Source organism: Thalassospira sp. MIT1004 (assembly GCF_001858545.1).
Classification (GTDB): domain Bacteria; phylum Pseudomonadota; class Alphaproteobacteria; order Rhodospirillales; family Thalassospiraceae; genus Thalassospira; species Thalassospira xiamenensis.
In genome coordinates this window covers 1-57,671 of sequence record NZ_MCAO01000002.1, presented here as the reverse complement: position 1 = coordinate 57,671, position 57,671 = coordinate 1, and the positions used below count along the sequence as shown (strand labels likewise).

Here is a 57,671-nt window from a genome sequence, read left to right as displayed (position 1 = left end):
TGACCATCCGTTTGATGATCCGGTCATCAACCTGATCCCGCAGGACTGGCTTGCCGCCACCCCGGGGCAGCTTCTGGTCGGCTTGCACATCGCGATGGACCGCGATGAACGTTCGTCTGATGAAGTATCGCGCCTGTTTGATCATAACGGCCTGACCGGCAGCCGCGTTCTGGGTGGTACGGCAATGGTCTGGACCGATTTTCGCCTGCATGGCGATGGCTTTGGCCGCATCCTGATCCGTGATCAGGGCCTAGAGGTCCTGCAGGCCGGGCGTCTGATCCAGCGGCTCAAGGAAATCGAAGTCTATCGCATGATGGCCTTGCTGGCCTTTCCGCTGGCCCATTGCGCAACGCCCAAGGTATCGGAAATCGATACCCGCCTGTCATCGATCACCGCCGAAATGGCCAGCAAATCGCACACCGACGATGAAGGCACCCTGCAAAAACTGACCGACCTTGCCGCCCAGACCGAAGAAATGGCCGCATCGCTGAACTACCGGTTCAGCGCGGCGCGCGCCTATTACCGCATCCTGCAGGCCCGCCTTGTCGAACTGCGCGAGGAACGCGTCGAAGGCCTGCAAACCATGACCGAATTTATGGAACGCCGTCTGGCCCCGGCAATGCGCACCTGCCAGAATATCGGTGATCGCCTCGAAGTGCTGTCGAAACGTGTCGCGCGCGCCAACAACCTGCTGCGCACGCGGGTCGATATCCTGCTCGAAGCCCAAAACCGCGACCTGCTCGCCAGCATGGACCGACGCGTCAAACTGCAACTGCGCCTGCAACAAACCGTCGAAGGCCTGTCGGTGGCGGCGATCACCTATTACGCCGTCGGGCTTCTGGGATATCTGTTCAAGGCGCTAAAGGATGCCGGCCTTCCAATCAACGACCGCGTAGCCACCGGCCTCGCCGTGCCGGTCGTCCTTGCCGCCATCTGGATATCCATGCGCCGGATCAGGAAGGCGCTGCATCGCGACGAGGGGTGATAGTAATGATTTTCTGCTCTGACAGTTGGGGCATGAGCTTGTTACGCTGATACCGATCAAGAAATGCTATTGCCTTTTCAAGCGTCGGTTTTGGTGGCTCACGATCATTCCCATCACACCTGCTGAGCTGCCAAAGCTCCCGTTACTTGATCTGGATCCATCTGCATGCTCGTCTCCAGAACCATCGGAATTATTGCCAGGGCCATTTGAGCCACCTGTATGATAAACAATGCGATTGGAAATCAATTCAACAATGCTGTGTTTCATTGTTTACCTTCCAGATTAGTCAAACACGCGATCAGTCGGATGCGAGATATCGAAACAATTCAGCTATTATTCTGAGTCTCATGTGCACATTTTCTGCGCCACAACAGAGCCCCAGCGATAATACGGAGCACGAAAACAACACAAAATGCTATCAATGGTGAAAAATGAAAATCTAACCCAGCTTTTGAAATTATGTATATACAGACAAAACAAGAAATCAAAGTCGGCTTCCAATTGCAATAATAACCAAATACATTTCCACTTATAACTTCAAAAAATCTCTCACTGAATTTCATCATTAAGGAATACAAAATAATTGCAAAATAATCAAAAAATTCTATTTTGTATAAATCATTTAATGACAAAACAGATAATGAAACATAATAAACAACGCATAACAAAGTTGCGAAAATATACCTCTTATCAACAGTCATATTTCAAAATCTCCCCCCAAACTAATTAGCTGTCGACTCAAACCGAATGACACCTTACCTCTCCCTCAAACTCTCATCCCGATAGCGCAACATCGGCCCGAGTACATATTCCAGTAAACGACGCTCGCCGGTTTGGATATCGGCCCTGACCGTCATTCCGGGGTGCAGTGGCGCTTCTCGCTCGCTCACCGTCAGATATTACTGCGCCAGTTCGATCTTGGCCAAGTAAACCGGCCCCAGCTTTTCATCGACAACCGCATCAGGCGACATATCGATCACCGTTCCTTCAATCGCACCGAACTTGGTAAACTCGAATGTTTCAACCTTTATCCGGGTTTTCTGGCCGATATCGACAAAACCGGGATTGCGATTGGCCAATTTGACTTCTGCCACTAGCTTGCTGTCTTCCGGCACGATTTTCATCAATGTCTGAACATAAGGGGACAGATTTATTTTTAGCAGCGGCTTTTGATGTGCGCATGTTCTGCCATCAAACCTCGCCAGCACCAGATGCGTGGCAAAGCGTTGCTGCGGTGTCAGATTCCATTTTCCGGCCCGCTACCAGAATAGAAGCACCGCGATAAAGGTTAGTTTCGCCAGCCACCGGCATCGCCGTGCCCGTCGTCCTCGCCGCCATTGGATATCGATGCGCCGCATCAAAAAGGTGCTGCATCGCGAGGAGGGATGAGGGTGCCTGAAAATCCCTTTTTATGGCATTTGCGATTGAATTACGACGAATATGCTTGTTTTTTAGCATAATACGACATCTGCGAATGTTTTACGACAAAGCTTGATGGGAATGTTTTTCGACATTATCCTGTTAAATAGAAAGAAATACGACATGCGCGAAAGATTTACGGCATATGCACTTCGTTTCGGCGACGCCTCTCGCATTTCAGGATGAGCTTGTCCCTGAGGGAACAACGCTTATCGGCCTGTCTGCGCTTGTTTATGCACTTGATGTGCAGGCTCCCGTGCGCGTTGCGTGCTGTGTCTCGGAAAAACACATACGAGGTGGCTCCAGGGTCGAAGGAGGCTGGAAAGTCTTCGACAAACGGTTCTTGCTCGGCGAGACGTTCGGGGATCACCTCACCTTTGCGCTTAAACATGAAGCCATGGATTTACTGGTTCTCAAGCGGGTGTTTGATGCCATTGATCCGGGTGAGATGAAAGCCTTTGTGTTATCTGCGCCCACCGGTGCGCCGTCGCGGCGCGCATGGTTTCTGTATGAGACACTCACTGGCAATCAATTGGACGTGCCGGACGCGCCAAATGTGGCCTTTGTCGATCTTCTCGACCCCAAGGCATACTTTACAGCAGAGTCTCGTCCGTCCAAGCGTCATAAGGTGCGCGATAACCTGCTTGGAAATGCGCGGTTTTGCCCCGTCATTCGTCGTACGCCAGCGTTAGAAGATTTCTGCACATTGATGCTGGCCGATAAAGCACATGAGACCGTGGGGCGAATAGGCAAGCATATCATCGCGCGCGCGGCGAGCTTTATGCTTTTGGCCGACAGCCGTGCCAGCTTTGAGATTGAAGGGGAGCGTCCGCCCAGAAGTCGTCTTGAACGGTGGGGGAAGGCGGTTCAGCAAGCAGGCAAGAACCCACTTGATATGGCGGAGATCATTCGCCTTCACGGTGTTCTGATTGAGGATAATCGGTTCATTCAGGTCGGGCTCCGCCAGGATGGGGTTTTCTTGGGCGAGCGGGACCGATATGGGGAGCCACTACCCGAATTTATAGGAGCTTGCCCCGACGATCTCGAAAACTTGACGGCAGGCCTGATCGAGGCAAACACACGTATGCGTGAGGCTGGCCTTGACGCCGTTCTTCAAGCCGCGGCTACGGCCTTCGGGTTTGTGTATGTTCACCCCCATGAAGATGGTAACGGGCGTCTTCATCGCTGCTTGATCCAGCATGTGCTGGCAGAGCGCAAGTTCACACCTCCGGGTATGGTATTCCCCGTGTCGTCGGTCATGCTTGATCGGATTGATGCTTACAAGGCCACGCTTCAGGGACATTCAGGCCCCTTGATGCGCTACATTGAGTGGCAGCCGACACCAGAGCGTAATGTCGAGGTGTTAAACGATACCGCTGACTTATATCGCTATTATGATTGCACCGATGAGGCCGAGTTCCTTTATGCCTGTGTGCGTCACACGGTTGAGCACGACCTCCCGCGCGAAATTGATTACATCCGCCGACATGATGAAGCCATGAGGGCCATTATGGAGGCAATAGAAATGCCCGATAGACTCGCAGAAGACTTCATTATGTTTATGCGCCAGAATCAATGGGAACTCCCCAAACGCCGCCGAAACAAGGAATTTGAAGCTTTGACAGATACGGAAGTGTCTATGCTGGAGAATATCGTGCGGGATGCCTTTGGTGGATATGAAAAGGCATAAGCTTGGGGGCTGCAAAGAGTTATTCGAAACTGGTTCTTGGCTACCAAGCCATTGCGCCTAAGGCCGCTTACACCGTTGCCGATACCAAAACGAGGGCATGAACTTCTGCTCTGGCATTACGCTCAGGCCAGAGCATAATGTGATACCTTCATACCGTCGAGAGTTGGTTCGCCGGACGGTCACGTTGCAGACTACGTAACCGATGCAGCTCTATCCTGAGCTGAATAGTAGAACGCTAATTAATTAAATCTGTCTCCTTTTGCTCGCGCAACTTCTAAGGCTCATCAGAATGAGCTTTTCTTAACTTTGCTTACCGGAACTGTAGCATGCGTGACAGTCTTAATCTGACTGAGGGTGCGAGAGTAAGAGACTATATCGAATTCTTCGATGACTACTGTGCCGTAGTCTCGATTTACCAATTTATCAAGGTGCGCAGTAAACATCTTTGCGTCAGATAGCGGCTCAGAAAACATGACCATACTGGCGTGACAAGTGTTTCGCACATTCTCAATCGTAGGCTCAGGTCCCGGACGAACAAGGTTCCGCGCCCCAAGCTCGAGGAAGTATTTCTTCCTCAGTTCGATGAGGTCAAAATGAGGATACCCGCAAAGTAGCACACCGGTTCTTACGCCAATCATACCTTTGAATGTGACTTCAAACGGCTGGTGGCCCTCTATGACAGCTTTCATAGCATCAGCGTATCCGGCCACATCTGAATCGTTAGCGACGATGTTCGCCCGGAAACCTTCATTCGAACGGACAGTGACATGAACGCTGTTTGGGTCATACGCAGCGTGGACCTCACCCATGGTATTTCGCAGGTCCGCAATATCTCTCCAAAGTTCTGCGCTTAACTTCGGCCTGAACACAGTGCTTATTCCCCAGCGAAGTTCGCCTGGCTGGGGCAGGGGGTCGACAACGATATCATTCTCGATAATTGCTTGTCGGTTTCCCTCTCGGATTTTGGCATAGCGTGATTCAAGGTCATTGAAGCTTCCGCTATTAGAGCTCATGATAATCTCCTATGCCGAGTTTCAGCTGGCCAATGAACTCTTTGCAAAAATCATTGTTTGGGCCCATCAGTGGCTTCGCTAGTCTAGGGTAAAAAGGGGCCAGATTTACTTTCCTGTTACCGGATTATGGGTACACCGGTATTCTGCCATCAAACCCCTTCAAGCACCCCGATCTCCCGACAACCTGTAAACCGCATAGGTCGCAGCCCCCACAAGCACCACCGCCCCCGCCTGATGCGCCACACCCAGCGGCAGCCACACCACACTCAGCAACGTTGAAATCCCCAATGTCACCTGAAGGCAAACCGCCGCCAGCACCAGATGCGTGGCAAGGCGTTGCTGCGGTGTCAGGTTCCATTTCCCGGCCCGCCACCAGAACAGGATCACCATGACAAAGGTCAGTTTCGCGAGCCACCGGTGATCCCACTGCACCGTCATATGGTCCTCAAACGGGGCCAGCCATGCGGGGCTATAGACAAACAGCCCATCGGGGATCAGTTGCCCGTCCATCAGCGGGAAGGTGTTATAGGTATGTCCGGCATTGATCCCGGCAACAAAGCCACCCGAAAGGGCGGTAAACACGATCAGCGCCAGAAGCTGCCAGCCGCGTTTTGAGGCATGGGTTGAAATGCCGCGCGGGGCATACTGGTTAAGCCCGACCCACATCAACGCGATGAAAATCACCAGCGCCAGACCAAAATGCGCGGTCAGGCGGTACTGGCTGACATCGGGGCGGTCGACAAGGCCGCTCATGACCATGTACCAGCCCATTGCGCCTTGCAACCCGCCAAGGATGAACAGCCCCCAAAGCTTCCATTTGGTCGCGCCATCAATGGATTTTTTGGCAAGGAACCAGACGAAGGGCACAAAGAACACGACGCCAATCAACCGGCCCCAAAGCCGGTGAATGAATTCCAGCCAGAAGATCGATTTGAAATCCTCGACCGACATCCAGGCATTGATCTTCTGGAATTCCGGATACTGGCTGTATTGCTGATAAAGCGCCATCCAGTCCGCCTCGTTCATCGGCGGGATGATCCCGGTAAAGGGCCGCCATTCCACGATGGATAACCCGGACTCGGTCAACCGCGTCAGGCCGCCAATCACCACCATGATGAACACCATGGCCGCCACAAAAAACAGCCACATCGCAACATTCCTGTGCGGGGCGGGGGCTGTGGCGGCGGTATGGGGCAGGGCGGATGAAACGCTGCTGGTATGCTCAATCGGGGACATCGGCGGGATCTCTTTGTCATGCGAAGCGCTTAATTTCGCGCCCAATATAGGATGAAATTTCAAAAAGTGCAGGAAAAGCTTCACCGTAATGCTTTTACGGCCGTCACCGAGGCCGGATCACGAAACCTATTTGCGCAATAAATAGTGTTCTATAAATATAAAACACATAAAAAATGTATTGAATTGTCCGATATACACAATCATAGTTAGGGTCAGGACCCATTAATTTGATTGGAATGGCAGGCGTTATATTTGCGAAATCCAAGGAAAAGCCCGCCGTGCGGGTCGGTATCCCGGACAAGGGGTTTGACGCCGGAGTTCGCAAATATAACGCCTGTCCTTCGGATCAATCGGATTTGCACGGGCTACTTTGTCGCAAGACCTTGAAAGATATTTATCTTCCTGCGGTTTTGCTCCGCGTATCCGCACAAATCTGATTGACCATTTCAAACAAATTAATGGGTCCTGACCCTAATCAACCAACAGAAACTTTCTTTTGAGGATCGACGATGTTTCCCATCAATCTGGACCTTGCGCGGCTTTCGGTCGCGCTGGTGGGCAATGGTCAGGCAACCCTGAACCGTTTGCGCCAGCTTGACGGTGATGGGGCGAGATACGTCACCGTTTATGCCGAAGACCCGATTGCCGAACTGGTGGACCAGGCCGGCGACCGGTTGCACCGCTATCTCCCGAATTCGGCCGATGTCAACGCGGCCGCAATCCTGTTTATTGTCGATTTGCCGCACGAAAAGGCCGCCGAGCTGGCCGCCATCGCCAAGGCCGTCGGCACGATCGCCAATGTCGAGGACGTCAAGGAATACTGTGATTTTTTCTCGCCAGCGCGGGTCACGCGCGGTGATCTGATGATTACGGTTTCGACCAACGGGCACAGCCCGCGTCTGGCCGGGCGTATTCGCCGTGCGATTGAAAACTGGCTGGTGCCCAAATGGGATCAGCGCCTGCGCGAGCTTTCCGGTCAGCGTGAAAAATGGAAGGCCGAAGGGGCGGACATGAAACAGCTCCTGAAAATGACGGACGATTATATCGACCGTCGGGGATGGTTGTGATGACCGTCATGCGCGAAGAAGACATTGTCACCGGCGGCTCTATGTCGGTCGAGGAGGCCGAAGTCCGTGCGGCTGATCTGCTGTCGCGATACGGCCATTTGCAGGGCATTTCCCTGATCGAACCGATGGTGCACGAGGAATTCCACGGCAAAATCACCATGACCTCGTCGTTTGGGACAGAGGCCGCGGCACTGCTCGCCCTTGTCTCCGAAGTCGATCCCAACCTGCCGGTGATCTTCCTGGATACCCGCAAGCTGTTTGGCGAAACCCATCGTTATCGTGAACAGCTCGTTGATCAGCTTGGCCTGACCAATATCCAGATCATGCGCCCGGATGAAACGCTTCTGGCAGCCGATGATCCCAACGGCATGCTGTTTGCCACGGATACCGCCAAATGCTGCTATCTGCGGAAGGTCGAACCACTGCAACGTGCGCTCAAGGGCTATGACGCGTGGCTGACCGGGCGCAAACGCTTCCACGGTGGCGAACGCGGGCAATTGCCCGTGATCGAAACCGCCGGAACCCGGATCAAGATCAACCCGCTGGCGGGTTATAACCGGGCTGATATCGAAGATATCTTTGAAAACCGCGCCTTGCCACATCATCCGCTCGAAGCCGAAGGCTTCCTGTCGATTGGCTGCATGCCATGCACGGATCGGGTTGATCCCAATTCAACCGATGTCCGTGCCGGTCGCTGGGCCGGGCAGGACAAAACCGAATGCGGCATCCACTACATCATCTGAAAATCAAAGCCCGGTCCTTGTGCCGGGCTTTTCAGATTGCGGGCAAAGCCTTCCCGACCTGATCGTCATTTCGTTTCAATGGAGCATGGATTCCGGGTCTGCGCTGCGCCCGGAATGACGGTTTTGATCCATCGCCAAGCCAATCCAGCCAGCCAGCCAACCAACCCCGGACCGCTGACAAAGCCCTCCTAACCAGATCGTCATTCCCGCGACGGCGGGAATCCAGTCTCTTCCAATCGGGCATGGATTCCGGGTCTGCGCTCTGCTCCGCCCGGAATGACGGTTTTGATCAATCGCCAGGCCACTCCCGCCAGCCAAGCCCAGACCGCTGACAAAGCATTCTCAACCTGATCGTCATTCCCGCGACGGCGGGAATCCAGTCTCTTTCAATGGGTCATGGATTCCGGGGCTGCGCTCTGCTCCGCCCGGAATGACGGTTTTGATCCATCGCCAAACCAATCCAGCCAGCCAACCAACCCCGCTGCCCCCGGCATCGCCAAACGCCACCGAACGGACGGACCACGCCCCTGACCCTGCTGCTGCCCCGAGCAAACACCCGCCGCCCTCGGTTGACGCCGCAAACGCACATCACCCCAAGGGCAACAACGTTGCCGCATGGCAGGCACACAAATCCCGCCATCGATGACCGGCCCTTCGGCATCTCCGAACGCACCATAGGCCCGCTGGCAACCGATCCTGCCAGCCGCTCCCCACCAGCCACCCCGGCAACCCGACCAGACGATCCCGTGCCGATCCAATCCGGGCGCAATTCGGGCCCGCTGATTCTCGGCATTGTCACACTTCACCGACCGGACTGACCCCGGACTGAACCGGACCGGACCAACTTCGCTTCGCCCCGGCTATCCCTGCTCCGAACCAACACCCTTGCCCTAAAGGCACATTTCTCCCGTCATGATAAACACCCGTTTTTCGCAAATTTCCCGCGGCCTTACGGCCCAGACGCACCACCGCCGTAATGGCTTTTCCATGCGCCAGAGATGCTCCTTTGGCGATGCCACCCCCGCCATTGCAGCCTGTCAGATCGCTGCCCTGTCATCGTCTCATTCCTGTTTTTGCCGCCCGAAACGCAAAAACCCGCAAAAGCGAATCACGCTTTGCGGGTTTTGTCTCCGGACCCATTTGTCCTGTTGACTTTATCTTTATGCCACAATCAAAAGAACAAATCAAGAACTTTCTTCCGGAAAACCGGAAATAATTCCTCGTCAAAGCTCAGTTCGGCAAGAATGGTATATTTATCAATATCTTAGGCGGGCGAACCTGCCGGGCTTTCGCGTTAAATCGTAATGCCCTGAAGCTTGCGAAACAGCGTCACCGCATAGCGGTCCGTCATGCCGGAAATATAATCCATCACCCGCATGATCCGGGCATAAAGCCCGTCTGCTTCCGAAAGCTTGCCCGACAGAAGTTTGTCGATCCGGTCGGCCTGCGGCGGCAGGCGCTTGCCATGCGTTTTATGTTCTTCAATGTCGATTGCCGCCCGGACAAAGCTGTCAAGCAGGCCATTGATCACCTCGAACCCGGCCATTTCAATCGGCAGGACATGCGGCGCGTTATAAATCCGCTCGACCGCCAGCATCTTGCACTGTCTGGCATCCTTGCCAAGCGGCGTATTGGCCAGCAGATCACCTTCCAGTGTGCCCGAAAGCAACGCGTCCTCATGCGCGATAAAGGCATCAACCGCCGCCTTCACCAGATTGCCAATTGCCTTGCCACGCAAAAAACCTATCCGGTCGTCTTCCGATTTCTCGGCATACCAAGGCTCGGCCCGCAAATCGGCCCAGCGTTTTTCGGCATCACCCGGATATTTTTCCGGGTGGCGGGCAATCGGGGCAAGGGCACGTTCGACCTGCTCGAAACTCACACAATTAAGTTCCCAGCCATCTTCAAGATCGACCACCGAATAGCAGATGTCATCGGCCGCCTCGACCAGATAGACCAGCGGATGGCGTCGCCACGCCCCGTCAAACCCGTCAAGCGGCGATAACCCGCAAACATTGGCAATCGCATGGGCAATGTCGCGTTCCGCCTGATAATATCCGGGTTTCTTAAGCCCGGTATATTCCTTTCGGCGCGCATCGGGCACCGACGTGCTGCGCGGATATTTGATGAAGCTGCCAAGTGTGCCGTAAGTCAGGTTCAGCCCACCGTCAAACCGCTTCATTTCAAGCTGGCTGATGATGCGGAGCCCTTGCGCATTCCCTTCGAAATGCCGCAGATCTTCAAGCTCCGGTCCGGTCAGCCGTCCGGTCAGTTCTTCCTTGGCAAGGCGCGATGTGGTGAACCATTCATTGATCGCATCCTCGCCCGAATGGCCGAATGGCGGGTTGCCGATATCATGGGCAAGGCACGCGGCCTGCACCATGTAACCGATATCGGCGATGGTGATCGGGCTGTCTTTTGGCAGGTGTTTGACGATATGCGCACCGGCCATCAGGCCTAGCGACTGCCCGACCGATCCGACCTCGATCGTGTGGGTCAGGCGGGTATGCACATGGTCGTTTTCCGAAAGCGGATGAACCTGTGTCTTGTTCTGAAGGCGGCGGAACGAGGATGAAAAAATGATCCGGTCGACATCGATCTGGAACGGGCTTCTGCCATCCGGGCTTGGATGCGGATCGCCTTCGGGCAGGCGAATCTTGCCATCCCGAAAATCAAGCCGGTGTGGTGAAAGCAGATTTTCCCAGCGCATTTTGGCCGGTTGCATCGAACCCATGGCGATGCGACTCCCTGTCCGTGTCGTGTGTGCGTCCGCAAACCCGACTTTAACGGGGTGGGGAGTCGGGCGCAATCGGACAAAACCGATTGCGCCAAATCAGTGTGATCTTATCCGAAGAACCAGCTTTTCGGATTATCAATCGGGCTGCCGTTAAGCGCGCGCAAAACGCCAATCACGTTGCGCCCGATAAACCACGCGGTGGTATAAAGCGCCATCAGGCCGACAATCGCCCAGCCCAGAAGCGGCACCCAGCCGATCACCAGCGTGAAAAAGCCCAGAATGATCGCATAAAGGATGCTGATCCAGAATGTGCGGATGATGAATGTGTAATGGCTGTTGGTCCAGTGATCATCATCCTCGCGCGCGACATAGGCAACGATCAGCGCGATCAGACCGGTGGCAAAGGCGGTAAACAGGGTCGCGATCATCAGGCCGTAACAGACGACAGCCGTATTGCCGCCGCGCGTATCTGCATATTGCGGGGCATTGTCAAACGATGCGTCTTGACCTGTCATCCGGTCACTCATGGGCGTTGTTCCTGTGTTGTGGGGCCGTTCATCAAATCACCGGCTCTTTCCAGCATATAGCAAGAAAATTACCAAATGCTATCTTCGGCTGGTCAACCGGCATCACAGGGGCGGTTTTCAGCGCGATAACACGAAATTCATTGCAAAGGGGCGGCTTTTGCCTCGACTCTTGTGATTTCCGCCCTACATTTGGCCCCATATCACGCAATGATCACAATGATCGAGAAATAAGGATTTCCGCATGTCGGATTATGATTATGACCTGTTTGTCATCGGTGCCGGATCGGGCGGCGTGCGGGCCGCACGCGTTGCATCTGGCTATGGGGCAAAGGTCGCGATTGCCGAGGAAAGCCGCGTTGGCGGCACCTGTGTCATTCGTGGCTGTGTGCCCAAAAAGCTTCTGGTTTACGGCGCACATTTTGCCGAGGATTTCGAAGATGCGGCCGCCTATGGCTGGACCCTTCCGGGCGAACCCAGCTTTAGCTGGAAAAAGCTGATTGCCAACAAGGATGCGGAAATTGATCGCCTGAATGGCATCTATAAAAAGCTTTTGGCGGGATCGAACATCGAACTGTTCGAAAGCCGCGCGGTGCTTAAGGATGCACACACCATTGCCGTCGGCGATAAAACCGTAACGGCGGATCGTATCCTGATTGCGGTGGGCGGCACGCCATCACTGCCCGATATTCCCGGTGTCGAGCACGCGATTTCCTCCAACGAGGCCTTCCACCTTGACGATCTGCCCGAACGGATTGCAGTGGTTGGCGGCGGCTATATCGCGGTTGAATTTGCCGGGATTTTCGCAGGCCTTGGCGCGCAGGTGACGCAATTCTATCGCGGCGATCAGATTTTGCGCGGTTTTGATCATGATATTCGCGAACACCTGGCCCGGGAAATCGTCAAAAAAGGTATCGACCTTAAGCTGAACACCAATGTCACCGCGATCAGCAAAAATGACGACGGGACGCTTTCCCTGACTCTGACCGGCGGCGGACATCAGGTTGTCGATGCCATCATGTTTGCCACCGGCCGCAAACCGAAAACCCATGGCATGGGGCTTGAGGAGGTCGGGGTGGAGCTTAAGGATAATAGTGCCATCATCACCAATGCGGGTCTGCAAACCAGCGTGCCAAATATCTATGCGGTTGGCGATGTCCGCGATCATGTCCAACTGACCCCGGTCGCGATCAAGGAAGGCATGGCGTTCGCCGATACGGTATTTGGCGGCAAACCGTGGTCGATGTCCTATAACGCCATCCCGACCGCGGTGTTCAGCCAGCCACCGGTCGGCACGGTTGGCCTGAGCGAGGAAGAAGCCCGCGCGAAGGGGGGCGAAGTCGTCATTTACAAATCGACCTTCAAACCAATGCGCCATACTCTTTCGGGGCGCGATGAAAAAACGCTGATGAAACTCATCGTCGATAAAACCACCGACGTCGTTCTTGGTGCGCACATGGTCGGCCCGGACGCCGCCGAAATCATCCAGGGTATCGGCATTGCGGTCCGCATGGGCGCAACCAAGGCCCAGTTCGACCAGACCGTCGCGGTGCATCCGTCGGCGGCGGAAGAATTCGTGACCATGCGCTTCCCGGTTGGTGACTGAGTTTTCCCGTCTTCGGTAACAAACAGGCGGCCAATGTGGCCGCCTGTTTTCGTTTGCGGATGGTGAGTTCTGCGGGTTTTGGTGCGATTGGAGAAGTTGGGCTGTTTGAGCATCTTTAAGTGGAAATTGTCTGCTGATTAAGTGTATTTTAAATTGCTGATGTGGAAAGGTGCTAATCTACTTTCATTATATGTTGGGGTATTTTGATGGGTAAATCAAATTATAATAAAACTGTCGAAGTTGATTCTGCTGTGTCAATTGAGAAGGGGGTGGTATCTTCTGTGATAGGGCGGAATACAGAAAATCTTCTTGAGTTGTTAGATGGTAGAGTTAAAGTATCTTCTGAAGAATTTAAGTCTTTGATTGTTTCGGTTGACTCTCATAATATTGTAGCGAAGGTGTTTTTGTTGGAGGGAACGCCTTACGTTTTCTCAGAAAGCCCTATGAAATACGTGATATTTCGCGAGCAAGTTGCAGAACGTTTTTCTGTTGGCTCGCAAGACGTTTGTATCGTCGGAAGTGCGAAATTAGGATTTAGTACGTCTCCAAATAAGTTTGGTAGAGAGTTTAAAGAAGAATCCGACGTAGACGTTGTTGTGATATCGGAAAGCTTGTTCTACCAAGGATCATTTGAGCTTTTTAAGTATCTAAATTTTATCGGACCAAACTTAAATGATGTTAGGAATAAATCTGATAATAAAATAGGTGACTCTAAGGTGCAGGTTGACCAAATTGATTGGGTTAAAATAAAGGAAGGCCTTAGGAATTACACGTTCAACAATTTTAATCCTAGTCTTTTGCCTGGGGATAATGAAATTAGGAAGGACATTTTCGATAAAATAACCTCTACATCTGGCCTGTTTTTAGCCCTTCAGCCGCAAGTTTTTGTTTCTAAGATTCGCTGTAGGATATTCAAATCGTGGAAGGCAGCAGAGGATTATTATTCTAATAGTCTTAGGCAATTGAAATATAAAATAATTGGGGGGGGCGAGTATTTGGAAGATCCGTCGGCGGAATTGAAGCGCGATGATATTGAGGATGCTTAGTTTCTGAATGTTTGTAGTTTTCTATGTGTTTTGCAGTCTATTGAAGTGGGTTTGTGCATTTGCATGGTTTGAAAGGTTAGGTTGTGAATTTTCTTCAATTCGATTTGGGGAATATAGGTCGTGGGGAAGTAGTCGAGGTGACCTTAACCAGTGGTGCGAATATTCGCTTGATGACGAGTTCGGAATTCTCAAATTATAGAAATGGTCGGCGACATAGATATATAGGGGGGCTAGCACGAAGATCTCCTGTCCGGCTACAGACTGATCGCTCGGGTCACTGGTATGTTGTCGTTGATATGCAGGGATTGCGTGGAAGTACTAACGCGTCAGTTAGGGTGCTTCCTGGAGTCTTGCCGGATATTCAAGAGCGCCCACTGTCGGAAATTCCGAGTTTGGTTCACTACCATGACTCAGTTTCTTCAAGGGGGGATGGGGAAGTCTATGACGTATTCATCTCTCATGCATCGGAAGATAAGGAAGAGTTGGTTCGTCCATTGGCTAATGCATTATTCGCCAAAGGATTAAACGTCTGGTATGATGAAATGACATTAAGAATTGGGGACAGTCTTCGGCAGAAAATAGATAAAGGATTGGCTAATAGTAGAGTTGGTTTGGTGGTCCTATCACCATCTTTTATAAAAAAAGGATGGACCAACTATGAGCTAGACGGAATCGTTACGAGAGCTGTTGGTGGTGATCAGGTTCTTCTTCCAATTTGGCATCATATAACGAAGCAACAGGTCATAGATTTTAGTCCATCTTTGGCCGATAAAGTTGCGAGAAGTACCGCAACTCATACAGTTAATGAAATAGCTGAGGAAATACACGAATTGTTAACGTCAGCAGCGATTTCGTGACTTTATCTGCGTCCGGTGTTGCAGGGAGGCGACTGTCATGATCATGGTAAAAAGCTTTCTCGGGTACTAAGGTCAGGCGTATTTAAAACGCCAACGGCGCATTATCGACAACCTCTTTCATCACGAAAAACGTTCGCGTTTGCCGCACACCGGGAAGCGCAATCAGTTGATCGCCATGCAGGTGATTGAAATCGGCCATGTCGCGAGCCCGGATTTTCAGGAAGTAATAGAAATCTCCCGCCACCAGATGGCAATCAAGGATAAAGGGCAGTTTGCGGCACGCGGTTTTAAACGCGGCGAAGCTGTCAGGGGTTGATGGGTCCGCACCACGCCAACCATCACCAGTTCGACGAGACCGTCGCCGTGCACCCATCCGCGGCCGAGGAATTCGTGACCATGCGCTTCCCGGTTGGCGACTGACATCCGGTTTCCGGCCAGTCTTCTGAAAACAGGTGGTTTCCCGTAAACCACCTGTCTTTTGTGTGATGTTTATGCTGGACGACGGACCACAAAAAACCTTTATTGTGCAGAAGGATAAAATCAGAATTCTGCCAATAAAATAAAAATACAGAGGTTCGGATGCGTTGCGTGAAATGGCTGACAGGCCTTTTTTTCTTGATGGTTACCTTGCCGGCTTTACCGGCTCTTGCTCAGGAAAAGGGGCCGTCACAGACGCCCGTGATCTATGCCGCAAGTTTCCCGTGCGAACGCGCATCAACGCTTGTTGAACATGCGATCTGCCAGAACGAAGATCTGGCAAAACGTGACCTTGAAATGGCGCGACGTTACCAGTCGGTAATGTCCATGTCAGACCCGGATCAGCAAAACAGCATCGAAAGCGATCAGGTGGGCTGGCTTTGGGAACGCAACCGCGCCTGCAGTTTTGACGCATCGGAAACCGCAAAAATCCATGACTGCCTTGCGGGGCAATATGATGCCCGGATTGCGGTTCTTGCCGGAATGCTGCGCGGGGATATTGTTCTTCAGAATGTGTCGGTGGCATCGGACAAAGCGGTGAGCGAAACCTGCTTTGTGTTTGATCACGAATTGCGTGCCGATCAGGATCTTGAATTGCGTGCCTATATCGAATTGTCGCCAAAACGGGACTATTCGGCGCGCATTTCCAACGGCGCGCTGTGTCTGTTTGGCCTTCCGCATTCGCAAATCACCAATGTTACCCTGCGCAAGGGCCTCAGAGGCCCCCACGATTTTACCCTGGCAGAGGATCTCAGCCACGATGTGAAGGTCGGGACGCGCCGTGCCACGATTTCACTGGGTACAAACAGCTATATCCTGCCAAAAAGTGATACGCCGGTCTTGCCGGTTACAACGGTCAATCATGATCGTGTGGCGCTTAAATTCTATCGCGTTGTGGAACGAAACATCGTTACGACGCTGACCCGCAATCTTCTGGCGCGTGAACTTGATAATTGGGACATGCGCCAGATCGGCAATGATATCGGGGCGGAAATCTGGTCTGGAACGCTTGATATTCGCAATCGTCCGGATCAGGACGTCGTCACCCAGATTCCCCTGCGCGATATGGTTTCGGACTTCAAGCCGGGGCTCTATGTTCTGGTCGCAAGCGATCCGGATCAGGATGAAAGCTGGGCCAATCAGCCGACCCAATGGTTGGTGATCACCGATCTTGGTCTTTCGGCCTATAGCGGCGAAAATGGTCTGTCGCTTCAGGTCCGGTCGCTTAAAACGGCCGAACCGGTCGGGCGGGCGACGGTGCGGCTTGTCGCCCGCAATAATGAAATACTCGGTGAAGCCGTCACCAGGGCGGATGGCTGGGCGGACCTTTCGGGGGCATTGTTAAACGGCACCGGCGGCAAACAGGCGGTTTATCTGACCGCAGAAACCAGAGACGGTGATTTTTCGTTTATTTCGCTGACCCAGCCAGCACTGGAGTTGTCGGACCATGGTGTCGCGGGCAAGGCGCCGCCCAAACCGCTGCAAACCTATCTGTACTCGGAACGTGGTATCTATCGACCGGGCGAGACGGTGAAGCTTGGTTATTTGCTGCGTGACGACAAGGCCAATGCGCGCGCCCAAATCCCCCTGACCATTGTTTTGTATCAACCCGATGGCAAGGAAGTTTTCAAAACCGTTCAGTCCCCGGATGATTTGGGCGGCGGGCGTGTTGATATCCCCATTTCAGGCGCTGCCGCGACCGGGAAATGGCGGATTGCTGCCTATAGCGATCCAAAGGCCGATGCCATCGGCAATCTTGAAATTCAGGTCGAGGAATTCGTTCCCGAACGTCTTGAAGTCAGCGCGCATGTATCGGCCCCCTATATGGCCTTTGGTGCATCGATGCCGGTTGATGTTCAAACCGATTATCTGTTTGGGGCCCCGGGAAGCGGCCTTCGGGTCAGCGGGGATGCCTTGCTTCAGGTTGATCACAAACCGTTTGAGACCTATGGCGATTATTATTTTGGCTTGGCATCGGAAACGGCGCAAATCCGCAATGCTTTCGACCCTGTTAAAAGCGATGACAGCGGTTACGCCGAACTGAAGGTTCCAGCCTTTGACGAGGTTGATGTTTCCTCGCCGCTGCGCGTCCGGCTAAACATCGAGGTTGCCGATATCGATGGCCGTCCCAGCCGGGCGACCGTCAATCTGCCGCTGCGCAATAGCGACACCTTTGTTGGTGTAAGAGCCCGCTTTGATGGCGATACCCTGTCTTATGGGCAAGCCGCGACATTTGATGCAATCGCTCTGAATGCCACGGGTGATCCAATCGCCAATCATGAATTGCAGATCGAATGGGTCCGCGAGGAACGCGATTACAACTGGTTCTATCAGGATGGTCGCTGGCAATCGAGTTACGAAAAATACGACATTCCCATTGATCGGGAAATCGTCACGACCGGCCCGGATGGCGTTGTTTCGTTCGATCGCGGATTTGATGACTGGGGATATTATCGCGCGGTCATTCGCGATACCCAGACCGGCAGTGCGGCCGATCATACCTTCCATGTCGGCTGGTGGTCGAACGGGCAATCCCCCGACCGCCCCGATCAGCTTGCCCTGACGGTTGAGGCCGACGACGTCAAACCGGGGGATACGATCAATGGCTTTGTCAAAGCACCGTTCGAAGGCAGACTTCAGGTAACGGTTGCCCACAAAAACATTCTGTGGCGTCAGGAATTTGATCTTTCGGCGGATGGCACGGAATTCAGTATCCCTGTCCGCGCGGAATGGGGCAGCGGCGCCTATGTTCTTGCTACGGCCTATCGTGCGGGGCTTGATACCGATCAGCACGGTCCGTTCCGTGCCGTCGGGGCCAAATGGATTTCGTTTGACAGTGAAAGCCACAGATTGAAAGTCGATTTTGACCTGCCCGACGAAGTCCTGCCATCCAGTCATCTTTCGGTGCCGGTCACGGTTTCGGGCGAGGTGGTTGGTGATGAAGACCTGCGCGTCAATGTCTTTGCCGTTGATGAAGGCATCCTGCGTCTTACCGGTTTCAGGACACCGCGCCCTGATCTTGATCTGCTGGCACAGCAATATCTGCAACTTGGCTATTATGATCTTTATGGTCATCTGATCGCCCCGCAATCCGGGGATGCCGGAACGATCCGGTCCGGGGGGGATGAAACGGATTCTGGGAATCTGGGGTCATTGCGTGCCCGCGTATTCAAATCGGTGGCACTGGCCAGTGATACCTTGAAACCCGATGAAAACGGTGTGGCGACCGCACAGTTTGATCTGCCTGATTTTAACGGAAAACTGCGTTTCTTTGCCGTGGCCTATAGCAAAACAGCCACCGGTGGTGGGGCGGCAAATATGCTGGTACGTGCCCCGATTGTCGCCGAACTTTTACCCGCCCGTTTTCAGGCACCGGGGGATGTCTCCAATGTGGCTCTGCGTCTGCAAAATCTAAGCGGTCCGGCTGGCGATTATCACGCCCGTTTGTCGTCCAGTGATGAATTTGCCATCGCCCAGCCCGACTGGAACGGTGTTTTGGCACAGGGCCAGCAAATTGAAACTGCATTTGACATTACCGCGCGAAAGACCGGTGTCGGGACGCTGACACTTGATGTTTCCGGGCCGGATGGCTACCGCCAGCAGCGCCAGTGGGATATGGAAGTCCGTCCTGCCCAGCCTTGGGAAAACCACACCGCACAGGCGGAATTGACCGCGGGTGATGTCCTTGATTTCAATGCCGACATCCTCGGTCAGTATTTGCCTGAAACGGTCAATATGAACCTGACCCTGTCCTCGGTTCCCGAAATCAGGGTTCAGGACCTGATCACGGCACTTGATCGCTATCCCTATGGTTGTCTGGAGCAAACCACCAGCCGGGCGTTTCCGTTGCTGTCGTTTGGGGATGCCCAGTCACGCTGGAATGACGTCCGTTTCGATGCGGCCGGTCTGGACGACAAAATCCGTGACGGCATCGTGCGCATTCTTGCCAAGCAGCGCGGCGATGGCAGTTTCGGTTTCTGGGATCGCCATAATGATCCCGAACCGTGGCTGACTGCGTACGCCACCGATTTCCTGACGGCCGCGCGTGCGCGCGGATATACCGTGCTGGATGACCGTTTTGATGATGCGCTGGATTGGATGCAGGACGTTGTGCGCTATGAACAATACCCGCCCGAAGCACGCGCCTATATGGTGCTGGTGCTGGCGCGCAATGATCGGTATTCCGTGTCGAACCTGAAATACGAAGCAGAAGAACTGCTCAATACCGGCATCGGGTCGCTGGCACGCGCTCAGGTGAATGCCGCCATGGTGACGGTTGGCGCGGACGCCGATCCGGTTTCAATGGATGACATCCTTCAAAATCTTGGCTCGACCGGGCGCTATTATCACAGCTTCGGCTCGTCCTTGCGCGATCTGTCGGCAATCCTGACCCTGCCAAAGGAAATCTTTGCCAGCGAAACGGAACGCCTGGCACTTTTGCGGGCTGTCACCGAACAATCCGATCAGGAACGCTATACAAGTACCCAGGAAAAAGGCTGGCTGTTGCAGGCGGCGACCAGCATTACCAAAGATGCCAGCCAGCTGGTTTCCCTGCGTCTGAACGGACGAGACATGGAACCGGCGCGAAGTTATCGCCTGACATTGCCGCCCGAACTTGTGACACCGGGATACAAGGTGGAAAATATCGGGGATCATACGGTTTTTGCCCGCTGGTCCGTTACCGGCATTCCGGCCAGCCCACTGGCACCAGAGGCCCATAACCTGTCGATCAAGCGCCAATATTTTGATCTTGATGGCAAACCGGCCTCTTTGGAAAATGTCAAAACCGGTGACCGGTTGATTGTGGTTCTGTCGGGGAAAAGTACGGCCAAACTGTCGCACCGTGCCTTGGTGGTGGATTTGCTGCCTGCCGGGTTTGAAATTGAAAGCAACGCGCATTTCCCTGAACTGGATGGCAAGCTTTCTCTTGGCCCCGATGACGTCTCCTGGACCGATTTCCGCGCTGAACGTGATGACCGGTTCGTTGCCTCGATCAATATTGGCAGTGGCGGCTACGGGCGTTACGAGAAAGCTGATTTCCGTCTGTCTTACGTTGTTCGTGCGGTGACACCGGGGACCTATATCCTTCCGGCACCTTATATCGAAGATATGTACAAACCGGCCTTCTTCGCCCGTGGTGCGGTGTCCTCGCTTGTGGTCAAACCGATCAACTAACCGCGAAAGACACCCGCCGTGACATTGACATGGCCCAAACCCGGACGCGCTTCTGTCATTGTCGGCAGTTTTCTGCTGGCGATGGCGTGTCTGTGGGGGCTTGATCGGGTTTTCCCGCCCAATCTTGCCCGGTTGGATGATCTTTCAACCGTGGTTGAAGGTGAAAATGGCCGCCCGTTGCGGGTTTTTGGCACCGCCGATGGATTGCTGCGGCTGGAAACGCGGATTGCGGAAATTGATCCGAAATATATCCGGTTTCTGAAATCCTATGAGGACCGCCGTTTTGACAGTCACTTTGGCGTTGATCCGCTGGCCCTTATCCGCGCCGTCGGGCAATGGGTGCGGGCAGGGCATGTCGTGTCGGGCGGATCAACACTTACGATGCAGGTTGCCCGCCTTCTGGAGCCGCGTGATCGCACGATCCTATCGAAAATCGTCGAAATGCTGCGCGCCATCCAACTCGAAGCCCATTATTCCAAAACGGAAATCCTTGATATGTATGTCACGCTGGCTCCGTTTGGCGGGCGTGTCGAAGGTATTCGAAGTGCCACCCATGTCTATTTCCGCAAAGAACCCGATCGCCTGACAATTGCCGAGGCGGCCTTGCTTACCGTGCTGCCGCAATCGCCCGGCCGTCTGCGCCCGGATCGTTTTCCCGAAACGGCGCGTGCTGCCCGTGACAAGGTGCTGGATCGGCTATATTTAACGAATGCCATTTCCCGGGCTGATTATATCGAAGCTTTGGCGGAACCTTTGCCCGTTGCGCAATATCCGTTGCCGATGCTTGCCCCGCATCTTGCCGAACGGTTGGTCGCAGCCAATCGCGATCAGACCCGTATCGTCACGACGATTGATCCGGCCCTTCAGGCTGACCTCCAAAAGCTTGTTGAATTTCACGGTGGGGATCCGGTCCCCGAACGTTCTGTGGCCATTATGGTTGTTGAAAACAGCACGTCAAAGGTCCGTGCCCATCTGGGGGCTCGCGATTATCTGGATCGGGTCAGTCACGGGTTCGTCGATATGACGCGCGCCATCCGTTCCCCCGGATCAACGTTAAAGCCGTTCATCTACGCCCTGTCATTTGATGATCACCAGACCCATCCCCAGACCATGATCTGGGATCGGGAAATTGCCGATGGCAGTTACCACCCGACCAACTTCGATCACGGCGAATATGGGCAGATCAGCATTGCCGACGCGCTGCGATTTAGCCTCAACATCCCGGCCGTCAAGGTGCTTGAACGATATGGCCCGATCCGGTTTGCGCAAAGCTTGCGCCGAAATGGCCTTGAAATGCGGTTGCCCGGTGAAGCGCAAAGTCCCAATCTTGCCATGGCGCTTGGCGGGGTTGGCGTGCGCCTTGAAGACCTGATCGGGTTTTATCGGGCACTGGCTGCGGATCGTAAAAACTGTCCGTTGCAATATCTGCGTGATCGGGCGCCCGTTCCGTGCCTGTCCGACAGCGATATGTTTTCAGTTCGAACTCAAAACTGGATCACGGGTATTTTGCAAAATACGCCGCGTCCTGCGGGATATCGTTGGCAATCGTCGGACAATACCAATACCCCACCGATTGCCTTTAAAACCGGTACCTCATATGGCTATCGCGACGCTTGGGCATTTGGCTATGCGGGGGATTATACCGTTGGCGTTTGGGTGGGGAAGGCATCCGGGCAACCGATACCGGGCCAAACCGGCCTTGGAGCTGCCGCCCCCATTTTGTTTTCCGTGTTTGAAAAACTCCCTCGTCCGCCTTTGCCACCGGCCAGGAAAGCGGCCTTTAACCTTTGGAAAGCCCCGCCGCCCGACCTTCTTAAGGACTTTTCGCGTCAACAGAAGGGCACAACAAAACAGGCTGCCAACGGCCTTGATATCATTTCCCCTGCCGAGGATGCGGTTTTCCTGCTCGGCGATATTCAGCAGCGCGGCGTGCCGCTGCGTGCCCGCAACGGCCTGCGCCCTCTGATCTGGATCATCAATGGCGTGCCGCTTGTTTCCGACCCTTGGAAACGCAGCGTAAACTGGATGCCCGATGCACCGGGTTTTTACGATATCACCGTGCTTGATCGTCAGGGAGCAGCGAACCATCGCCGCATCACCATTCGTACAGCGTTGCCGTCCGACCGCTAACTCTGTTGATCTTGTTCTTGGTCAAAACGCCAGCGGTGCATTGTCGACGACCTCTTTCATCACAAAAAACGTTCGCGTTTGCCGGACACCGGGAAGCGCAATCAGCTGATCGCCATGCAGGTGATTGAAATCGGCCATGTCGCGGACCCGGATTTTCAGAAAGTAATCGAAATCCCCCGCCACCAGATGGCAATCAAGGATGAACGGAAGTTTCCGGCACGCGGTTTCGAACGCGGCGAAGCTGTCAGGGGTTGAGCGGTCCAGTACCACGCCAACCATCACCAGTGCCGCGCGATCCACCTTGTCCGGGGCGATCTGGGCGCGGATGGAGGTGATATATCCTTCTTCGAACAGGCGTTGCATCCGGCGGTGGCAGGTGGCCGGGCTGACATTGACCCGTTTGGCAATATCGGCATTGCCCATTCGTCCGTCAGTTTGCAGCAGGCGCAGAATCTTTTGATCGATGCGGTCTATCGGGGTGGTATTTGCGGGATTGGCAGGCTGCGTCATGAAAGGACCTTCCGGAATTCTGTAAATTTTCGAAATTCTAGGCACATTTTGATATGTGATGAAAGCTTCGTGTGAAAAATTGGCACGAAGTTCGAGAACACCTTTCACGCGGTTGGCGGTAGCATTTCCCCTTCATGAGGTTCGTTTCCCATGTCGTTCTGCAAATCAGGGAGTGCGCGATGCGCCTGGATAAATTTGAAAAATACAAACTGACCTTTGGCCCGACCCCGATTGAGGCTCTGCCGCGTCTTTCCGCCCATCTTGGCGGCGATGTCGAACTTTATGCCAAGCGCGAGGATTGCAATTCCGGGCTGGCCTTTGGCGGCAACAAGGTCCGCAAGATGGAATATATCATCCCCGATGCAATCAAATCCGGGGCCGATACCCTTGTCACCATCGGCGGTGTGCAATCCAACCACACAAGGCAGGTTGCGGCCATCGCCGCCAAGATCGGCATGAAATGCCGTCTGGTGCAGGAGAGCTGGGTGCCGTTTAACGATGCGGTTTATGACCGGGTCGGCAACATCCTGATGAGCCGCGTCATGGGGGCGGAGATCGAGTTGGTCGACGAGGGCTTTGATATCGGCATCCGTGAAAGCTGGGAAGCCGCCCTTGAGGATGTGAAGGCCAAGGGCGGGGTGCCTTACCCGATCCCGGCCGGGGCATCGGTGCATAAATATGGCGGTCTTGGTTTTGTCGGCTTTGCCGAGGAAGTCCGCGCCCAGGAAGCTGAGCTTGGCTTTAAATTCGATTATATCGTGGTCTGCACCGTGACCGGTTCCACCCATGCCGGGATGGCTGTCGGTTTTGCCGCCGATGGCCGTGCGGATAAGGTGGTTGGCATTGATGCGTCGGGTACCCTCGAACAGACCCGCGCGCAGGTTCTGGCGATTGCGCAGAAAACCGCCGATCTGGTCGAACTTGAAGGCGGTATTTCGGATCGCGACATCACCCTGATCGAAGATTATGCCTATCCGGCTTATGGCGTGCCGTCCGATGAAACCAACGAGGCAATTCGCCTGTGTGGTCGTCTGGAAGGCATGATGACCGACCCGGTTTACGAAGGCAAATCGATGCAGGGCATGATTGATCTGGTCAAAAAGGGCTATTTCCCCAAGGGGTCCAAAGTCCTGTACGCCCATCTTGGCGGTGTGCCGGCGATCAATGCCTATAGTTACCTTTATCGTAACGGCTGACTGGCCGTTCACAACCCTTGCACCCGCGCCACCCTGTCATTCCCGTTCTGGCGGGAATTTGGTCTCCCACAGCTCTCCCTCGAGGATGGGGTGGTGCGAACGCAAAGGGGAAGCCGTTATGGCTTCCCCTTTGTCATTTTGGGTTTCTATCAGTCCGGATGATCCTATCGCCCTGTAATCCCCGGGAAGATGATCAGAATGGCCACGGCCAGCACCTGCAGGCAGATGAATGGCACCAGTGCCTTGAAGATCGTGCCAAGCGTTATGTCCGGTGGTGCCACGGATTTCAGGTAAAACGCGGCAGGGCCAAACGGCGGGGACAGGAAGCTGACCTGCATGTTCATCGCAAACAGCACCCCGAACCATACTGGATCAAAGCCAAGCTGTTTGATGATCGGAACAAAGATCGGCATGGTCAGAAGGGCGATCCCGACCCAGTCAAGGAACATGCCCAGCACGAACAGGATCAGCATCATGAACAGGATGATGATCATCGGGTCATCGGAAATGCCGGTAATCAGGACGGATACAAACTTGATCCCGCCCATAAGGTTGAATACTCCGACCAGTGCCGATGCGCCAATCCCGATCCAGACGATCATGCCGCATGTCGACAGTGTCTGAAGCGATGCGGCCTTGAGCATGGAAAGCGAAAATTCGCGCCGAACGATGGTCGATGCGACCACCCCGGCAACACCGACGGCCGAGGCTTCCGTGACCGACGCAATTCCGCCATAGATCGACCCCAAAACACAGATCACGACCAGGAACGGCAGGATCAGCCCCTTGAGCAAGCGGATTTTTTCTTCGTTCGGGATTTTTTCGGTGCGCGGCGGCGGAGCAATATTATCCCCCGTGTAGCTTCGAAACAGCACATAGGCGACATAGAACCCCGCCAGCATGAAGCCCGGCAGGAAGGACGCGGTAAACAGATCGCCGATCGACACATTCGCCGTCAGGCCATAGATGATCAGAACGATGGATGGTGGCACCATCGTGCCCAGCGACCCGCCAGCACAGACAACCCCGATGGCCAGGTTCTTGTCATATCCCTGACGGAGCATCTGTGGCAGTGCCAGAAGGCCCAGCAACACGATCTCGCCCCCGATGATGCCGCTCATGGCGGCCAGAATGACGGCGACAAAAATCGTCTGGACCGCAACCCCGCCCTTAAGCCGGCCACCAAACAGGCGCATGGCTTCGAACAGGTCCTTGGCAATGCCGGATCGATCAAGGATTGCTGCCATCATCACGAACATCGGGACCGAGACAAAGACAAAGGATGACACAAACGAATAGACCCTGCTTGTGATCAGCGGTACCGCCATCGGTCCGAACCAGCCAAGGGTAAACAGCAGGGCAATCAGCAGGGTCACAAATGCCAGCGGCATGCCGGTCATCAAAAAACCAAGCAGCAGCACGAACATCGCAAGCGTGCCATATTCAATGCCAAGGGACTGCAAATCAAACATCGGGATTTATCCTGTTGCGCCGGATATAACGGTCTTCATGCTGTGCATGGGCGAGTTTGGGCAGGAGTTCGGGTCAGTCATTGTGTTTTGCCGCCCCGGAATTTGCGCGCACATCATCAGGTTTGGCGCGGACATAATTGATCGCCAGAACGACAAACTGGATCGTTAACGCGATCAGAACCAACAGCATGAAGATTTTCAGTAATCCCGGATAAGGCGCGTTAAAGGCGCTGCCGGTGGTTTCCAGATGGATGCTGCCATCGGGTTTGAAGGTGGCACGCTGCACCATCAACCACCCCGCCCAGGCGAAAAAGCCCGACGAAATGGCACAGACGATTGATATGCCTATATCAAGTGCCCGACGCAATTTTGGCCCGGCAATGTCATAGATGATGACAACCCGGATATGTTTGTCGCGCGATGCACAGTAAAGCCCGGCAAAAACAAAGCCGATGGCCGATAAAAACGTTGTGGTTTCATGCGCCCAAAGGGTCGGGCTGTTAAAAACGTGACGCATGAAAATCTCGAAAATCAGGATACCCATCGCCAACAGGAAACCCAGCGCGAAAACCGTGCTGATCTTGTCGACAACCCGGCCAAAAATGCCGGAAACCTCTGGTACGGGGGGTAATGCGCCATCCGGTTCCAGGGCAGGGGGAATTTCGCTATGCGCCATTTTTTCTGCGCTCGGGGCCATTTTCAGCATTCCTTGTCACGACAAAGAATACAATCCGGCAACGGGGAGGACCGCATCACCCGATAGCGTCTCTTCTATCGGGCTTGGCCGGATTGTACCGGGTCGTTCCGGCGGGCCTTTGCGGGCACCGCCGGAAACGGATGTATCAAGGCAGGCTCAGATCATGCCCTGTTCGGTCAGGTATTTGACGAGTGTATCATAAACCTTCTGGGCATTTTCCGAACGTGCCGCGACTTTTTCCCACTGGCTGGTTGCGATTTTACGGAATTTGTTGCGTTCCTCGGCCGACCAGTTGTGGATGGTAACCCCACCTTCGGCACGGGCCTTGGCAACGGCTTCCATGTCTTTCATGGCCAACTGTGCGTCCATGTCGCGCGCAAGATCACGGACCGAAACTTCCAGAATGGTCTGGAGGTCTTCGGGCATGGAATCCCATTTCGCCTTGTTGACCGAAACTTCAAGCATCGGCATGGAATGGAAGCCCGGATAGACCGGATGTTTGGCGACGTCATGCAGACCCATTGCCTGGTTGGTCGAGAACACGGTCGCATCCGCAGCATCAATCACCTTTTTATCAAGGGATGTGAAAACTTCGGACTGCGGAATGTTCACAGGCGACGCACCGGCCGCGGCAAAGACTTCCTGCACCATACCTTCTGGTGCGCGCATTTTCAGCCCCTTGAGATCAGCAACGCCATCAAGCGGTTTTGACGAAACGAATGCCTCAAGGCCCGGTGTCACCGCCCCGATGAAATGCAGGCCATAGGGTTGCAGCAGTTCATTCATCAGTTCCTTGCCGCCACCATATTCAACGAAACGCAGCATTTCGGACGGTGCCGACCATGCACCTACCGGATTGGCGATCAGGCCGAATGCCGGGTCTTTACCGGTGAAATAGCTCGTATCGGTGATGTGGCCGTCAATGATGCCAGCAGCAATTGCGTCCTGGGTTTCGGCATGTTCAACAACCGAGTTGACCGGCAGCATTTCAATCGCAATGCGTCCGCCCGACATTTTGCCGACACGCTCGGCCCATTCCTGCTCCAGTACAAAGTTCGGCACGCCAGCCGCATCGCTTGACTGGACTTTAAGGGTGAATTCCTGTGCATTTGCGATCAGCGGTGATGCCATCATCAGGCTGGCGGCAAGTGCGGTTCCGGCGAGTGTCTTGAACGATAGGGTCATCTGTCTTCTCCCTGGGTTACCGGTTTTCCGGCGGTGTTATGCGTTTTGGTAGATGGACTGTCGATTTCGCCGGCCGCAAGACGGGCAGCAGCGGTCGAAACCACGGCTTCAATCGGGGCGTCGATGGAAACAGTCACGCTGATCTCGTCCGGCCCCAGCGGTTCGAGATCGGCCAACTGACTGTCAAGCAATCCGGGCGGCATGAAATGGCCGACCCGGCGATCCAGCCGGGACCGGATCACTTCGCGCGAACCGTCCAGAAAAACAAAAGTTACGGGTGCCATGTGATCGCGCAGGAAATCGCGATAGCGCCGTTTCAGTGCCGAACAGGCGATAAAGATTTTCGGCGATACATAGTTTGACTCAATTCCATGCGCGACTTCTTTGGCAGCCGCCCCAAGTGATGCCAGCCACGGCCAGCGCATCTCGTCATCAAGCGGGATGCCATTGCGCATGTTTTCGACATTTTGCGGGGGATGATAATCGTCCGCGTCAAGCCACACACCATTCATGATGCTGGCAAGGCCCTTTGCGACCGCGGTCTTGCCTGATCCGCTGACACCCATCACGATGACAAATTCGGCTTTGATGGCTAATCCTCCCGCCACTTTTATTTCGTCTTTTCTTGAGCGGGCCTTGCCCGCCTTGCTTTGTTAGCGCTAACATAATGATAGCGCTAACATCGAGTCAACAGATATTGTGCAACTCCGGGATCGCGGATATGAGGAACAGGGCATGAGAAGGAAGACATGAGAAAACGCAGAGGGGCCGGGCGGCCGACCATCGCTGATGTGGCTGATAAGGCCGGGGTCAGTACGATCACCGTTTCACGGGCCTTGCGTGATCCGGCCAAGGTATCCGCCCCGTTGCGCGAACGCATTGATGCCGCCGTTCGCAAGCTTGATTATGTTCGCCATTCCCATGCCAGTGCGCTGGCATCATCGCGGTCCAACATTGTTGGCGTGATCGTGCCGTCGCTGACCAATAACGTGTTTGCCGATACGCTGCGCGCGATTTATGACGAGCTGGAACAGGGGCCGCTTCAGGTGCAGCTTGGCAATTCGCGCTATGTCGCGGCAGAAGAAGAACGCCTGATCCGCATTTTCCTTGGGCAGCGTCCGGCTGCCCTGATTGTTGCGGGTGGGGATCAGACCCCGGCGGCGCGGGCCTTGCTGGAAAGTGCCGATTGTCCGGTGGTGCAGGTCATGGAAGTCGATCCCGATCCAATTGATATGATGGTCGGATTCTCGCATTTCGAAGGCGGGCGCGCGGCCGGATATCACCTGTTGCAGCGCGGATATCGCAATATCGGTTTCATCGGTGCACGCATGGACCCGCGATCACGCCGCCGCATGGAAGGCTTTGCCGAAGCACTTCGATCAGCAGGCCGATATGATTCGGAGCTGTTCATGACAACAACCCGGTCATCAAGCACATCACTGGGCGCAGAACTGATCGCAACGTTGCGTGCAAAGCGCCCGGATATTGAAGCGGTTTTTTGCAACAACGATGATATGGCGCTGGGCGTTCTGTTTGGCTGCCAGCATGCCGGGCTGCGTGTGCCCGAAGACCTTGGCATTATCGGTTTCAACGATCTTGAAATGATGGCAGCGGCCTGTCCGTCATTGACCAGTATCCGGACAAACCGCTACGGGATCGGCAAAACGGCGGTTGATATGATCCGTTTGCGGCTGGAGGGGCAGGAGCCGGAAAAGCCGGTTGTCGATCTTGGTTTCCAGTTACAGGAACGCCAAAGCACCGCGCGGCGGGGCTGATATCCTGTTCTAATCTCGATGGATCGGGAAACGTCCGGCCAGTTCGGCAACCAGATCCTTTGGTCCTGAAATCCGGATATGCGTGCCCATGCTATCAAATTGCCGGTCCAGAACCGTGATCCCATCCTGTGCGCAGGCCTGTTCGAGCGTTCCGGCGTCGGAAAATCCGGCAAACAGTTCGGCCTCTCCCTTTGGGACATAATCGATGAAATCAGCGACGCTGCAAACCGCATTTGCCGCCCCGCTATAAGCGCGCACCAATCCGCCGGTGCCAAGCTTCACCCCGCCGAAATAGCGCGTGACGATCACCGCAACATTGATCAGGTCGCGCCCCTGAAGCACCTTCAGGCACGGCACGCCAGATGTGCCCGATGGTTCGCCATCATCCTTGCCATGTTCGATCAACTGGTCTTCGTCATTCAGGTATCGATAGGCGGTGACATGATGATTGGCCTTGGGATGGGCCGCGCGCAATTCCGCCAGTCGTGCCGCAAGATGGTCATAAGGGACCAGCTCGGCCAGGAAGCGCGATTTCTTTTCTTCAGTTTCGGCAAATGCGGCGCGGGCGATGGTTTTCATCACGACTGGATAGCAAAGGCAGGCGCATTGCACCAGCGTGCTCAAGCGTTAAGGGTGAAACAGTGCGAATTTACCGATCAATATCATCCCGAAAATCACCAGCATGATCAGGACCAGCTTGCGGAAACTTTCCGCATCCATGCGTGATCTGACAATGCCGCCAAGCTTGGTGCCCAGATAAACCGGTATTAACCCGGCAAGAGATACCCAGACAGTTTCAAGCGTCATCAGGCCAAGTTTTGACAGGCCAATGGCCATCACGATGCTCGACAGGCTGAAGGAAATATTGATCGCCTGTATGAAACGTTTCGGGTCCAGACGAAGGGCCAGAAGGAAAGGCAGAACCGGCATGACCTGTGATCCGGTAATGCCATTGACAAGCCCCGTTGCGAACCCCATCACCGGGGCCAATGGTTTTTGCAGTTTTTCCGGTACCGGCCGCCCCGGCCGCCATAACGTCAATGCGCCGTAAACCATCAAAACAACGCCAAGAACCGCCCCCGCCATCAGGCTGTTGACCAGATCAAGCACCACAAGCCCGACGACAAGCCCTGGCACGGTGGCAACAAACATCGGCCAGAACCGCTTGACGGTTTCGTGAAAATGCCCGGCCTGCACCATAACGATGGTATTGCTGACCAGTGATGGAATGATCACCAGCGGCATCGCGGCCTTTAATCCGATACCAAGCGCGAGAACCGGCAGGGCGGATGTTGAAAAGCCAAGCCCGGTTGCCCCTTTGACAAAAGCGGCAATGAAATAGGCGCAGGCAATGATCACTGCCGTTTCTATTGTCATAGGGGTTCCGTTGATCCTGCTTGGAATACCCTTGTCTAATAGTTGATAAGTTTATCGATTAATACTGGTTTTCAGGATGTTCCGGGGTTAACGCCGGAATCTACAAGGCGGTTACGAGGACTAAGTATCCTCGTCTTGCATATCGACATCATCGTCATTCTGATAAGGTGAGGGAGCGTTGTTGCAGTCTCCTTCCGGGGGAACGGTATAGGTTACGCCCTGATTGGTTGGCATTGCGTTTGCCTGCCGAATGTTTGCGCCGGGTAGTTGACGCACTTCTTGAGTAAAAGGCTCGTGGGCCGGGTAAAGTGCATTGGATTTTGCCTGATTGCAGGCCAAACAGATCATGCAAAGATTATCGTGGTCGGCGCAGGCCACATCGACCAGAGAATGGGTGATCGGGTTCTGGAAGGCAGGCACATTGAACCTGAACTGTGTTTGCCCGTTGACGCGTGTGGCGGTCAATATTTCTATTGGATCGTCTTCATCGTCATTGCGCCATGTTTCGTAGAATGTCTTGTCGGTCTCCCCGTAACCGAGGACGTAATATTGAACAAAACTGAAATCGGGGAGACTGATGGTCGTTTCCCCCAATGTGTTGCCCCAGGAGCCGTTGCCAGCCATAGGGTTATTATTGTGCTGCGCAGCCAGATTACTAATCTGTTGGTATCTGTTTTGATTTGCACCGGTAAACATGTCTTTTAATAGGCTGTCGGGAAAATTGTGATCTGCCTGTGCAAAGGCATTGGGAACTTTGCGTTGGCAGGCAGGGCAGGTAAACCATGCCTCGCATCCGGATCCAAAATCGAAGTCGCCGGACGTGCCGTCTGTTCCCGGGTACCAGTATGAATTGTAAGCTGTTGATGCTTCGGGTGTCGGGCGTAAGAGATTTCCATTTGTGTCCAGAAGAACAAACATGGGGTTACATCCCTATAAAATCTGGCTGACATAGAGGCGCCAATTCATGATCGGCGGATCAAACGGTCCCGGTGCCATGGATGGCAGGCTGGGCTTGTATTGCTTGCTGGCTTTTTCAAGCCGCCACTCAAACCGCATCTCGGATGTGGAAGTTGGCAGGGGTGGCGGAACCGGATTATCTGAACTTTGGCAGGGGGCCACGCTGTCGGTCGGTTTCCATGGCCCCCAAACCGGACGCGGTATTGGAATTGCCGGGCCAGGCGGACCCATCAATGATTTGCGAAAGGCAAAACTATTGCTGTTGGTTGCGGGCATGGCCTTTATCTTTCCAAAGTTGCTGGCCTTTTGCCGACGGACGCGAGGTAAGTTTGTGATGGACAGATACGAAAACCGGAAGTGCTGATAGGGCGTTGATGGCATGAAGGACAGCCGGATTCGCAAGATTTCCAGAGCCCCGACGAGAACGGGCATCCTCCCAAATCCATCTGGAATGGCGGATTGGGGTGGAATTTTGCGTTTTGTTTGTGGGTATTGGTAAAAATTTGCGGGTTTTTCTTTGCGAATTGCACGGAAGGGGTGGAAATGCGGTTGCAAAACCCGTATCAAGTTTGGCCCGGTTGACAGCACCGGCGATACGGGCGGAAATCCGCTGTGACGCTGATTATATGGTATAGTAACGGCATGATGGACATGCCGGATTGAGAGGAAGCAAATGAGCAAGAGCTGGAGCATTGATAGTTGGCGCAAACTGCCTGTGAAGCAGATGCCGACATATCCGGATGCACAGGCCGTCAAGGCCGTAGAGCAAGAGCTCGGCAGCTATCCTCCTTTGGTATTTGCTGGCGAAGCGCGCGCATTGAAAGAAAAGCTTGGTGAAGTTGCCGAAGGCAACGCATTCCTGCTGCAGGGCGGGGACTGTGCCGAGAGCTTTAAGGAATTTCACCCGAACAACATTCGCGACACCTTTAAGGTCATGTTGCAGATGGCGGTTGTCCTGACCTATGGCGCAGCATGCCCGGTGGTCAAGGTTGGCCGTATGGCGGGGCAGTTTGCCAAGCCGCGCTCGGCGGATACCGAAACCATTGATGGCGTCGAACTGCCAAGCTATCGCGGTGACAATATCAACGGCATCGAGTTCACATCCGAAGCCCGTGTTCCGGATCCGCAGCGCCAGATCCGTGCCTATAACCAGTCGGCATCGACGCTAAACCTTTTGCGTGCTTTCGCGCAGGGCGGGTTTGCCGACCTGAGCAAAATACACCGTTGGAACCTGTCATTTGTCGATAACAGCCCCGCGGGCGAACGATATCGCAAGATGACAACCCAGATTGACGAAGCTGTTGCCTTCATGCAGGCGTGCGGCATCACGGCCGAAACCGCCCCGCAGATGCGCGAGACGGATTTCTATACCTCGCACGAGGCGCTTTTGCTGGGTTACGAACAGGCCCTGACCCGTCAGGACAGCCTGACCGGTGACTGGTATGACTGTTCGGCGCATATGCTGTGGATCGGTGATCGTACCCGTCAGCTTGACGGGGCGCATGTTGAATTCATGCGTGGTGTGAACAACCCGATTGGCATGAAATGCGGACCGACCACCGAAGAAGATGATCTGATCCGTCTGATCGATGCGTTGAACCCGAAAAACGAAGCCGGTCGTCTGACTCTGATCGCGCGCATGGGAGCGGGCAAGGTTGAAGATCACCTGCCCCGTCTGGTGCAGCGGGTCAAGGCAGAGGGCCGCAAGGTTGTCTGGTCCTGCGATCCGATGCATGGCAACACGATCAAGGCGGCGAACGGTTATAAAACCCGTCCGTTCGATGCGATCCTGTCGGAAGTCAAATCGTTCTTTGATGTGCACAAGGCCGAAGGCACCCATGCCGGTGGCGTTCATTTTGAAATGACCGGTACGGATGTGACCGAATGCATTGGCGGTGCACGTGAAGTGACGGTCGACAGCCTGTCGGATCGTTACCACACCCATTGCGATCCGCGTTTGAATGGCGGGCAGGCCCTTGAACTTGCCTTCCTGATCGCCGAAATGATCAAAAAAGAACGCGACAGCGTTCGTGCGGAGCAGCTTGCAGCGTCAGCATAATTGAACATCGAACAATTGATGCGAAAAGGCGTTCGGGAAACCGGACGCCTTTTTTATAGGTGGCATGTCTTTTTGAGAGTTGAGTTCGTGGTTTTTTCTATTTAAGGGATGCGTGGCTGGAGGATGTTTCGTGAATTCTGACAGTGAGTATGCATTTTGCCTCTACACTGATTGGCACAACATCCTTAAGTATAGACAATCGCGGCACGATATCGCGGGGATTTTGGGGAAGGGGTCGCACGAAACATGGTGGATGAGGCGGATTTCGCCGCATGGCAGAAAAAAGTGGAGGGAACCAACATTTCCTCGACCACGCTGCTTGCGACCGATTACCTGAACCATTTCAATGAAATCGTGATGCTTCTGGAAATGGTTCCGGACATGCCCGACATGATTGAGGACTGCAAGGAATGGGCACCGAAAAGCTATCAGGACCATTTCCGTGACAGTGCCTTTTCCGACAAGGAATTGGCGATTGAGGCCTATGATCATGTGCCGGCTCGTTTCCGACGCCCGTTCGAGGAAACCATCGAGCATATGAACGCAATCGTGTTTCGCGCCAACGAGCAGCTTGATGCGCTGATTGCCGAGGGTAATGAAGACCTTTTACGCGAAACTGCCAGTACGGTGACATTGTCCCTGCAGCGTTTCATGGATGTCGCAAGTGGGATCATCCATGGGTCGGCCAAAACCATGAGCCAGGATGAAATTGACGCTGCACTGGCGCTGTAAAAATTCCGCATAAAAAAGGCCGGGTGTTTTATGCTTCCCGGCCTTCGCATTGTCGGATCGGTCGATCAATCCATCATCTCGGCCAGTTCTGCATCAAGCGTTTCGATTTCGCCACGCAGTTTTGGCAGGATATCGTTGCGTGCAGCCGCGACCTGCTGTTTCATGTTTTCAATGGCGCGACGGGAATAGCCGTTGGCTGACTGTTGCTGGAACAGACTGGTCATCTGGGCTTCTATACCGGTATAGAAACGACGCACGCCGGTAATGATTTCCGGATGGACCTCGAACGTACGCGGTGAATAACGCATCGTCGACCAGACCATATCGTCAAGGCGATGCGTCGCTTCTGGCGTCAGTTCGCGGGCGTGCCATTTCATCGGGGCTTCGGGATATTCCGCGATCCATTGTTCTACACGCTCGATATTGTCGACAAACTCGGCCTCAAGCGATTTTTCCAGATAGCTGACATCCGACAGACTTTGATAACGGTCGAAATCAACCGCAATCCGGAAGCCGGCAAAGCTTGCCAGATACACACCAAGAACCGTTGATGCCAGAATGATGCACTGGGTGAACCAGAATTCGATATTGGGTTTGCCGCTGACGCTAAGAAAGCGGAACGGGGATAAAAAGAGACGCATTATTCTGATCCTTCCGGAGCTTCGTATTCGTCGTAGATTGCTGATTGCGCTTCGAGGGCATCGACATAGCGTTCGAAAGCTGTCTGTAGCGGTATCGGTTCACCAAGCGGCAGATTGCGGTCCGCGACCATTTTATTAAGGCGTCGTACGCGATCCATTGGATGAGGGTGCGTGCCGAGATAATCAAGCATGCTCTCATCCTCCTGCATCATTGCAAGCTTGGCAAAGGTGGTTGCGACATCGGTGGCATGGCCATATTTCGCCATGACGATATCGAGTCCCCATTTATCGGCATCAAGTTCCTGGGATCGGGAATAATCCAGGTCGGCCAGCATTTTCGGCCAACCAGCGATCCAGGTGGTCAGAACCGCATCGGCCTGGAACATCATCGCCGACAGGGCAACGCCAACCGCCTGCCGCCCTAGCCCTTCAAGATGATCACGGCCATTATAATGGCCGATTTCATGACCAAGGATGGATAATAGTTCGTTTTCGGTATCGACCAGTTCAAGCATGCCGGTATGCACAAGGATCAGCCCACCGGGCAGGGCGGCGGCATTTGGCGTGTCATCGGGGATAATGACAACTTCGAAATCATAGGCCGCAGCCGGGCCAAGGGCTGATTTCGGGATCGAGTTGATCAGATCAAGGATATAGCGTTCCGGCAGGCTGCGTTGATCATCGCTGCGGCGTTCGGTGATGTAGTCGCCTTCAAGCTCGGACCAGATGGCGATTTCATCCTTGATCGAAATCTGGCGGGTTGCCCATTCGACAGCAAAACCGCTGGCAGCGTAAATGCCCCAGCAGATAAACAGAAACGCCGCACTTGCCGATGTAAATTCAACCAGCAGGTTTTTATGGCTGATATTGATGCCATCATCAGGCAGGGCAGACGGAAAGCCGCCGCTGGGGCGTTTGTCGGTATAAAGGGCCGTGCCCGAAACCATCATTTCAACCATGCCGCGGCCAAGCTGGGCGGTGGTCATGCGGATGCCGGTAATGTGGGATGCACCCTTGGCGTCGGTCCGCATGCGCAGCATGGCTTCGCGTTTGGCACGCGTGATGGTGGCTTCGTGTGCCCCCAGTCGGCCGCCAACGAAAATGCGCAGACGCGCAAGCAGATTGCGGAACCGGTCTTCGCCGATCACAACCTTGCCGGTGACCATTCTGCTATAACGCAGAACGATGTCTTCGGGGGCATGGTCCTCGGTGCTCAGGTGCTGATTTGGCAAAAGTTGCTCGTCACGGCGCAGGGCGCGTTCGTGGGCGGCTTCAGCCAGACGGCCTGTCACAAAGGCGATCCCGATCAGGATCATTAGCATGATCCCCGGAACAAATAGTTCCTGCATTGGAAAAGACTCCGGGGATTATTTCAGGCGAACAGCCGTGCCATAGGCAAAGATTTCAGCCGCCTTGTATGCGACCTGCGATGTGGAAAAATGCACATCAACAACCGCATCGGCATCCATCACACCGGCCTGTTTGACCAGGCGTTCGAGGGCCTCGGTCTGGGCCTGTTCTAGAAGACGGGTATAAGAACGCACTTCGCCGCCAAACAGGTTTTTGAAAAAGGCAAAAATATCAAACAGGAAGCTTCGGCTGCGAACCGAACTGCCAAATACGATGCCCAGATTTTCGCTGATTTCACGGCCCGGAATATGGGATATTGTCACGACCGGCAATTCTGCCGCCGTGTTTTGGTTTTTCGTCATTGGTTTGCTCGTCTCAAATTATTGTTTTTGGTGCCGATTTTTCGGCTGGCGCAATAAAGCCACTTTGCGAACGTATTGCAAGCGATTATCAAGTGACGGTGAATGAGGTTGCGATGACAGTGCAAAAATACGGCATTGTTGCCGATGCAGTGCTGCTATCGAGCATTCGGCAATTGACACCAAACCGGACGCCTCCTATTCCAACATCATGACAAATATGCTTGCCATCGCGATTGCCCAGCTTAACCCCATTGTCGGCGACGTTGCCGGGAATGCCGAGAAAGTTGTGGCTGCCTGGGAAACTGCGGCCGATCAGGGCGCGGATATTGTCCTTTATTCCGAACTGGTTCTGTCGGGCTATCCGCCCGAGGATCTGGTGATGAAGCCTGCCTTCATGCGCCATCTGCGTCATGCGGTCGATAATATTTGCGAACGCACCAGGTCGCGAAAAAACGGTCCGGCCCTGTTGCTGACCACACCGTGGGATATTGACGGGGAACGCTTTAACGCGGTTCTTCTGATTGATCAGGGCAAGATCGAAACGGTGCGGGCGAAAAACGACCTGCCGAATTATGGCGTGTTTGATGAAAAACGCGTGTTCAGCGCCGGACCGATGCCCGACGTCGTGTCCTTCCGGGGGGTAACACTTGGTGTGCCGATCTGCGAGGACGTCTGGACGCCAAAGGTTGTTGCCCATCTGCGAGATCGTGGGGCGGAAATTTTCCTGGTGCCGAACGGATCACCGTTCGAGGCCGACAAGGGCGATCTGCGCCGTAATCTGATTGCGGATCGGGTCCGTGAAACCGGCGTTCCGATGATTTACTGCAACGAAGTCGGTGGTCAGGACGAACTGGTGTTTGATGGCGGTTCATTTGGTCTTAACGGTGATGGATCATTGGCCGTGGCCCTGCCGGGCTTTGCCGAGGATGTCGCCACCAGCACCTGGTTGCGTGGTGAAGATGGTAGCTGGCGGTGCGATGAAAATGCACCAAAGGCCGATTATCCAAGCGGGCTTGATGCAATATACCAGACATTGGTTCTGGGGCTTCGGGATTATGTGAACAAAAACCGGTTCCCCGGTGTTGTGATCGGCATGTCGGGCGGGATCGATAGCGCGCTTTCGGCCGCCATTGCCGTTGATGCGCTGGGATCAGATCGGGTGCGGCTGGTGATGATGCCGTCACCCTATACATCGCGCGAAAGCCTTGAGGATGCCGAACAATGCGCCGGGATGCTGAAAACCGGGATTGAAAGCATCAATATCGGGCCTGCCATGGAAGCATTCGAACAGATGCTTGCCCCGGCATTCGAAGGCCGGGACCCGGATATTACCGAAGAAAACATTCAGGCCCGTTCGCGCGGGATCATCCTGATGGGGCTTTCAAACAAGTTCGGCGATATGGTGCTGACGACGGGCAACAAGTCGGAAATGTCCGTTGGCTATGCCACGCTGTATGGTGACATGTGCGGTGGCTATTCGGTTTTGAAAGATCTTTATAAAACAACGGTGTTTGCGCTTTGCCATTGGCGCAATGCCCATCATCCGGTGGACGCACTTGGACCGGATGGCGTCGTGATCCCGGAACGGATCATTACCAAGCCGCCATCGGCCGAATTGCGCCCGGATCAGAAAGACGAAGATAGCCTGCCGCCTTATGACGTTCTTGATGATATCCTTCATCAGATGATTGAAGGCGAACGGTCTGTTTCCGAGATTGTGCAAAGCGGCCATGACGAGGCTACGGTACGCCGGGTCTGGCGATTGCTTGACCGGGCGGAATATAAACGCCGACAGGCGCCGCCCGGGGTCAAGATCACGCCGCGTGCCTTTGGCCGCGACCGCCGCTATCCGATTACCAACGGTTTCACGAATTTAGTGACCTGAAAAAAGTTTGAAATGACAAAACCTGTCCTGCGATTTGCGCCCAGCCCGACCGGGCTTCTCCACGTCGGTAACGCCCGCATTGCCATGATGAACTGGCTTTATGCCCGGAAGCATGGTGGCGAGTTCATCCTGCGCTTTGACGATACCGATCCGGTCCGTTCCAAAGACGAATATGTTGATGCAATCCGCGAAGACCTGAAATGGCTTGGCATCGACTGGGACCGCGAAGAACGTCAAAGCCTGCGTCAGGATAAATATGACGCGGCGATTGATGACCTGAAATCGCGCAACATGCTTTATCCGTGCTACGAGACCGAAGGCGAACTTAACTGGAAACGCAAGGCCGCCCGCCAGCGTCACCAGCCGTTTATCTATGACCGCAAGGCATTGACCCTTTCGGATGATGAAATTGCCCATCTTGAAGCCGAGGGCCGCAAGCCGCACTGGCGCTTCCTTCTGACCGATGGGGTGGTTGAATGGGATGACCTGACGCGCGGGATTTGCACGTTTGATACCGAACATGTGTCCGACCCGGTTCTGATCCGCGAAGACGGATCGCTGCTTTATATGCTGGGGTCGGTCGTCGATGATCTTGAAATGGGTGTTACCCATATCATTCGCGGCGAAGACCATGTGACCAACACGGTGTCGCAGATCCTGCTTTATATGGCGATGGGCGGTAAGCCCGGCGCGCTTGAATTTGCCCATATGCCGCTTCTGGCGGGGCCGGGTGGATCGCAGCTGTCGAAACGTCTGGGCAGTCTTTCGCTTCGCGAATTGCGCAATGACGGGTTCGAGGTTGCCTCACTTGTCGGGCTTCTGACCGGGCTTGGTGCATCCGACAAGATCGAACCGGCGACGCTGACCGAGGTGCTGGGCAAATTTGATCTTTCGCATTATGGCCGTTCGACCCCGAAATTCGATCCTGCGGAACTTGCCAGCCTGAATGAAAAAGTCATTCATGACATGTCGTTTGAAACGGCAAAGCCAAAGCTTGACGCCCTTGGTCTGGGCGACGCGCCGGAAGAATTCTGGAACGCGGTGCGCTGCAATTGCTGGCGCGTGGCAGAAGCAGTTGAATGGTGGGATGTGATCACCAAGCAGGTCATCCCGCAGATCGACGATGCCGATGTGGAATTTTTAAAGCAGGCGGCAGATATGCTGCCCGAAGGTGACCTTGATGCGACCAGCTGGAAAGCGTGGACCGGTGCGATCAAGGATGCGACCGGCCGCAAGGGCAAGGAGCTTTTCATGCCGCTTCGCAAGGCACTGACGGGGCGTGAACATGGCCCGGAAATGTCGGCGATGCTGGTTCTGATCGGACGTGAAAAGGCGTGTGAACGGCTTTGTGGAAAGGCGGTCTAAGGCAAACAGCTTTGACCGCCGGAATATCCCGCAAATCCGAAAACACAAGTCATATGGACCGAAAACATGACCAAGACCACATTGCGTATCTATGACACCTTAAGCCGCGAAAAGCAGGTGTTCGAGCCGATCGATGCCAACCATGTCCGGCTTTATGTCTGCGGCCCGACGGTTTATGACTATGCCCATGTCGGCAATGCACGGCCTGTTGTGGTGTTTGATACGCTGGTGCGTGTGTTGCGTCATATCTATTCAAACGTGACCTATGTGCGCAACGTGACCGACGTTGATGACAAGATCAACGAACGCGCCCGCCAAAGCGGCGAGCCGATTTCGGAAATCACCAAACGCACCCATCAGGCCTACCTGGAGGATATGGGCGCGCTTAATGCTGCCAAGCCCGATATCGAACCGCGCGCGACCGAACATATCGCCGAAATGATCGCGATGTGCGAAAGCCTGATCGAACAGGACTTTGCCTATGCCGCCGAAGGGCACGTGCTGTTTTCGGTCGACCAGTATGAAGAATACGGCAAACTGTCGCGTCGCGACCGCAAGGAAATGATCGCCGGTGCCCGGGTTGAAGTCGCCCCCTATAAAAAGGATCCGGCGGACTTCGTTCTGTGGAAACCGTCCGATGACGAGACGCCAGGCTGGGAAAGCCCATGGGGTCGCGGACGTCCGGGTTGGCATATTGAATGCTCTGCCATGTCGACGCGCTATCTGGGCGAGAATTTCGACATTCATGGCGGCGGATCGGATCTGGTTTTCCCGCATCATGAAAACGAAATCGCGCAAAGCTGCTGCGCGAACAAGGGTTCTAGTTACGCCAAATACTGGATGCATAACGGCCATCTAATGGTCGAAGGTGAAAAGATGTCCAAGTCGCTTGGCAACTTTGTCACCGTGCATGAATTGCTCGAAAGCTGGCCGGGCGAGGCGATCCGGCTTGCGATGCTGGGAACCCACTATCACCAGCCGATCAACTGGACCGAAGAAAACCTGCGTCAGGCCAAAGAGGCGCTGGATCGGTTCTATACCGCCCTTCGCCAGACCACCGACATCAAACCGGAAAATACCCCGGTGCCGGAATCGGTCCTGAATGCGCTGTGTGATGATCTTAATACGCCGCTGGCGATTGCAGAATTCCATGAACTGGTGACCGAACTGAACAAGGCGACCAAGAAATACGACAAGGCCGAGGCCAAGGGCCGTGTTCTGGCGGCGGCAACGTTGCTGGGTATTCTTGAAAATGATCCGGAAGCCTGGTTCACCGGTTCTGCCGATGAGGACGAGGCCGCCGAGATTGACAGCCTGATCCAGCAGCGTGCCGAAGCGAAGAAAAACCGCGATTTTGCCACCGCCGATCAGATCAGAAATGATCTTTTGGCGCGTGGTATCCTGCTTGAAGACTTCAAGGAAGGTACGAGCTGGAAGCGCGTTTGATCCGTCGGATTTGAATTGGAAAAGGCACCGCCGGGAGACCTGCGGTGCCTTTTTGCTTTAAGTGGCGGTGGCGTCCAGTTCGTCAAACAGTTCCTGTGCGGTGTTCAGACCGTTGATCGCGGCAGGAAGACCGCCATAAACCGCCATCTGCCAGATTGCTTCGATGATTTCTTCGCGCGTTGCCCCGGCGGCAAGGCTGTGTCTGATATTGACCTTAAGCTGCGGTGCGGTTTGCCCACCCAGAACCGTCAGGGCGGAAATCGTGCAGAGCTGACGGGTTTTCAGATCAAGGTTGGGCCGCGCGTAATGGCGGCCGTAGGCCCATTCAACGAGGCTTTCGGCAAAACCCGGCACCATGGTGTCGTATTTTTCGGCCAAGGCGCTTTCAAGCGGTGGGTTCAGACGTGCGACAACATCGCGCCCGGCATCGAGCGCGCTTTTCTGTTCAGCCATAAGGGGCTCCTGCGAGGTTTATTGTGGGGTCAGGCCGTTTTCTTGCGGCCGATTTCGTCGTAATTGGCGATCTTGTAATCAAGCACTTCGAGGGTTTCGGTCAGCTCGGCGATTTTTTGGGCCAATCCGGTCCGATAGATTTCGAGAAGTTCGCGTCGTTCAACAACCGTCTGTTCGCCCTCGCTGCGCAGACGGGCAAACCGCACCCGATCACGGATCGGCATGCCAAGATCCTTGAGGCGTGAAATGAAAGTCAGCCAGTCAAGGATTTCCGGGTCATAATACCGTCGGCCACCCGCATCGCGTGACGGTTTGGGTACCAGACCGATTTTTTCGTAATAGCGCAGCGTGTGAATGGGCAAGCCGCTTTTGGCCGAGACTTCACCAATCATCATGTCGGTCACCTTTCAGCTTGGGGAACTTTCAAAAGGCTAGCTGCTGGAGTGTACTCTAGGTCAAGCGCAAATTTTTTGCCAGTTTGTGCAACAGCTTGCGGTTGCGCAGTCATGACATTCGGACCACCTTCTATCCTGTGACCGGTTATGAACGACAGGGTTGTGATTGCGATGTTTTTTTTGGGTCGACGGAATTTCCTTCGTGGGGCGACGGCGATTGGCGCAACAGCGGGCCTTGGCGCGATCAAGCCGCTTTGGGCGCAAACGCTTGATAATCGCAAGATCCCCGATGTGATCAAAAAGCCGATCCCGTCCAGTGGTGAAATGATCCCGGCGGTCGGTCTGGGCAGCTGGATCACGTTTAATGTCGGGAATGATCCGGTTTTGCGCGATCAGTGCGCCAATGTCATGCAGGCGTTTTTTGACGGGGGCGGACGCATGATCGACAGCTCGCCGATGTATGGATCATCCCAGGAGGTGATCGGTTACGGGCTTGATAAACTGGGCGCGCGCGACCGGGTATTTTCCACCGACAAGGTTTGGACTTCGGATGATGGTGCCGAACAGATCGCGCAAACCGTCGATTACTGGAATATCGAAAAGTTTGACCTGTTGCAGGTGCATAATCTGGTCGGGATCAACGATAATCTGCCGCTTTTGTTCGATATGAAGGATGCCGGGCGGCTTCGCTATGTCGGGGTGACGACATCGCATGGCAGACGTACCGATGATTTGATGGCGGTGATGAAAAACACGCCGCTTGATTTCGTGCAGGTGACCTATAACCCGGTGGATCGCAAGGTCGAAGAATACCTTCTGCCGTTGGCCGAGGAACGTGGTATTGCCGTGATCGTCAATCGACCGTTTCGCGGTGGCAGTCTGATTGACCGCTTAGAAGGTGAAAAGCTTCCCGATTTTGCCGCCGAGATCGAGGCAAAAAGCTGGGCGCAGCTGATCCTGAAATATCTGATATCTCACCCGGCGGTAACCTGCCCGATCCCGGCAACAACGCAGCCGATGCACGCCATGGAAAACATGCAGGCCGCCACCGGCCCGATGCCCGATGACGACATGCGCCAACGTATTGCTGCCGTGATCGGGGTCCTGTAATGAGCGAATGGTGGAGCTACAGTCTGGCAGATTTTCTGCTGTTTTCGCCGCGCGTTTATTACCGGCTGTTTGAAACGCTGAATACCACATGGTGGCTGGCGGTGAGTGCCGCATTGGTCGCGGGGATGATAACATTTGGTCTTTCCATCCGGCATGGCAATCGCGGCAACCGGGTGGCGCTTGTTCTGCTGGCGATGCTCTGGGGCTGGGTGAGTGCGGGCTTCCTTTGGTATTATTACCAGCCGATCAACTGGATAATCCCGTATTTCATTCCGGCCTTTATTGCCGAGGCATTGTTGATGGTGATGTTTGCCGCGCGCCGGATGCCCTTGCGATTTGGCTGGCGCGGTGATTTTTCCTGCATTGCCGGGGTGGTGATGATCACGATTGCGATTTTCGTCTATCCCTTTGTCGGCTTGATCGAAGGACGGGACCTGATACAGGCGGAACTGTTTGGCAGTGCTGCCGATCCGACGGCCATCGGGACGCTTGGATTTATCCTGCTGGCGCGCGGGTCGTGGCGCTGGATTTTATTGCCTGTGCCGATGGCGTGGTGTGTACTGGCCAGCGGCACATTGTGGGTGATGGATCAGGATATCGCGCTGCTGCCATTGATTGCGGTTTGGCTGACAGTGCTTGGTGGCTGGATGGATCAGAAGAACGGTGTCACCCGCCGGTCATTGCTGGATGCTGGCGCGGATGACTAGCGCCCGGCAAGCAGGCGAATGCCAACCGCGGCAAAGAACACGCCAAGCAAACCATTGATCCAGCGCGCCGCGCGGCGATAAAGCGAAATGGCCGGTGCGGTCGAAAAGGCGGTGGCATAGGCGAAATGCACAAGTGTTGAAATCGTGCCGCAGCCGATTACGATCACCCATCCCACCCAAATCGGTGTGCCATCGGCAAAGCCGATGGAGATGATGGCAATCCATGTCAGAATTGCCTTGGGATTGGTCAGGTGAAGACCGAGTCCCCTGCCGAAATACCCGACCGGCGAGATGGCTTTGTCGTCGCGCGCAATGGCATCACTGGCCGGTTGCACAGGGTGGAACGCAGAACGAAAGGCTTTGAAAGCCATCCACAAAAGATAAATCCCGCCGGCAATACGAATGACGGTCATGGCATCAGCCCAGCTTGCCAGAAGGGCAGAAAGGCCGGTCAGGGTCAGAATGCCAATGCAAAGCGATCCTGCCCCGATCCCGATGGCAAAGCAATGACCCGCACGGCGCCCGCGTTCAAGTGAGACCCCCATCAGACCCAGCAAGGCAGGGCCGGGGCTGATCAGGCCCATCAGAAGGGCCGCGTAGGCCAGAACTATTCCCGGCAGATAAGGGGCGATATCGGCAAAGTCGATCATAGGGCGATCCTTTGTCAAACATGGTGGCAAACATGCCGTGGTGGCGGCATGAAAACTGTACGCCCCGGTTGTGGTTCTGTCGAGAATGCAAAAGCCCCGGTGCGAGAGGCAACCGAGGCTTTGGATGATCATATCCGATGACGGTATCAGTCGTCAAAAATGACTTCGTCGTCGGCAACCTCGACCTGACGGGCGATTTCGGACAAGGCCTGTTCGAAAACCTCGGGCGGATGGCCGCCGGAAATGGCGTATTTACCGTTCACGACATAGGTTGGAACCGATGAAATACCGGCATTGCGGAATTCTTCTTCTTCGGCGCGGACTTCCTTGGCGAACATATCGCTGCCAAGAATTTCGTCTGCCTTTTCCGGTGAAAGGCCAACTTCCTCGGCGGCGCGTTTAAGAACACCGTGTTCGCCGGGGTTTTCGCCCTCCTGAAAATAGGCGCGGAACAGGGCCAGTTTCAGTTCGGTCTGTTTGCCTTCTTTGCCCGCCCAATAGAGCATCCGGTGCGCATCAAAGGTATTGTAGATGCGGCTGTCGGAGCTAAAGCGGATGTCAAAGCCGACATTCTCGCCCATCATCGAAATACGGTCGCGGTTTTCCGCACTTTGATCCGGGGTCAGACCGTATTTTTCCTTGATATGTTCTGACAGGTTCTGCCCTTCCGGACCCATATCCGGATTCAGTTCAAACGGGTGCCAGCGCAGCTTGATGTCGACCTGACCGTCAAGGCGTTCCATCGCCTGTTCAAGGTTTTTATAGCCGATGATGCACCAGGGGCAGACAACGTCGGAGACGATATCGATCTGCATCGGGATGCCGTTGTTCATGAATTGTGCCTTGTCTTATGAATATCTGGATGGCCCAGACATAAGCGCTATGGAGCCAAACGCAAGGACAGATATGCAGGGCGGCAAAAGAAACGGCCTGTCCGGGGGAGACAGGCCGTCATATGTGCAACAACTCGGCGGGGGGGAGGTCGATCAACGATCTAATCCGAGTTTCGGGGTGTGCACGTGGGACGCTTCTGATGGCAGCGTGGCCAACAGGGTGCGAATTTCAATCCATGCCTTCGATATTCTGGCGACGGGCGTTGTCGACCATATATTCGGCAAAGGTTTCAAGAGTGGGACAGGACCAGTCAGCCGCCATTTTCTCGCCGTCGCGTTCCCATTGACCGTACCACCGGTCATCAGGTTCGAGAAAAATCGTATAGGCGGCGAAACGGTCAGACGCCGTCCAGCTGTTTTTGCCTGCACGGTGCCATGTCAGACCCGCAAGCAGCATAACGTCAAAATCTTCGGCGGCTTTTAGTGCCATTTTGGTGTCCCCATCCATGTGAAGCCCGAAGAAATGGGGGGGGTGTATTCCCGGTCGCCTCACAATGTATGGTAGAGTTAATCACTACTACCATACCTTTACAACCATTCAGGGGGACAGGTTTGCTATCCTAAAGGTGGGTAATTACGCGATTTCGGGCAAAAAGCAGCGCATAATTGGCATGTCTTGTAATGCGGTTGCGTAAATGACGGTTTTGCGGCAATTTGCCAGACCGCCCGGCAAGCGCCGGAACAAGACAAGATCGATCAGTTTTGGAATGAATATGTCAGACAAGCGCGTCTATCTATACGACAGTACCTTGCGCGACGGGCAACAGACCCAGGGCGTGGATTTTTCGGCAGCGGACAAAACCGCAATTGCCAAGGCACTGGACGAGCTGTCGATTGACTATATTGAAGGCGGCTGGCCCGGGGCAAACCCGACCGATGACGCATTCTTTGCCAATCCGCCGAAACTTAAAAATTCGAAACTGACCGCCTTTGGCATGACACGGCGCGCAGGGCGTTCGGCATCCAATGATCCGGGGCTGGCGACGTTGGCCCAAAGCGCGCCGATTGTTTGCATGGTTGGAAAAAGCTGGGATTTTCAGGTGACCGAGGCGCTCGGGATTGAGCTTTCGGAGAACCTTGCGATGATTTCGGAATCCATCGCACATCTCAAAAGCCAGGTTTCCGAGGTCATGTTCGATGCCGAGCATTTCTTTGACGGTTACAAGGCCAATCGCGATTATGCCCTTGCCGCGATCAACGCCGCCTATGAGGCCGGTGCGCGCTGGGTTGTCCTTTGCGATACCAATGGCGGCACCCTGCCCGACGAGATTTTCGACATTGTCACCGATGTTTGTTCCCATGTTCCGGGCGGAAATGTCGGTATTCACTGCCATAACGACACCGAGAATGCGGTGGCGAACTCGTTGGCGGCGGTCCGGGCCGGTGTGCGCCAGGTGCAGGGTACGTTGAATGGTCTGGGCGAGCGGTGCGGCAATGCCAACCTGATTTCGATCATCCCGACCCTGCTGCTGAAGATGGGATATGACGTCGGCATTTCGCATGAACAACTGACCCATCTGCGCCGTATTTCGCACATTCTTGATGAACGCCTTAACCGCGAACCGACCCGCCAAGCGGCCTATGTCGGGGATAGCGCCTTTGCGCACAAGGGTGGGTTGCATGTTTCAGCCGTGGAAAAGAACCCGGCCTGTTACGAGCATATCGAGCCGGAGCTTGTAGGAAACCAGCGTCATATCCTTGTTTCGGATCAGGCGGGGCGTTCAAATATTCTGGCCCGGTTCCGAGAAATCGGGGTTGAGGTCGATCCAAAATCCGATGCGGTCGGCAAGCTTGTCGAAGCGGTCAAGCAGCGCGAATTTGATGGTTATGCCTATGACGGTGCCGAGGCCAGTTTTGAACTTCTGGCGCGCAAGGCACTGGGAGAACTTGACCGTTATTTCCGTGTGACATCCTTCCGCGTGATTGACGAACGCCGCTGGGTGGACGAGCAGGACGAACAGGTCATCACCATGTCCGAGGCCACCGTCAAGGTTGTGGTCGGTGATGGACAGTTCATGTCCGTGGCCGAGGGCAACGGTCCGGTCAACGCGCTTGATGCCGCATTGCGCAAGGTGCTTCTGACCGTGCCGGAATATGTCGAAGCCGTGCAGCAGATCGAACTGATCGACTATAAGGTCCGCATCATAACGCGTGGCGATGGTACGCGCGCGGTCACCCGCGTCATGATCGAAAGCCGCGATGCGGATGGCAATAGTTGGTCAACGGTGGGGGTTTCCACCAACATTATCGAGGCGTCCTACAACGCGCTTCGGGATTCGATCACCTATAAACTGTTCAAGTCCGGTGTGCGCAGCCAGCATGCGTGACGGTTGGTTCAGGCGATAAAATGGCAAAGGGCGCGTTTTGATCCGCGCCCTTTGACGTTTAGCTATGACGGTGATGCGGGTGGTCATGACTTTGATCGTGATGATCGTGTCCATGTTTGTGCCCATGCCCAAAGCGTGCGGCCATGAAGCTTAGCAGGTCGATATCGGCCCGTTCGGTCATCGACACATAGGTGAATGTCATGGTTTCGCGTTCCTTGATCATGCTGCCGGGGAACGGCAGATAGGCCAGTTCGCGGGTAGCAAAGGCCGGGCAGGCGGTGCCGATTTGCCAGTTGGTTGTGATTTTGGCATCGACCAGATGCATGGTCAGGCCATCCTTGCCGATCTTTTGAAACGGGATATCGGCAAGGCGAAGGTAGCTTGCCTTGTCATCGGCTTTGCGGAAGCCTTCGACGAAGCTTGAGGACAGGACCTGTAATTCCTCGGCATGATCGGCGTCGCTTTGGCCGTGGACATGGGAATGCAGGTGATCGTGGTCCGGGGCGTGATTATGCCCCGGTCCGTGAGAATGGTTGTGGCCGTTATCGTGATGATCATGGGGCATCTGGTTACTCCACGTCCGGGCCGGCGGGGATGGTGACCGGTTTGTCGATGATGCCGCGATGCGATCCCATTTTGCCATGTGACACCAGTGTACCCAGCACATCGACAATCACGCGCGTTGCCAGCAGGGCGGTAATGTCCGAGCAATCATAGGGCGGCGAAACTTCAACGACTTCAAGGCCGCAAATTCCCTCTGCCGCGACAAGCGATACAAGTTCCAATGCCTCGCGCGGCAGGAAACCGCCAGGTTCGGGCCAGCCGGTGCCCGGAACGAAACCGCAATCGACACTGTCGATATCAAACGAGATATAGACAGCATCCGCATCCTTCCATGCCAGTTCAAGCGCGCGCGCGGCGGTTTCGGCCAGTCCAAGTTCCTCGACATCGCGCATGGTGAAGATGTTGGTATTGCGATTGCGTGCAACTTCGACCCCTTCGCGCGGCACCTGCCAGCCGCCAATGCCGACCTGCACAAGGTTCACCGCTGGAACATTTACCAGATCGGTGGCATGGAACCACGGCGTGGTGTGCATGCGTTCATCAAGGTCTTTTTCCTGAATGTCGATATGGCGGTCGAAATGCACGATGCCGATACGTTTGGATGTGCATTGCGCAATGCCACGCACGCACGGGAAGCCGATGGAATGATCGCCGCCGATCATGATCGGAAGTGCGCCGCTGGATGCAACGTGGCTGACGGCGCGCGTAATCTGATCAAAGGTCTTTTCGATATTGGCCGGGATGGTGAAAACATCACCTACATCGCAAAGCGTCATCTGTTCGCGAAGATCGACCCCCATTTCATAGTTATAGGGCGTGTAAAGGGCGGATATTTTGCGAACCCCCTGCGGGCCGAAACGCGTACCGGGGCGGTATGTGGTTCCGCCATCAAACGGGATGCCGATGACCGCCGCGTCGTAGGCACCGACCTTGGTGACGTCTTCGATATAGGGTGCCTTCAGAAACGTGTTGATCCCGGCATAATGGGGCAGTTCGCCCCGGGCAAAGGTCGGAATTGATTTATCTGTCAGGCAATCGGACCCGGTCAAACCCATGCGAAGCGCCCACTGCTTTTCCTTTTCCCAAGCGGCTGATGGCAGCAGGGCTTCTTTTTCCGCCGATTTCCAACCACGCAATTGCAGCTTGTCGAAATTCGGGTGGTGGTGACGGGTTGTGGCGGGGGCGGGCAATGTTCCGGCCACGCGATGTCGGCGGACATTTTGGGGGGCAAAGAAATCGCGCATGGTTGTTTCCTTTGGGTTGCGTCAGTCTTTGTTGGGTTGGCTTTCGGGTTTGAAATCAGGGAACCGGCGCGGTCGCCATCAGGGCGGCCGAGAAATTCATGCCGTCGGTTTCATCGGTTTCGCCATTGGCACCGGGAAGCGGTGCGGCAGGCAGGTCAATCGGCAGGTCGTATGTGATGGTCGCGCCATAGGCCTCTGGCGCGTGCGGATCATCGCGCAGCTTGTCAAATACCAGCATCCGGGTGCCGAGTTTGAAGGCCTCGTGGATGTCGTGCGTGACCATGAAGATCGTCATGTCATGCGCCTTCCACAGGTCCAGCAGCAATTCATGCATGTCATTGCGAATACCCGGATCAAGCGCGCCAAATGGCTCGTCCAGCAACAGCACGCTGGGTTTCATTGTCAGGGCCTGAGCAATGGCAAGGCGTTGCTGCATGCCGCCCGAAAGCTGACTTGGATATTTGTTGGCCGCTGGTGACAGGCCGATGGTTTCAAGCAGTTCGGCAACATCATCGCGGGCCTTTTTGCGCGCGCGGCCAAACAGGCGCCCGGTCAGTTTGCGGGCGGCAAATTCCGCGCCGATGATCAGGTTTTCAGCAACGGTCAGATGCGGAAAAACCGAATAGCGTTGAAAGACAATGCCGCGATCAGGGGTGGGTTGTTGCGGCAGTGGTGCGCCATCCATCAGGATATCGCCGCTGCTTGGCATTTCCTGGGACAGCAGCATGCGTAAAAAGGTCGATTTGCCACAGCCCGATGCCCCGACCAGCGTGCAAAACGCCCCGGCTTCGATATCCAGATTGATGCGTTCAAGTACCGGATATTCGCCGTAAGACTTGGTCAGGTTGCGGATCATGAATTTCGGGTCGCGCATCACAGGCTATCCCCCGAAAGGTGGTTCCAAGGGAAAGCCTTGCGCGATGCCATCAACAGCAACCGGTCAAGAATAAAGGCCAGAAGCGTGATCCAGGCGACATAAGGCAGGATTACATCCATCGCGAGGTAACGACGCACCAGAAAGATGCGATAGCCAAGGCCGCTGGTTGATGCGATGGCCTCGGCCGAAATCAGAAAAATCCATGCCGGGACAAGGCCAAGCCGGATGGCGGTGATCAGTTTTGGCATGACTTGCGGCAAAACCACACGCGAGATCATTTGCCAGGTCGAGGCGCCCAGCGTTTCGGCCTTGATGATCAGTTCGCGCGGGATATCCATCACCGCCTGCGCGATGGTCCTGATCATGACCGGGGCGGTGCCAATCGCGATCAGCATTACCTTGGAAGTCTCGCCCAATCCGAAAATGATGAACAGGATCGGCAGGATGGTGATTGGAGGGATCAGGGACAGGGTGGCGACAAAGGGTGCCAGACCGCGCCTGATATGCGGAATGAAGCCGATGGAAATGCCAAGCCCGATGGCAAGCAGGGTGGAAATGAAAATGCCGACCGCAAGGCGCGACAGGCTATCGATCGTATCAAGCCACAGAAGGTAATCGCCCGACCGTTTGTCGGCCTCGAACCCCATGCGCCAGATCGCATCCCCCATGCTGCCAAGCGACGGCAAAAGCTTGTCGGCCGGATTATCGATCCGGCGCAGATGGCTTGCGATGGCATAGGCCCCGATCAAAAGCGCAAACGGGATCGAGCCCAGCAATATGGCTGCGCGCCGGGAAAGGGTGCGATTGATGATACGCATGGCCGTCACCTTGCAATTGCAAAAACGGGGCAGTGGTCAAGACGGGTAAAAATCTGAAAGGTCGGCCATCCGAACCTGATGCAACTGGTGCAACGAATGTTACAAGGCCGGATGGCCGACAGAGTTAATCAGCGAAGCGCTTGGTGGCGTGGCTAATACACGGTTTCAAAGCTCGCCCTTGGCGGCCATCTCCATATAGGTCGTGTCAAATTTCAGCTTCACATTGGCGCTATCGCCATAGATGCTGCCATCCGGGAAGCTGACGCCGACGAATTCCGGGCTTGGTGCGCCTTCACCAAGGATGCCCTTGTCGAACAGGAATTCGGCGACGAATTTCATGGTTTCGGAAAGCTCGGCCGATTTGGTGAATTCAACGGCCTTGTCGGGGGTAAAGAACATCGCCGTGCTGGCAAGCTGGGCATCGTATCCGGCAAGATCGGTGCCTGATGCTTCGGCCATCGCGGTGCGTGCGGCAATGCCTTCGTCGGTGTCGGATGCCATGATGCCCATCAATTCATACCATGCGCCAACCAGTGCCTTGCCGAATGCTGGATTGTCGGCAAGGGTTTCGGTGTTGACCATCATGATATCGATGATTTCGCCGGGGATACCCGCACTATCAAAGACGAGTGTCGCGTTATCGTTGGCGGCAATTTCCGACAGAAGCGGATTCCATGTCACGACCGATGTCACATCGTCAGTGGCATAGGTCGCGATCATGTCGGCGTCGGATGTATTCACGACCGTGACGTCCTGTTCGGACAGGCCGACCTTTTCAAGTGCACGCGCCAGCAGGTAATGGGAGACGGAAAGTTCAACCAGATTGACGTTTTGCCCCTTGATGGTGGCAAGGTCAGTTGCGTTTTTCAGGATGATGCCGTCATTGCCGTTGGAATAATCGCCAACAATCAGGGCGGTGGTATCAATCCCGCCACCGGCCGGGATCGAAAGCGCGTCCATATTGGTCATTGAGCAGCCGTCATATTCGCCAGCGGTGTATTGGTTGATCGATTCAACGTAATCGTTGATCTGCACGATATCGACCGAGATGTCGTATTTGTCGGCCCATTTTTTCATGATGCCGCTATCTTGCAGATACCCCCACGGCATCCAGCCGACATAGATCGACCAGCAGACTTTGAAATCGGACTTTTGTTCGGCGTGGGCGGGTAGGGAAGCCAAAGAGGCAGAAAGGACGGCGGCAAACGAAAGTGTTTTGAAAAACGTCTTTAGCATGTGTGCGCTCCTGCTTGTTTTGCGGATCACTTCGGATCAGTCAATTCAAGAAAGGCTCTTGCACACAAACCGGGAGAAGGCTTGTGCGCGACAAACCTGTGCAGTTGTCTCCCGGGATTTTGGCCCGCCGTGTCACCAGCCTGTGAAACTCTGGCTGGCTTGCGCCTCTTGGACCAGCATTCCTTTCGGAACCGGAACCCTAGGCGCGCTGCACACTCAAACAGAAGCAATGCATATGCCAGTCACCTGAAATACGTCTTTGGATGTTGGTAATGCTATGGAAATAAAGGATAATGCTGATGTTCGTGACGCTGCCTGTTGCGCGAAATGCGTATATGCAGTGCACAAATTTTGATTAAAAAATGACCATAAAAATAAATATGATCAAAAATAATGCATCTTCCGTGCGTGTAATGTGTGCTGGCATCGTGCATTGGCTTTTGGTAAAGAAACGCCAATATTGACGGGCATGCCCGCACTTTACCCCATGCAAAGACCGGAGAATTCAAGCGATGAGCGACGTCGCAGACGCGGCTATGCCGGATGGCGCAAGACCCGAAACCGGCGGTATCGCCAATCCGCCTGTCATCATCCTGATCGAACCGCAGCTTGGCGACAATATCGGCAAGGCGGCGCGCGCCATGCTCAATTGCGGTTTGGTTGACTTGCGCCTTGTGCGGCCGCGTGATGGCTGGCCCAATGAACGGGCGACGGCCAATGCATCGGGTGCCGATATTGTCATCGACAATACCAAGGTGTTCGAGCGCGAAGAAGACGCGCTGGCGGATCTGAACCGGGTTTATGTGACGACCGCGCGGACGCGCGACGCGATCAAGCCGGTTTTTACCCCAAAGGGACTGGCACCTGAAATGCGCGCCAATGTCGCGCAGGGGGAAAAGGTCGGCGTGATGTTCGGGCCGGAACGCACCGGTGTGCGCAACGAACATATTTCGATGGCCGATGCGGTCGTGACCGTGCCGCTGAACCCGGGCTTCACATCGCTTAACCTTGCGCAGGCTGTGCTGCTGATCGGGTATGAATGGTGGCAGGCCGGTGTCGATGTGCCCGATTACCAGATGATGATGAACGATACCTTCCCGGCAACCCGGGACGAGTTGGATCGTTTGTTCGAACATCTCGAGGCGGAACTGGATAATTCCGGTTTCTTCCGGGTCGAGGCAAAACGCCCGAATATGGCACGCAATATCCGCAATATTTTCAACCGCGCCAACCTGACCCACCAGGAAGTTCAGACACTTCGTGGCATGATCGTCGCGATGCGGGGCGGTAAGCACAAGCCATAGCTGCATGTCTGCTTCTGCGCAGATTGGTACACAACACCCGCCGATTTTGGCGGGTGTTGTTGTTTGGGGTACTTTCAATATTCAGCCAGCAGCTTGGTGCTGCCCCGTGAGCCGCGACCGGCTCTGTGTGAATTTTTTTAGACAATTGTAATAATGTAAGGCGATTTGTAATTGTAGTTACAAAATTATCCGTGACATCGCCTGTTTTCCCGACCTATCCTTGAGTCTGGGGTTCATAACACAATCTTATAAGAGATGGGTCACCCGGACGGGGGTTCAGAGGTTTCTCAAATGTTTGAGCATTGGGGTGGGTATGAAGGGATTTCTAAATCTTTCGGTCAAGGTTCAGCTGCTGATTTCGATGGCGGCACTTGCGTTTTCTGCAGTTGCGGTGGTTTTGCTGGTTACGCAATCTTCGTCATTTGATGCCATTCACAAGGTGTCAGTCGAACAGGCGCGCGAGCAGGCTTATCGATATGCCAATTCGGTTTCGGAGGAATTGAATATTCCGGCGGAAGCCGTTCGTTCGACAGCCTCGGCGCTAAAAGGCATGGTTGCGGCAGTTAAGCCCGACCGCGAAGTTGCCGGTGAAATCATTTCCGAATTACTGCGCCAGCATCCCGGGATTGTCGGCAGTGGAACGGTGTGGGAACCGAACGCCTTTGACGGTGCCGATAGCAGCAACGCCAATGTGGCAGGCAGCGATGATGCCGGTCGGTTTGTGCCCTATTTCTATCGTGATGCATCGGGCAAGATCGCGTTTGAGCCGCTGATCGGGTTTGAAACGCCGGGGGATGGCGATTGGTGGTTGGTTCCCCGTGACGAACGACGTGAAACCATTGTCGAACCTTATGTCTATCCCGTGAACAATGTCGACGTGTTAATGACAACCATCAGTGCGCCGGTATTTGAGGGGGAACCGGGCAGTAAGGTGATTGGCGGCGTAACCGTCGATCTGGCGCTTGAAACGCTGCAGGGCATTATCGACCAGATTGCCTTGCCCGAGAGTGGTATGGCTACCCTGATTTCAGAAGGGGGCTATGTTGTCGCACACAGTGCCAAGGATCGGGTTGGGCAGAATATCAGCGATATTGATCCGGCACTGGCACCGGTCCTGGAAAGTATTGGCAAAGGTGAGGCTTTTGGTCGTGAAATGAAGCTCGGTGCCGATAGTGCGTCTTACTATGTGACCTTTACACCGATATCGATTGGCAAAACGGGTACGAACTGGGCATTGGGTACGGCGATCCCGATGAAAGCTATTCTGGCAGAGGCAAATAACCAGCTTTATATCGCCCTCGTCGTCGCGGCTGTTGCAGTTCTTGCGGTTGCGATTATCGCCTTTTGGCTTGGCGGTGCGTTGGGGCGTCCGGTGTTGCGGATGACCGAACGGATGAATGCGCTGGCGCAGAATGATGTCGATGTCGAGATTCCCTATACCGACCGTTCGAACGAGTTTGGCCGCATGGCACAGGCCGTTGCGGTGTTTCGGGAAAATGCCGTGCGTGTTCGCAATGCCGAGGCCGAAAAACTTAAAGCCGATCATGTGGCCGAGGAAAGGCGCCGTACCCAGTTGAACCAGCTTGCAGACTCGTTTGAAAGTTCTGTTGGAGGAGTGGTCGGCTCGGTGAGCAATGCTGCGGATCGTCTGTCGTCGTCTTCCGGGGTCATGAACCAGATCGCTGTTGACACGCGATCACAGGCCGCAGCGGTGAATGCAGCCGCCGAAGAAGCATCCAATAATGTACAGACTGTGGCTTCCGCGACCGAAGAGCTGTCGGCGTCGATCCGTGAAATTTCGTCACAGGTTGCGCAATCAAACGAGATTGCGGGCAATGCCGTAGAAGAAGCCAACAGAACAAACCAGTTGATCGGTGGTCTTGCCGATGCGGCGGAAAAGATCGGCGATGTTGTAACCCTGATTCAGGATATTGCGTCGCAGACAAATCTTCTGGCGCTGAATGCGACAATCGAGGCTGCGCGTGCCGGGGATGCTGGCAAGGGCTTTGCGGTTGTCGCAAATGAGGTCAAGAATCTTGCCAGTCAGACCGCGCGTGCAACAGACGATATTTCCGGTCAGATTGGCGGTATTCAGGGGGCAACCCGGGATGCGGTCGAGGCGATTGGCGGGATCACTGAAACCATCGGTCGCATCAGCGAAATCGCATCGACGATTGCGGCCGCTGTTGAACAGCAGGGGGCGGCGACCGAAGAAATCGCGCGCAACGTCGGGCAGGCGGCACAGGGCACGACCGAGGTTACGTCAACGATCGGACAGGTGACGGCATCGACCGGCAAAGTTGGCGAATCTGCAAGTGATGTTGCAAGTGCTGCTGAGGAACTGACCGGGCAGGCTGCAAGCTTGCGTCAGCAGGTCGAGCAATTCCTGCGAGATATTCGGGCAGGCGTCTGATTTTGCATTGAAAATCGGCTAAACGGTTATCAGGGGCATTCGGGTTGGGAAACCCGGGTGCCTTTTCGTTTGACTCTGCGGTCTTGATCTCTATATTGCGCCTCACTTCCGAGAAAGTGGGGCGAAACAGGTGTTTTCGTCCCCGTTCCTGTTTGGGTTAACCGACACAGGAAACTATCGGGACAATAAAGTGATCTTAAAAAAGAGAGTTACAAAATGTCGAAACGTATTGCTGCAAAGCATAAGATTGACCGCCGCCTTGGCGTGAACCTTTGGGGCCGTGCAAAATCGCCGCTGAACAAGCGCGAATATGCACCGGGCATGCACGGCGCGACCCGCCGTAAAAAGCCGACCGATTACGGCACCCAGCTGTTCGCCAAACAGCAACTTAAAGGCTATTACGGTTCCATCTCCGAGAAACAGTTCCTGCGTTACTACAAAGAAGCATCGCGTCGTCCGGGCGATACTTCCGAAACGCTGGTCGGTATTCTCGAGACCCGTCTTGATGCTGTTATCTACCGCATGAAATTCGTTCCGACCGTGTTCGCAGCGCGTCAGTTCGTTAACCACGGCCACATTCTTGTCAACGGCAAGAAAGTCACCATTCCTTCTTACCTCGTTAAAGAAGGCGACGTTGTTGAAGTCAAACCGGCTTCGCGCGAAATCCCGATGGTTATGGAAGCTGCCAACCTGAACGAACGCGACGTTCCGGAATATCTTGACGTTGACGCGAAGGCCTTCAAAGGCACCTTCGTTCGCGTTCCGAAATTCGCAGAAATTCCGTACCCGGTTCAGATGCAGCCGAACCTGGTCGTCGAATTCTACTCGCGTTAATCCTTATCGGATTTCGCGAAGACGAACACAAAACGCCCGCTGGAAACAGCGGGCGTCAGACCGCTGACAAACCCCGTCATATTTTGGCGGGGTTTTTCTTTTAGAGGTGTTTGAAAGCTGGCTTGAGTGTGC

The 57,671-nt window shown here is 54.6% G+C and carries 51 protein-coding genes, 2 pseudogenes and 1 riboswitch (1 of these 54 running past the window's edge); of the genes and pseudogenes, 23 read left to right on the top strand and 30 right to left on the bottom strand.

The annotated features are described in order from the left end of the window. Positions 1 to 985: the 3' portion of a DUF3422 domain-containing protein gene (locus BC440_RS01000; RefSeq protein ID WP_071239420.1), read on the top strand. Its footprint begins 284 nt before the window's first position; only the last 985 of its 1,269 coding nucleotides appear in the window; its start codon lies beyond the left edge, outside the window; it ends in the stop codon at positions 983 to 985. Between the two features lie 899 nt (positions 986 to 1,884). Here the strand turns inward: BC440_RS01000 and BC440_RS00995 are convergent. Both BC440_RS00995 and BC440_RS22535 read right to left on the bottom strand, forming a co-directional pair. Continuing rightward, positions 1,885 to 2,109 carry a hypothetical protein gene (locus tag BC440_RS00995; RefSeq protein ID WP_139192063.1) on the bottom strand — a complete coding sequence of 75 codons (225 nt, stop codon included), beginning with the start codon at positions 2,107 to 2,109 and terminating at the stop codon, positions 1,885 to 1,887. Positions 2,110 to 2,176: 67 nt separating this feature from the next. Next, positions 2,177 to 2,443 carry a hypothetical protein gene (locus BC440_RS22535; RefSeq protein WP_139192062.1) on the bottom strand — a complete coding sequence of 89 codons (267 nt, stop codon included), beginning with the start codon at positions 2,441 to 2,443 and terminating at the stop codon, positions 2,177 to 2,179. Between the two features lie 106 nt (positions 2,444 to 2,549). On the opposite strand from BC440_RS22535, the gene BC440_RS00990 reads away from it, so the two are divergent. Further along, a complete protein-coding gene (locus BC440_RS00990) occupies positions 2,550 to 4,094 on the top strand; it encodes a Fic family protein (protein ID WP_071239418.1) in 1,545 nt (514 codons plus the stop codon). Between the two features lie 284 nt (positions 4,095 to 4,378). Here the strand turns inward: BC440_RS00990 and BC440_RS00985 are convergent, their stop codons facing one another. Together BC440_RS00985 and BC440_RS00980 are read right to left on the bottom strand one after the other, a co-directional pair. Further along, positions 4,379 to 5,107 carry a hypothetical protein gene (locus BC440_RS00985; protein WP_071239417.1) on the bottom strand — a complete coding sequence of 243 codons (729 nt, stop codon included), beginning with the start codon at positions 5,105 to 5,107 and terminating at the stop codon, positions 4,379 to 4,381. A gap of 159 nt (positions 5,108 to 5,266) precedes the next feature. After that, a complete protein-coding gene (locus BC440_RS00980) occupies positions 5,267 to 6,343 on the bottom strand; it encodes a COX15/CtaA family protein (RefSeq protein WP_247643512.1) in 1,077 nt (358 codons plus the stop codon). Positions 6,344 to 6,852: 509 nt separating this feature from the next. On the opposite strand from BC440_RS00980, the gene BC440_RS00970 reads away from it, so the two are divergent. Both BC440_RS00970 and BC440_RS00965 read left to right on the top strand, forming a co-directional pair. After that, positions 6,853 to 7,410 carry an NAD(P)-dependent oxidoreductase gene (locus tag BC440_RS00970; protein WP_037991171.1) on the top strand — a complete coding sequence of 186 codons (558 nt, stop codon included), beginning with the start codon at positions 6,853 to 6,855 and terminating at the stop codon, positions 7,408 to 7,410. Continuing rightward, positions 7,401 to 8,153, top strand: coding sequence for a phosphoadenylyl-sulfate reductase (locus BC440_RS00965; protein ID WP_082822707.1), 753 nt, complete (start codon positions 7,401 to 7,403; stop codon positions 8,151 to 8,153). The genes BC440_RS00970 and BC440_RS00965 overlap by 10 nt, the downstream gene beginning before the upstream one ends. A gap of 386 nt (positions 8,154 to 8,539) precedes the next feature. Here BC440_RS00965 and BC440_RS22530 read toward each other — a convergent pair whose 3' ends face one another. From BC440_RS22530 to BC440_RS00950, 3 genes are all read right to left on the bottom strand, one after another. Further along, positions 8,540 to 8,959, bottom strand: coding sequence for a hypothetical protein (locus tag BC440_RS22530; protein WP_139192061.1), 420 nt, complete (start codon positions 8,957 to 8,959; stop codon positions 8,540 to 8,542). Between the two features lie 488 nt (positions 8,960 to 9,447). Next, the gene (locus BC440_RS00955) at positions 9,448 to 10,887 is read right to left on the bottom strand and encodes a deoxyguanosinetriphosphate triphosphohydrolase (RefSeq protein ID WP_083379282.1); all 1,440 of its coding nucleotides are present in this window, start codon (positions 10,885 to 10,887) and stop codon (positions 9,448 to 9,450) included. 110 nt (positions 10,888 to 10,997) lie between these two features. Next, on the bottom strand, positions 10,998 to 11,405 hold the full coding sequence (locus tag BC440_RS00950; protein WP_247643511.1) for a hypothetical protein: 408 nt from the start codon (positions 11,403 to 11,405) through the stop codon (positions 10,998 to 11,000). A 253-nt stretch (positions 11,406 to 11,658) separates the two neighbouring features. On the opposite strand from BC440_RS00950, the gene gor reads away from it, so the two are divergent. From gor to BC440_RS00935, 4 genes and pseudogenes are all read left to right on the top strand, one after another. After that, entirely contained in the window at positions 11,659 to 13,020 is a 1,362-nt protein-coding gene (gene gor, locus BC440_RS00945) for a glutathione-disulfide reductase (RefSeq protein WP_071239412.1), read from the top strand. A 206-nt stretch (positions 13,021 to 13,226) separates the two neighbouring features. Beyond that, the gene (locus tag BC440_RS00940; protein WP_071239411.1) at positions 13,227 to 14,066 is read left to right on the top strand and encodes a hypothetical protein; all 840 of its coding nucleotides are present in this window, start codon (positions 13,227 to 13,229) and stop codon (positions 14,064 to 14,066) included. Positions 14,067 to 14,149: 83 nt separating this feature from the next. Beyond that, positions 14,150 to 14,398 (top strand): annotated as a pseudogene (locus BC440_RS23665) (DUF1883 domain-containing protein); the annotation flags it as partial. Positions 14,399 to 14,416: 18 nt separating this feature from the next. Further along, positions 14,417 to 14,923: a toll/interleukin-1 receptor domain-containing protein gene (locus BC440_RS00935; RefSeq protein WP_247643510.1), complete on the top strand. Its 507-nt coding sequence runs from the start codon at positions 14,417 to 14,419 to the stop codon at positions 14,921 to 14,923. An 82-nt stretch (positions 14,924 to 15,005) separates the two neighbouring features. Here the strand turns inward: BC440_RS00935 and BC440_RS00930 are convergent. Beyond that, positions 15,006 to 15,268: pseudogene (locus BC440_RS00930) on the bottom strand (Lrp/AsnC ligand binding domain-containing protein); the annotation flags it as partial. Positions 15,269 to 15,541: 273 nt separating this feature from the next. Here BC440_RS00930 and BC440_RS00925 point away from each other — a divergent pair. Next, complete coding sequence (locus BC440_RS00925; protein ID WP_175484451.1) at positions 15,542 to 20,575, top strand: MG2 domain-containing protein; 5,034 nt, start codon at positions 15,542 to 15,544, stop codon at positions 20,573 to 20,575. 18 nt (positions 20,576 to 20,593) lie between these two features. Next, a complete protein-coding gene (gene pbpC / locus BC440_RS00920) occupies positions 20,594 to 22,705 on the top strand; it encodes a penicillin-binding protein 1C (protein WP_083379281.1) in 2,112 nt (703 codons plus the stop codon). 21 nt (positions 22,706 to 22,726) lie between these two features. On the opposite strand, the gene BC440_RS00915 is transcribed toward pbpC, so the two are convergent. Continuing rightward, on the bottom strand, positions 22,727 to 23,215 hold the full coding sequence (locus BC440_RS00915) for an Lrp/AsnC ligand binding domain-containing protein (protein WP_071239408.1): 489 nt from the start codon (positions 23,213 to 23,215) through the stop codon (positions 22,727 to 22,729). A 179-nt stretch (positions 23,216 to 23,394) separates the two neighbouring features. On the opposite strand from BC440_RS00915, the gene BC440_RS00910 reads away from it, so the two are divergent. Then, the gene (locus BC440_RS00910; RefSeq protein ID WP_037991707.1) at positions 23,395 to 24,411 is read left to right on the top strand and encodes a 1-aminocyclopropane-1-carboxylate deaminase; all 1,017 of its coding nucleotides are present in this window, start codon (positions 23,395 to 23,397) and stop codon (positions 24,409 to 24,411) included. A gap of 164 nt (positions 24,412 to 24,575) precedes the next feature. Here BC440_RS00910 and BC440_RS00905 read toward each other — a convergent pair whose 3' ends face one another. The 4 genes from BC440_RS00905 to BC440_RS00890 form a co-directional block, all read right to left on the bottom strand. Continuing rightward, the gene (locus tag BC440_RS00905) at positions 24,576 to 25,883 is read right to left on the bottom strand and encodes a TRAP transporter large permease subunit (RefSeq protein ID WP_007091270.1); all 1,308 of its coding nucleotides are present in this window, start codon (positions 25,881 to 25,883) and stop codon (positions 24,576 to 24,578) included. A 73-nt stretch (positions 25,884 to 25,956) separates the two neighbouring features. Next, positions 25,957 to 26,580, bottom strand: a complete 624-nt coding sequence (locus tag BC440_RS00900) for a TRAP transporter small permease subunit (RefSeq protein WP_175484450.1) — start codon at positions 26,578 to 26,580, stop codon at positions 25,957 to 25,959. A 156-nt stretch (positions 26,581 to 26,736) separates the two neighbouring features. Beyond that, entirely contained in the window at positions 26,737 to 27,765 is a 1,029-nt protein-coding gene (locus tag BC440_RS00895) for a TRAP transporter substrate-binding protein (protein ID WP_007091272.1), read from the bottom strand. Further along, the gene (locus BC440_RS00890) at positions 27,762 to 28,373 is read right to left on the bottom strand and encodes a gluconokinase (RefSeq protein ID WP_071239407.1); all 612 of its coding nucleotides are present in this window, start codon (positions 28,371 to 28,373) and stop codon (positions 27,762 to 27,764) included. The genes BC440_RS00895 and BC440_RS00890 overlap by 4 nt, the downstream gene beginning before the upstream one ends. A 141-nt stretch (positions 28,374 to 28,514) precedes the next feature. On the opposite strand from BC440_RS00890, the gene BC440_RS00885 reads away from it, so the two are divergent. After that, positions 28,515 to 29,540 (top strand): LacI family DNA-binding transcriptional regulator, encoded by a 1,026-nt coding sequence (locus BC440_RS00885; protein WP_071239406.1) that lies wholly within the window; start codon positions 28,515 to 28,517, stop codon positions 29,538 to 29,540. Positions 29,541 to 29,549: 9 nt separating this feature from the next. Here the strand turns inward: BC440_RS00885 and BC440_RS00880 are convergent, their stop codons facing one another. The 4 genes from BC440_RS00880 to BC440_RS22525 all read right to left on the bottom strand — a co-directional run bounded on the left by BC440_RS00880 (position 29,550) and on the right by BC440_RS22525 (position 32,429). Beyond that, positions 29,550 to 30,119: a YigZ family protein gene (locus BC440_RS00880; protein ID WP_037989452.1), complete on the bottom strand. Its 570-nt coding sequence runs from the start codon at positions 30,117 to 30,119 to the stop codon at positions 29,550 to 29,552. Between the two features lie 48 nt (positions 30,120 to 30,167). Continuing rightward, a complete protein-coding gene (locus tag BC440_RS00875) occupies positions 30,168 to 30,917 on the bottom strand; it encodes a sulfite exporter TauE/SafE family protein (protein WP_071239405.1) in 750 nt (249 codons plus the stop codon). 120 nt (positions 30,918 to 31,037) lie between these two features. Further along, entirely contained in the window at positions 31,038 to 31,835 is a 798-nt protein-coding gene (locus tag BC440_RS00870) for a hypothetical protein (protein WP_071239404.1), read from the bottom strand. A gap of 12 nt (positions 31,836 to 31,847) precedes the next feature. Beyond that, on the bottom strand, positions 31,848 to 32,429 hold the full coding sequence (locus tag BC440_RS22525; protein WP_139192060.1) for a hypothetical protein: 582 nt from the start codon (positions 32,427 to 32,429) through the stop codon (positions 31,848 to 31,850). Between the two features lie 118 nt (positions 32,430 to 32,547). Here BC440_RS22525 and BC440_RS00860 point away from each other — a divergent pair, with 118 nt between their 5' ends. Continuing rightward, on the top strand, positions 32,548 to 33,933 hold the full coding sequence (locus BC440_RS00860; protein WP_007091279.1) for a 3-deoxy-7-phosphoheptulonate synthase class II: 1,386 nt from the start codon (positions 32,548 to 32,550) through the stop codon (positions 33,931 to 33,933). A 246-nt stretch (positions 33,934 to 34,179) separates the two neighbouring features. Continuing rightward, on the top strand, positions 34,180 to 34,665 hold the full coding sequence (locus BC440_RS00855) for a hypothetical protein (RefSeq protein ID WP_007091280.1): 486 nt from the start codon (positions 34,180 to 34,182) through the stop codon (positions 34,663 to 34,665). 65 nt (positions 34,666 to 34,730) lie between these two features. Here BC440_RS00855 and BC440_RS00850 read toward each other — a convergent pair whose 3' ends face one another. From BC440_RS00850 to BC440_RS00840, 3 genes are read right to left on the bottom strand one after another with little or no spacing between them, the layout of a single operon-like run. Next, complete coding sequence (locus BC440_RS00850; protein ID WP_007091281.1) at positions 34,731 to 35,306, bottom strand: hypothetical protein; 576 nt, start codon at positions 35,304 to 35,306, stop codon at positions 34,731 to 34,733. After that, on the bottom strand, positions 35,306 to 36,655 hold the full coding sequence (locus BC440_RS00845) for a M48 family metalloprotease (RefSeq protein ID WP_007091282.1): 1,350 nt from the start codon (positions 36,653 to 36,655) through the stop codon (positions 35,306 to 35,308). The genes BC440_RS00850 and BC440_RS00845 overlap by 1 nt, the downstream gene beginning before the upstream one ends. Positions 36,656 to 36,673: 18 nt before the next feature. Further along, entirely contained in the window at positions 36,674 to 37,018 is a 345-nt protein-coding gene (locus BC440_RS00840; protein WP_007091283.1) for a YbjQ family protein, read from the bottom strand. Positions 37,019 to 37,226: 208 nt separating this feature from the next. Between BC440_RS00840 and BC440_RS00835 the strand changes: the two genes are divergently transcribed. The 3 genes from BC440_RS00835 (at position 37,227) to cysS (ending at position 41,714) form a co-directional block, all read left to right on the top strand. Continuing rightward, positions 37,227 to 38,903 (top strand): NAD+ synthase, encoded by a 1,677-nt coding sequence (locus BC440_RS00835; protein ID WP_071239403.1) that lies wholly within the window; start codon positions 37,227 to 37,229, stop codon positions 38,901 to 38,903. 12 nt (positions 38,904 to 38,915) lie between these two features. Further along, complete coding sequence (locus BC440_RS00830; protein ID WP_071239402.1) at positions 38,916 to 40,268, top strand: glutamate--tRNA ligase; 1,353 nt, start codon at positions 38,916 to 38,918, stop codon at positions 40,266 to 40,268. Between the two features lie 66 nt (positions 40,269 to 40,334). Then, a complete protein-coding gene (cysS, locus tag BC440_RS00825; protein ID WP_071239401.1) occupies positions 40,335 to 41,714 on the top strand; it encodes a cysteine--tRNA ligase in 1,380 nt (459 codons plus the stop codon). Positions 41,715 to 41,771: 57 nt separating this feature from the next. On the opposite strand, the gene BC440_RS00820 is transcribed toward cysS, so the two are convergent. Next, positions 41,772 to 42,167, bottom strand: coding sequence for a carboxymuconolactone decarboxylase family protein (locus tag BC440_RS00820; RefSeq protein WP_071239400.1), 396 nt, complete (start codon positions 42,165 to 42,167; stop codon positions 41,772 to 41,774). Between the two features lie 29 nt (positions 42,168 to 42,196). Then, on the bottom strand, positions 42,197 to 42,562 hold the full coding sequence (locus BC440_RS00815) for a MerR family transcriptional regulator (RefSeq protein ID WP_071239399.1): 366 nt from the start codon (positions 42,560 to 42,562) through the stop codon (positions 42,197 to 42,199). Between the two features lie 171 nt (positions 42,563 to 42,733). Here BC440_RS00815 and BC440_RS00810 point away from each other — a divergent pair, with 171 nt between their 5' ends. Then, a complete protein-coding gene (locus BC440_RS00810) occupies positions 42,734 to 43,672 on the top strand; it encodes an aldo/keto reductase (RefSeq protein WP_071239398.1) in 939 nt (312 codons plus the stop codon). Next, complete coding sequence (locus tag BC440_RS00805; protein WP_071239397.1) at positions 43,672 to 44,379, top strand: DUF6064 family protein; 708 nt, start codon at positions 43,672 to 43,674, stop codon at positions 44,377 to 44,379. Before BC440_RS00810 ends, BC440_RS00805 begins: the two co-directional genes overlap by 1 nt. Here BC440_RS00805 and BC440_RS00800 read toward each other — a convergent pair. The 3 genes from BC440_RS00800 to BC440_RS00790 form a co-directional block, all read right to left on the bottom strand. Next, complete coding sequence (locus BC440_RS00800; protein ID WP_071239396.1) at positions 44,376 to 45,029, bottom strand: LysE family transporter; 654 nt, start codon at positions 45,027 to 45,029, stop codon at positions 44,376 to 44,378. The two genes, BC440_RS00805 and BC440_RS00800, sit on opposite strands and share 4 nt — an antisense overlap. A 146-nt stretch (positions 45,030 to 45,175) precedes the next feature. Next, a complete protein-coding gene (locus BC440_RS00795; protein WP_071239395.1) occupies positions 45,176 to 45,862 on the bottom strand; it encodes a DsbA family oxidoreductase in 687 nt (228 codons plus the stop codon). Between the two features lie 229 nt (positions 45,863 to 46,091). Continuing rightward, positions 46,092 to 46,352, bottom strand: coding sequence for a hypothetical protein (locus BC440_RS00790; RefSeq protein ID WP_037989561.1), 261 nt, complete (start codon positions 46,350 to 46,352; stop codon positions 46,092 to 46,094). A 283-nt stretch (positions 46,353 to 46,635) separates the two neighbouring features. Between BC440_RS00790 and cimA the strand changes: the two genes are divergently transcribed. Next, positions 46,636 to 48,249, top strand: coding sequence for a citramalate synthase (gene cimA, locus BC440_RS00785; RefSeq protein ID WP_071239480.1), 1,614 nt, complete (start codon positions 46,636 to 46,638; stop codon positions 48,247 to 48,249). Between the two features lie 58 nt (positions 48,250 to 48,307). Here cimA and BC440_RS00780 read toward each other — a convergent pair whose 3' ends face one another. From BC440_RS00780 to BC440_RS00760, 5 genes are all read right to left on the bottom strand, one after another. Beyond that, entirely contained in the window at positions 48,308 to 48,814 is a 507-nt protein-coding gene (locus tag BC440_RS00780; protein ID WP_071239394.1) for a hypothetical protein, read from the bottom strand. 4 nt (positions 48,815 to 48,818) lie between these two features. Further along, positions 48,819 to 50,057 (bottom strand): agmatinase family protein, encoded by a 1,239-nt coding sequence (locus BC440_RS00775; RefSeq protein WP_071239393.1) that lies wholly within the window; start codon positions 50,055 to 50,057, stop codon positions 48,819 to 48,821. 55 nt (positions 50,058 to 50,112) lie between these two features. Beyond that, complete coding sequence (locus BC440_RS00770; protein WP_071239392.1) at positions 50,113 to 50,931, bottom strand: ABC transporter ATP-binding protein; 819 nt, start codon at positions 50,929 to 50,931, stop codon at positions 50,113 to 50,115. Beyond that, entirely contained in the window at positions 50,931 to 51,752 is an 822-nt protein-coding gene (locus BC440_RS00765) for an ABC transporter permease (RefSeq protein ID WP_071239391.1), read from the bottom strand. The genes BC440_RS00770 and BC440_RS00765 overlap by 1 nt, the downstream gene beginning before the upstream one ends. A 165-nt stretch (positions 51,753 to 51,917) precedes the next feature. Next, complete coding sequence (locus BC440_RS00760; protein ID WP_071239390.1) at positions 51,918 to 52,988, bottom strand: putative urea ABC transporter substrate-binding protein; 1,071 nt, start codon at positions 52,986 to 52,988, stop codon at positions 51,918 to 51,920. Positions 52,989 to 53,094: 106 nt separating this feature from the next. Further along, positions 53,095 to 53,202, bottom strand: a riboswitch (guanidine-I (ykkC/yxkD leader). A 298-nt stretch (positions 53,203 to 53,500) separates the two neighbouring features. Here BC440_RS00760 and BC440_RS00755 point away from each other — a divergent pair. From BC440_RS00755 to rpsD, 3 genes are all read left to right on the top strand, one after another. Next, complete coding sequence (locus tag BC440_RS00755) at positions 53,501 to 54,292, top strand: RNA methyltransferase (RefSeq protein WP_083379280.1); 792 nt, start codon at positions 53,501 to 53,503, stop codon at positions 54,290 to 54,292. Positions 54,293 to 54,605: 313 nt separating this feature from the next. Then, positions 54,606 to 56,705 (top strand): methyl-accepting chemotaxis protein, encoded by a 2,100-nt coding sequence (locus tag BC440_RS00750; RefSeq protein ID WP_071239389.1) that lies wholly within the window; start codon positions 54,606 to 54,608, stop codon positions 56,703 to 56,705. 216 nt (positions 56,706 to 56,921) lie between these two features. Further along, a complete protein-coding gene (rpsD, locus tag BC440_RS00745) occupies positions 56,922 to 57,539 on the top strand; it encodes a 30S ribosomal protein S4 (protein ID WP_007091302.1) in 618 nt (205 codons plus the stop codon). Positions 57,540 to 57,671 lie beyond the last annotated feature (132 nt).

What these genes read in the sequence shown, in the direction of transcription:
- BC440_RS00995 (WP_139192063.1), bottom strand. Translation starts at nt 2,109, where the DNA reads ATGAAAATCGTGCCGGAAGACAGCAAGCTAGTGGCAGAAGTCAAATTG.
- BC440_RS22535 (WP_139192062.1), bottom strand. Translation starts at nt 2,443, where the DNA reads ATGCTAAAAAACAAGCATATTCGTCGTAATTCAATCGCAAATGCCATA.
- BC440_RS00990 (WP_071239418.1), top strand. Translation starts at nt 2,550, where the DNA reads ATGCACTTCGTTTCGGCGACGCCTCTCGCATTTCAGGATGAGCTTGTC.
- BC440_RS00985 (WP_071239417.1), bottom strand. Translation starts at nt 5,107, where the DNA reads ATGAGCTCTAATAGCGGAAGCTTCAATGACCTTGAATCACGCTATGCC.
- BC440_RS00980 (WP_247643512.1), bottom strand. Translation starts at nt 6,343, where the DNA reads ATGTCCCCGATTGAGCATACCAGCAGCGTTTCATCCGCCCTGCCCCAT.
- BC440_RS00970 (WP_037991171.1), top strand. Translation starts at nt 6,853, where the DNA reads ATGTTTCCCATCAATCTGGACCTTGCGCGGCTTTCGGTCGCGCTGGTG.
- BC440_RS00965 (WP_082822707.1), top strand. Translation starts at nt 7,401, where the DNA reads ATGGTTGTGATGACCGTCATGCGCGAAGAAGACATTGTCACCGGCGGC.
- BC440_RS00955 (WP_083379282.1), bottom strand. Translation starts at nt 10,887, where the DNA reads ATGGGTTCGATGCAACCGGCCAAAATGCGCTGGGAAAATCTGCTTTCA.
- BC440_RS00950 (WP_247643511.1), bottom strand. Translation starts at nt 11,405, where the DNA reads ATGACAGGTCAAGACGCATCGTTTGACAATGCCCCGCAATATGCAGAT.
- gor (WP_071239412.1), top strand. Translation starts at nt 11,659, where the DNA reads ATGTCGGATTATGATTATGACCTGTTTGTCATCGGTGCCGGATCGGGC.
- BC440_RS00940 (WP_071239411.1), top strand. Translation starts at nt 13,227, where the DNA reads ATGGGTAAATCAAATTATAATAAAACTGTCGAAGTTGATTCTGCTGTG.
- BC440_RS00925 (WP_175484451.1), top strand. Translation starts at nt 15,542, where the DNA reads ATGGTTACCTTGCCGGCTTTACCGGCTCTTGCTCAGGAAAAGGGGCCG.
- BC440_RS00915 (WP_071239408.1), bottom strand. Translation starts at nt 23,215, where the DNA reads ATGACGCAGCCTGCCAATCCCGCAAATACCACCCCGATAGACCGCATC.
- BC440_RS00910 (WP_037991707.1), top strand. Translation starts at nt 23,395, where the DNA reads ATGCGCCTGGATAAATTTGAAAAATACAAACTGACCTTTGGCCCGACC.
- BC440_RS00905 (WP_007091270.1), bottom strand. Translation starts at nt 25,883, where the DNA reads ATGTTTGATTTGCAGTCCCTTGGCATTGAATATGGCACGCTTGCGATG.
- BC440_RS00900 (WP_175484450.1), bottom strand. Translation starts at nt 26,580, where the DNA reads ATGGCCCCGAGCGCAGAAAAAATGGCGCATAGCGAAATTCCCCCTGCC.
- BC440_RS00895 (WP_007091272.1), bottom strand. Translation starts at nt 27,765, where the DNA reads ATGACCCTATCGTTCAAGACACTCGCCGGAACCGCACTTGCCGCCAGC.
- BC440_RS00885 (WP_071239406.1), top strand. Translation starts at nt 28,515, where the DNA reads ATGAGAAAACGCAGAGGGGCCGGGCGGCCGACCATCGCTGATGTGGCT.
- BC440_RS00880 (WP_037989452.1), bottom strand. Translation starts at nt 30,119, where the DNA reads ATGAAAACCATCGCCCGCGCCGCATTTGCCGAAACTGAAGAAAAGAAA.
- BC440_RS00875 (WP_071239405.1), bottom strand. Translation starts at nt 30,917, where the DNA reads ATGACAATAGAAACGGCAGTGATCATTGCCTGCGCCTATTTCATTGCC.
- BC440_RS00870 (WP_071239404.1), bottom strand. Translation starts at nt 31,835, where the DNA reads ATGTTTGTTCTTCTGGACACAAATGGAAATCTCTTACGCCCGACACCC.
- BC440_RS00860 (WP_007091279.1), top strand. Translation starts at nt 32,548, where the DNA reads ATGAGCAAGAGCTGGAGCATTGATAGTTGGCGCAAACTGCCTGTGAAG.
- BC440_RS00855 (WP_007091280.1), top strand. Translation starts at nt 34,180, where the DNA reads ATGGTGGATGAGGCGGATTTCGCCGCATGGCAGAAAAAAGTGGAGGGA.
- BC440_RS00850 (WP_007091281.1), bottom strand. Translation starts at nt 35,306, where the DNA reads ATGCGTCTCTTTTTATCCCCGTTCCGCTTTCTTAGCGTCAGCGGCAAA.
- BC440_RS00845 (WP_007091282.1), bottom strand. Translation starts at nt 36,655, where the DNA reads ATGCAGGAACTATTTGTTCCGGGGATCATGCTAATGATCCTGATCGGG.
- BC440_RS00840 (WP_007091283.1), bottom strand. Translation starts at nt 37,018, where the DNA reads ATGACGAAAAACCAAAACACGGCGGCAGAATTGCCGGTCGTGACAATA.
- BC440_RS00835 (WP_071239403.1), top strand. Translation starts at nt 37,227, where the DNA reads ATGACAAATATGCTTGCCATCGCGATTGCCCAGCTTAACCCCATTGTC.
- BC440_RS00830 (WP_071239402.1), top strand. Translation starts at nt 38,916, where the DNA reads ATGACAAAACCTGTCCTGCGATTTGCGCCCAGCCCGACCGGGCTTCTC.
- cysS (WP_071239401.1), top strand. Translation starts at nt 40,335, where the DNA reads ATGACCAAGACCACATTGCGTATCTATGACACCTTAAGCCGCGAAAAG.
- BC440_RS00820 (WP_071239400.1), bottom strand. Translation starts at nt 42,167, where the DNA reads ATGGCTGAACAGAAAAGCGCGCTCGATGCCGGGCGCGATGTTGTCGCA.
- BC440_RS00815 (WP_071239399.1), bottom strand. Translation starts at nt 42,562, where the DNA reads ATGATGATTGGTGAAGTCTCGGCCAAAAGCGGCTTGCCCATTCACACG.
- BC440_RS00810 (WP_071239398.1), top strand. Translation starts at nt 42,734, where the DNA reads ATGTTTTTTTTGGGTCGACGGAATTTCCTTCGTGGGGCGACGGCGATT.
- BC440_RS00805 (WP_071239397.1), top strand. Translation starts at nt 43,672, where the DNA reads ATGAGCGAATGGTGGAGCTACAGTCTGGCAGATTTTCTGCTGTTTTCG.
- BC440_RS00800 (WP_071239396.1), bottom strand. Translation starts at nt 45,029, where the DNA reads ATGATCGACTTTGCCGATATCGCCCCTTATCTGCCGGGAATAGTTCTG.
- BC440_RS00795 (WP_071239395.1), bottom strand. Translation starts at nt 45,862, where the DNA reads ATGAACAACGGCATCCCGATGCAGATCGATATCGTCTCCGACGTTGTC.
- BC440_RS00790 (WP_037989561.1), bottom strand. Translation starts at nt 46,352, where the DNA reads ATGGCACTAAAAGCCGCCGAAGATTTTGACGTTATGCTGCTTGCGGGT.
- cimA (WP_071239480.1), top strand. Translation starts at nt 46,636, where the DNA reads ATGTCAGACAAGCGCGTCTATCTATACGACAGTACCTTGCGCGACGGG.
- BC440_RS00780 (WP_071239394.1), bottom strand. Translation starts at nt 48,814, where the DNA reads ATGCCCCATGATCATCACGATAACGGCCACAACCATTCTCACGGACCG.
- BC440_RS00775 (WP_071239393.1), bottom strand. Translation starts at nt 50,057, where the DNA reads ATGCGCGATTTCTTTGCCCCCCAAAATGTCCGCCGACATCGCGTGGCC.
- BC440_RS00770 (WP_071239392.1), bottom strand. Translation starts at nt 50,931, where the DNA reads ATGCGCGACCCGAAATTCATGATCCGCAACCTGACCAAGTCTTACGGC.
- BC440_RS00765 (WP_071239391.1), bottom strand. Translation starts at nt 51,752, where the DNA reads ATGCGTATCATCAATCGCACCCTTTCCCGGCGCGCAGCCATATTGCTG.
- BC440_RS00760 (WP_071239390.1), bottom strand. Translation starts at nt 52,988, where the DNA reads ATGCTAAAGACGTTTTTCAAAACACTTTCGTTTGCCGCCGTCCTTTCT.
- BC440_RS00755 (WP_083379280.1), top strand. Translation starts at nt 53,501, where the DNA reads ATGAGCGACGTCGCAGACGCGGCTATGCCGGATGGCGCAAGACCCGAA.
- BC440_RS00750 (WP_071239389.1), top strand. Translation starts at nt 54,606, where the DNA reads ATGAAGGGATTTCTAAATCTTTCGGTCAAGGTTCAGCTGCTGATTTCG.
- rpsD (WP_007091302.1), top strand. Translation starts at nt 56,922, where the DNA reads ATGTCGAAACGTATTGCTGCAAAGCATAAGATTGACCGCCGCCTTGGC.